Annotated in this window: 54 protein-coding genes (2 of these 54 cut by a window edge); 26 read left to right on the top strand and 28 right to left on the bottom strand. The window is 65.1% G+C overall.

The window, feature by feature from the left end; all coding sequences use genetic code 11:
* The 3 genes in view from ACQ3C8_RS14935 to ACQ3C8_RS14925 are tightly spaced (at most 16 nt apart) and all read right to left on the bottom strand, a layout consistent with a single transcriptional unit that may run on beyond the window.
* Positions 1-176 carry the 5' portion of a MaoC/PaaZ C-terminal domain-containing protein gene (locus ACQ3C8_RS14935; RefSeq protein WP_428851993.1) on the bottom strand. The gene continues 289 nt to the left of window position 1, outside the view, so 176 of the gene's 465 nt are visible here — the first part of the coding sequence; its start codon is at positions 174-176; its stop codon lies beyond the left edge, outside the window.
* A 16-nt stretch (positions 177-192) separates the two neighbouring features.
* The gene (locus ACQ3C8_RS14930) at positions 193-1,800 is read right to left on the bottom strand and encodes an AMP-binding protein (protein ID WP_428851992.1); all 1,608 of its coding nucleotides are present in this window, start codon (positions 1,798-1,800) and stop codon (positions 193-195) included.
* A gap of 11 nt (positions 1,801-1,811) precedes the next feature.
* Entirely contained in the window at positions 1,812-3,017 is a 1,206-nt protein-coding gene (locus ACQ3C8_RS14925) for an acetyl-CoA C-acetyltransferase (RefSeq protein WP_428851991.1), read from the bottom strand.
* A gap of 271 nt (positions 3,018-3,288) precedes the next feature.
* Between ACQ3C8_RS14925 and ACQ3C8_RS14920 the strand changes: the two genes are divergently transcribed.
* Positions 3,289-4,068, top strand: coding sequence for a TrmB family transcriptional regulator (locus ACQ3C8_RS14920; RefSeq protein ID WP_009522741.1), 780 nt, complete (start codon positions 3,289-3,291; stop codon positions 4,066-4,068).
* 22 nt (positions 4,069-4,090) lie between these two features.
* Here the strand turns inward: ACQ3C8_RS14920 and ACQ3C8_RS14915 are convergent, their stop codons facing one another.
* Together ACQ3C8_RS14915 and ACQ3C8_RS14910 are read right to left on the bottom strand one after the other, a co-directional pair.
* The gene (locus tag ACQ3C8_RS14915; RefSeq protein ID WP_428851990.1) at positions 4,091-5,635 is read right to left on the bottom strand and encodes an AMP-binding protein; all 1,545 of its coding nucleotides are present in this window, start codon (positions 5,633-5,635) and stop codon (positions 4,091-4,093) included.
* Between the two features lie 77 nt (positions 5,636-5,712).
* Entirely contained in the window at positions 5,713-6,666 is a 954-nt protein-coding gene (locus tag ACQ3C8_RS14910; protein WP_009522743.1) for a Bug family tripartite tricarboxylate transporter substrate binding protein, read from the bottom strand.
* 122 nt (positions 6,667-6,788) lie between these two features.
* On the opposite strand from ACQ3C8_RS14910, the gene ACQ3C8_RS14905 reads away from it, so the two are divergent.
* The 4 genes from ACQ3C8_RS14905 (at position 6,789) to ACQ3C8_RS14890 (ending at position 11,043) form a co-directional block, all read left to right on the top strand.
* Positions 6,789-7,709 carry a LysR family transcriptional regulator gene (locus tag ACQ3C8_RS14905; RefSeq protein ID WP_428851989.1) on the top strand — a complete coding sequence of 307 codons (921 nt, stop codon included), beginning with the start codon at positions 6,789-6,791 and terminating at the stop codon, positions 7,707-7,709.
* Between the two features lie 99 nt (positions 7,710-7,808).
* Positions 7,809-9,260, top strand: coding sequence for an amidase (locus ACQ3C8_RS14900; RefSeq protein ID WP_428851988.1), 1,452 nt, complete (start codon positions 7,809-7,811; stop codon positions 9,258-9,260).
* 95 nt (positions 9,261-9,355) lie between these two features.
* Positions 9,356-10,360 (top strand): Bug family tripartite tricarboxylate transporter substrate binding protein, encoded by a 1,005-nt coding sequence (locus tag ACQ3C8_RS14895; protein WP_009522746.1) that lies wholly within the window; start codon positions 9,356-9,358, stop codon positions 10,358-10,360.
* A 119-nt stretch (positions 10,361-10,479) separates the two neighbouring features.
* Positions 10,480-11,043, top strand: coding sequence for a superoxide dismutase family protein (locus ACQ3C8_RS14890; RefSeq protein ID WP_428851987.1), 564 nt, complete (start codon positions 10,480-10,482; stop codon positions 11,041-11,043).
* Positions 11,044-11,126: 83 nt separating this feature from the next.
* Here ACQ3C8_RS14890 and ACQ3C8_RS14885 read toward each other — a convergent pair whose 3' ends face one another.
* Together ACQ3C8_RS14885 and ACQ3C8_RS14880 are read right to left on the bottom strand one after the other, a co-directional pair.
* Positions 11,127-11,384: a hypothetical protein gene (locus tag ACQ3C8_RS14885; protein ID WP_009522748.1), complete on the bottom strand. Its 258-nt coding sequence runs from the start codon at positions 11,382-11,384 to the stop codon at positions 11,127-11,129.
* Between the two features lie 95 nt (positions 11,385-11,479).
* Complete coding sequence (locus ACQ3C8_RS14880; RefSeq protein ID WP_428851986.1) at positions 11,480-11,770, bottom strand: hypothetical protein; 291 nt, start codon at positions 11,768-11,770, stop codon at positions 11,480-11,482.
* 427 nt (positions 11,771-12,197) lie between these two features.
* Between ACQ3C8_RS14880 and ACQ3C8_RS14875 the strand changes: the two genes are divergently transcribed.
* Positions 12,198-12,752 (top strand): NADPH-dependent FMN reductase, encoded by a 555-nt coding sequence (locus tag ACQ3C8_RS14875; RefSeq protein ID WP_428851985.1) that lies wholly within the window; start codon positions 12,198-12,200, stop codon positions 12,750-12,752.
* A 135-nt stretch (positions 12,753-12,887) separates the two neighbouring features.
* Here ACQ3C8_RS14875 and ACQ3C8_RS14870 read toward each other — a convergent pair whose 3' ends face one another.
* The 4 genes from ACQ3C8_RS14870 to ACQ3C8_RS14855 all read right to left on the bottom strand — a co-directional run bounded on the left by ACQ3C8_RS14870 (position 12,888) and on the right by ACQ3C8_RS14855 (position 17,740).
* Entirely contained in the window at positions 12,888-13,571 is a 684-nt protein-coding gene (locus ACQ3C8_RS14870; RefSeq protein ID WP_428851984.1) for an alpha/beta hydrolase, read from the bottom strand.
* 125 nt (positions 13,572-13,696) lie between these two features.
* Positions 13,697-15,814, bottom strand: coding sequence for an ATP-dependent helicase (locus tag ACQ3C8_RS14865; RefSeq protein WP_428851983.1), 2,118 nt, complete (start codon positions 15,812-15,814; stop codon positions 13,697-13,699).
* Positions 15,811-16,404, bottom strand: coding sequence for a LexA family protein (locus ACQ3C8_RS14860; RefSeq protein ID WP_428851982.1), 594 nt, complete (start codon positions 16,402-16,404; stop codon positions 15,811-15,813). The genes ACQ3C8_RS14865 and ACQ3C8_RS14860 overlap by 4 nt, the downstream gene beginning before the upstream one ends.
* Before the next feature lie 130 nt (positions 16,405-16,534).
* The gene (locus tag ACQ3C8_RS14855) at positions 16,535-17,740 is read right to left on the bottom strand and encodes an MFS transporter (RefSeq protein ID WP_009522754.1); all 1,206 of its coding nucleotides are present in this window, start codon (positions 17,738-17,740) and stop codon (positions 16,535-16,537) included.
* A 244-nt stretch (positions 17,741-17,984) separates the two neighbouring features.
* On the opposite strand from ACQ3C8_RS14855, the gene ACQ3C8_RS14850 reads away from it, so the two are divergent.
* From ACQ3C8_RS14850 to ACQ3C8_RS14835, 4 genes are all read left to right on the top strand, one after another.
* Positions 17,985-19,490: an AMP nucleosidase gene (locus ACQ3C8_RS14850; protein WP_428851981.1), complete on the top strand. Its 1,506-nt coding sequence runs from the start codon at positions 17,985-17,987 to the stop codon at positions 19,488-19,490.
* 135 nt (positions 19,491-19,625) lie between these two features.
* The gene (locus tag ACQ3C8_RS14845; RefSeq protein ID WP_428851980.1) at positions 19,626-22,100 is read left to right on the top strand and encodes a transglycosylase domain-containing protein; all 2,475 of its coding nucleotides are present in this window, start codon (positions 19,626-19,628) and stop codon (positions 22,098-22,100) included.
* A gap of 14 nt (positions 22,101-22,114) precedes the next feature.
* On the top strand, positions 22,115-22,903 hold the full coding sequence (locus ACQ3C8_RS14840; protein ID WP_428851979.1) for an aldolase: 789 nt from the start codon (positions 22,115-22,117) through the stop codon (positions 22,901-22,903).
* 135 nt (positions 22,904-23,038) lie between these two features.
* Positions 23,039-24,553, top strand: a complete 1,515-nt coding sequence (locus ACQ3C8_RS14835; protein WP_428851978.1) for a diguanylate cyclase domain-containing protein — start codon at positions 23,039-23,041, stop codon at positions 24,551-24,553.
* Between the two features lie 58 nt (positions 24,554-24,611).
* On the opposite strand, the gene ACQ3C8_RS14830 is transcribed toward ACQ3C8_RS14835, so the two are convergent.
* Both ACQ3C8_RS14830 and ACQ3C8_RS14825 read right to left on the bottom strand, forming a co-directional pair.
* Positions 24,612-24,899 (bottom strand): acylphosphatase, encoded by a 288-nt coding sequence (locus ACQ3C8_RS14830; RefSeq protein WP_009522759.1) that lies wholly within the window; start codon positions 24,897-24,899, stop codon positions 24,612-24,614.
* Between the two features lie 135 nt (positions 24,900-25,034).
* Positions 25,035-25,676: a glutathione S-transferase family protein gene (locus ACQ3C8_RS14825; RefSeq protein ID WP_428851977.1), complete on the bottom strand. Its 642-nt coding sequence runs from the start codon at positions 25,674-25,676 to the stop codon at positions 25,035-25,037.
* 142 nt (positions 25,677-25,818) lie between these two features.
* Here ACQ3C8_RS14825 and ACQ3C8_RS14820 point away from each other — a divergent pair, with 142 nt between their 5' ends.
* Positions 25,819-27,441, top strand: a complete 1,623-nt coding sequence (locus ACQ3C8_RS14820) for an NAD(P)/FAD-dependent oxidoreductase (protein WP_428851976.1) — start codon at positions 25,819-25,821, stop codon at positions 27,439-27,441.
* A gap of 86 nt (positions 27,442-27,527) precedes the next feature.
* Here the strand turns inward: ACQ3C8_RS14820 and ACQ3C8_RS14815 are convergent, their stop codons facing one another.
* The 4 genes from ACQ3C8_RS14815 to kynB form a co-directional block, all read right to left on the bottom strand.
* Positions 27,528-28,790, bottom strand: a complete 1,263-nt coding sequence (locus tag ACQ3C8_RS14815; RefSeq protein WP_428851975.1) for a TIGR03862 family flavoprotein — start codon at positions 28,788-28,790, stop codon at positions 27,528-27,530.
* A 23-nt stretch (positions 28,791-28,813) separates the two neighbouring features.
* Positions 28,814-29,683, bottom strand: a complete 870-nt coding sequence (kynA, locus tag ACQ3C8_RS14810) for a tryptophan 2,3-dioxygenase (protein WP_428853097.1) — start codon at positions 29,681-29,683, stop codon at positions 28,814-28,816.
* A gap of 54 nt (positions 29,684-29,737) precedes the next feature.
* On the bottom strand, positions 29,738-30,988 hold the full coding sequence (gene kynU / locus ACQ3C8_RS14805; RefSeq protein ID WP_428851974.1) for a kynureninase: 1,251 nt from the start codon (positions 30,986-30,988) through the stop codon (positions 29,738-29,740).
* Between the two features lie 70 nt (positions 30,989-31,058).
* Complete coding sequence (gene kynB, locus ACQ3C8_RS14800) at positions 31,059-31,736, bottom strand: arylformamidase (RefSeq protein ID WP_428851973.1); 678 nt, start codon at positions 31,734-31,736, stop codon at positions 31,059-31,061.
* A 103-nt stretch (positions 31,737-31,839) separates the two neighbouring features.
* Between kynB and ACQ3C8_RS14795 the strand changes: the two genes are divergently transcribed.
* Together ACQ3C8_RS14795 and selD are read left to right on the top strand one after the other, a co-directional pair.
* A complete protein-coding gene (locus ACQ3C8_RS14795) occupies positions 31,840-32,322 on the top strand; it encodes an Lrp/AsnC family transcriptional regulator (protein WP_037030128.1) in 483 nt (160 codons plus the stop codon).
* Between the two features lie 86 nt (positions 32,323-32,408).
* Positions 32,409-33,482 (top strand): selenide, water dikinase SelD, encoded by a 1,074-nt coding sequence (selD, locus tag ACQ3C8_RS14790; RefSeq protein ID WP_428851972.1) that lies wholly within the window; start codon positions 32,409-32,411, stop codon positions 33,480-33,482.
* A gap of 159 nt (positions 33,483-33,641) precedes the next feature.
* Here selD and ACQ3C8_RS14785 read toward each other — a convergent pair whose 3' ends face one another.
* Together ACQ3C8_RS14785 and ACQ3C8_RS14780 are read right to left on the bottom strand one after the other, a co-directional pair.
* Complete coding sequence (locus ACQ3C8_RS14785; RefSeq protein ID WP_428851971.1) at positions 33,642-34,559, bottom strand: amino acid ABC transporter substrate-binding protein; 918 nt, start codon at positions 34,557-34,559, stop codon at positions 33,642-33,644.
* A gap of 111 nt (positions 34,560-34,670) precedes the next feature.
* Positions 34,671-35,702, bottom strand: coding sequence for an AI-2E family transporter (locus tag ACQ3C8_RS14780; RefSeq protein ID WP_009522769.1), 1,032 nt, complete (start codon positions 35,700-35,702; stop codon positions 34,671-34,673).
* Between the two features lie 115 nt (positions 35,703-35,817).
* Here ACQ3C8_RS14780 and ACQ3C8_RS14775 point away from each other — a divergent pair, with 115 nt between their 5' ends.
* The gene (locus ACQ3C8_RS14775; protein WP_009522770.1) at positions 35,818-36,417 is read left to right on the top strand and encodes a DedA family protein; all 600 of its coding nucleotides are present in this window, start codon (positions 35,818-35,820) and stop codon (positions 36,415-36,417) included.
* A gap of 53 nt (positions 36,418-36,470) precedes the next feature.
* Here the strand turns inward: ACQ3C8_RS14775 and ACQ3C8_RS14770 are convergent, their stop codons facing one another.
* Positions 36,471-37,379, bottom strand: coding sequence for a LysR family transcriptional regulator (locus ACQ3C8_RS14770; protein ID WP_009522771.1), 909 nt, complete (start codon positions 37,377-37,379; stop codon positions 36,471-36,473).
* Positions 37,380-37,513: 134 nt separating this feature from the next.
* Between ACQ3C8_RS14770 and ACQ3C8_RS14765 the strand changes: the two genes are divergently transcribed.
* Together ACQ3C8_RS14765 and ACQ3C8_RS14760 are read left to right on the top strand one after the other, a co-directional pair.
* Positions 37,514-38,668, top strand: a complete 1,155-nt coding sequence (locus ACQ3C8_RS14765) for an acyl-CoA dehydrogenase family protein (RefSeq protein WP_428851970.1) — start codon at positions 37,514-37,516, stop codon at positions 38,666-38,668.
* A gap of 75 nt (positions 38,669-38,743) precedes the next feature.
* Positions 38,744-39,409 carry a glutathione binding-like protein gene (locus ACQ3C8_RS14760; RefSeq protein WP_428851969.1) on the top strand — a complete coding sequence of 222 codons (666 nt, stop codon included), beginning with the start codon at positions 38,744-38,746 and terminating at the stop codon, positions 39,407-39,409.
* Between the two features lie 100 nt (positions 39,410-39,509).
* Here ACQ3C8_RS14760 and ACQ3C8_RS14755 read toward each other — a convergent pair whose 3' ends face one another.
* From ACQ3C8_RS14755 to ACQ3C8_RS14745, 3 genes are read right to left on the bottom strand one after another with little or no spacing between them, the layout of a single operon-like run.
* The gene (locus ACQ3C8_RS14755; RefSeq protein ID WP_428851968.1) at positions 39,510-40,496 is read right to left on the bottom strand and encodes a DUF2272 domain-containing protein; all 987 of its coding nucleotides are present in this window, start codon (positions 40,494-40,496) and stop codon (positions 39,510-39,512) included.
* A gap of 8 nt (positions 40,497-40,504) precedes the next feature.
* Positions 40,505-41,227, bottom strand: coding sequence for a hypothetical protein (locus ACQ3C8_RS14750; RefSeq protein ID WP_037030200.1), 723 nt, complete (start codon positions 41,225-41,227; stop codon positions 40,505-40,507).
* A gap of 27 nt (positions 41,228-41,254) precedes the next feature.
* Entirely contained in the window at positions 41,255-41,533 is a 279-nt protein-coding gene (locus tag ACQ3C8_RS14745) for an HU family DNA-binding protein (protein ID WP_428851967.1), read from the bottom strand.
* Positions 41,534-42,433: 900 nt separating this feature from the next.
* Between ACQ3C8_RS14745 and ACQ3C8_RS14740 the strand changes: the two genes are divergently transcribed.
* The gene (locus ACQ3C8_RS14740) at positions 42,434-42,979 is read left to right on the top strand and encodes an SET domain-containing protein (RefSeq protein WP_138750572.1); all 546 of its coding nucleotides are present in this window, start codon (positions 42,434-42,436) and stop codon (positions 42,977-42,979) included.
* 56 nt (positions 42,980-43,035) lie between these two features.
* On the opposite strand, the gene ACQ3C8_RS14735 is transcribed toward ACQ3C8_RS14740, so the two are convergent.
* Both ACQ3C8_RS14735 and ACQ3C8_RS14730 read right to left on the bottom strand, forming a co-directional pair.
* Complete coding sequence (locus tag ACQ3C8_RS14735; RefSeq protein WP_009522779.1) at positions 43,036-44,637, bottom strand: sensor histidine kinase; 1,602 nt, start codon at positions 44,635-44,637, stop codon at positions 43,036-43,038.
* 8 nt (positions 44,638-44,645) lie between these two features.
* A complete protein-coding gene (locus tag ACQ3C8_RS14730; protein WP_009522780.1) occupies positions 44,646-45,350 on the bottom strand; it encodes a response regulator transcription factor in 705 nt (234 codons plus the stop codon).
* A gap of 67 nt (positions 45,351-45,417) precedes the next feature.
* Here ACQ3C8_RS14730 and ACQ3C8_RS14725 point away from each other — a divergent pair, with 67 nt between their 5' ends.
* On the top strand, positions 45,418-45,648 hold the full coding sequence (locus tag ACQ3C8_RS14725; RefSeq protein WP_009522781.1) for a DUF3717 domain-containing protein: 231 nt from the start codon (positions 45,418-45,420) through the stop codon (positions 45,646-45,648).
* A gap of 125 nt (positions 45,649-45,773) precedes the next feature.
* On the opposite strand, the gene ACQ3C8_RS14720 is transcribed toward ACQ3C8_RS14725, so the two are convergent.
* Positions 45,774-46,142, bottom strand: coding sequence for a 4a-hydroxytetrahydrobiopterin dehydratase (locus tag ACQ3C8_RS14720; RefSeq protein ID WP_428853096.1), 369 nt, complete (start codon positions 46,140-46,142; stop codon positions 45,774-45,776).
* 82 nt (positions 46,143-46,224) lie between these two features.
* Complete coding sequence (gene phhA, locus ACQ3C8_RS14715; RefSeq protein WP_428851966.1) at positions 46,225-47,133, bottom strand: phenylalanine 4-monooxygenase; 909 nt, start codon at positions 47,131-47,133, stop codon at positions 46,225-46,227.
* A 135-nt stretch (positions 47,134-47,268) separates the two neighbouring features.
* On the opposite strand from phhA, the gene ACQ3C8_RS14710 reads away from it, so the two are divergent.
* Positions 47,269-47,799 carry an Lrp/AsnC family transcriptional regulator gene (locus ACQ3C8_RS14710; RefSeq protein WP_009522784.1) on the top strand — a complete coding sequence of 177 codons (531 nt, stop codon included), beginning with the start codon at positions 47,269-47,271 and terminating at the stop codon, positions 47,797-47,799.
* 289 nt (positions 47,800-48,088) lie between these two features.
* The gene (locus ACQ3C8_RS14705) at positions 48,089-48,820 is read left to right on the top strand and encodes an OmpW/AlkL family protein (RefSeq protein WP_428851965.1); all 732 of its coding nucleotides are present in this window, start codon (positions 48,089-48,091) and stop codon (positions 48,818-48,820) included.
* A gap of 131 nt (positions 48,821-48,951) precedes the next feature.
* On the opposite strand, the gene ACQ3C8_RS14700 is transcribed toward ACQ3C8_RS14705, so the two are convergent.
* Entirely contained in the window at positions 48,952-49,158 is a 207-nt protein-coding gene (locus ACQ3C8_RS14700) for a heavy-metal-associated domain-containing protein (protein WP_009522786.1), read from the bottom strand.
* A 183-nt stretch (positions 49,159-49,341) separates the two neighbouring features.
* Here ACQ3C8_RS14700 and cueR point away from each other — a divergent pair, with 183 nt between their 5' ends.
* From cueR to mnmG, 6 genes are all read left to right on the top strand, one after another.
* Positions 49,342-49,773, top strand: a complete 432-nt coding sequence (cueR, locus tag ACQ3C8_RS14695; protein WP_009522787.1) for a Cu(I)-responsive transcriptional regulator — start codon at positions 49,342-49,344, stop codon at positions 49,771-49,773.
* 95 nt (positions 49,774-49,868) lie between these two features.
* Positions 49,869-50,072: a hypothetical protein gene (locus ACQ3C8_RS14690; protein WP_428851964.1), complete on the top strand. Its 204-nt coding sequence runs from the start codon at positions 49,869-49,871 to the stop codon at positions 50,070-50,072.
* On the top strand, positions 50,072-51,697 hold the full coding sequence (locus tag ACQ3C8_RS14685) for a GMC family oxidoreductase (RefSeq protein ID WP_428851963.1): 1,626 nt from the start codon (positions 50,072-50,074) through the stop codon (positions 51,695-51,697). The genes ACQ3C8_RS14690 and ACQ3C8_RS14685 overlap by 1 nt, the downstream gene beginning before the upstream one ends.
* Positions 51,698-51,982: 285 nt before the next feature.
* Positions 51,983-52,450: a hypothetical protein gene (locus ACQ3C8_RS14680; RefSeq protein WP_428851962.1), complete on the top strand. Its 468-nt coding sequence runs from the start codon at positions 51,983-51,985 to the stop codon at positions 52,448-52,450.
* 52 nt (positions 52,451-52,502) lie between these two features.
* Positions 52,503-53,264 carry a sulfite exporter TauE/SafE family protein gene (locus ACQ3C8_RS14675; RefSeq protein ID WP_009522791.1) on the top strand — a complete coding sequence of 254 codons (762 nt, stop codon included), beginning with the start codon at positions 52,503-52,505 and terminating at the stop codon, positions 53,262-53,264.
* Between the two features lie 145 nt (positions 53,265-53,409).
* On the top strand, positions 53,410-55,001 hold the 5' portion of the coding sequence (gene mnmG, locus ACQ3C8_RS14670; protein WP_428851961.1) for a tRNA uridine-5-carboxymethylaminomethyl(34) synthesis enzyme MnmG. The gene runs 343 nt beyond the window's last position; the window shows 1,592 of its 1,935 coding nt (coding positions 1-1,592); its start codon is at positions 53,410-53,412; the stop codon falls past the right edge of the window.

Below are 55,001 nucleotides of genomic sequence, written 5' to 3'. Positions count from 1 at the left end.
TGCACGACACGCTGGCCGTAACGCGTCCTGCTCGCGAACTCGGCGTCGGCGTGAATCGGATTCCAGTCGCCCGACAACATCGAGAACATGGTGAGGTCGGCTTCGGTCACGGTGCGACCCGTGCTTTCGAAAACCTGGCCCAGGTTGAAATCTTCGAAGTACAGCGTGTGCGACATGAGGTGACGCTCCGGATCAGGTACCGACACTGGCGGTTTCATCCGCGAGCCGGGCCAGCGCAAGGTCGCGCAGCTTGTTGCGCTGCGTCTTCACGCCATTGGAGCTGAGCGTGACCGGATAGGCATCGACTTGCCATACGCGCGCGGGCACCTTGAACGGTGCAACCTGTGCGCGCATGCGGGCAACGATGGCGTCGGCATCGACGACCGCTCCCGGCGCACCGATGACGAAGGCCACCACGCGGGTCTGTCCGCCGATGTCCACGGCGACCACCTGCGCATCCGCCAGTTCGGGAAAGCGCTTGAGGACCGCTTCGATCTCCACCGGGTTGACGAGAAAACCGCCGAGACGGATCGCGTCGCCCATGCGTGTTTCATAGACGAAGCTGCCATCGCCGCGCAGGTGGCCAAGATCGCCGGTGCGGAAGAAGCCGTCGGGCAGGAGGGCTTCGGCCGTTGCCTCGGGATTGTTGTGATAGCCCGGAAAGACGCTGGGCCCACCGATCTCGATTTCGCCCGATTGCCCCGGCGGCAACAGCGCGCCGGTTTCGACATCGCGGATGCGCACGGTCGCGGCCAGGCCGGCAACCGGTACGCCGCCGCCTTCGATACGCTGCTCCACCGGCAAGTCCATGGGCTGCGCGGAAAACAGCGCCAGCACTTCACTCGACCCATACAGGCCAGTGAGCGGCACGCCGCGCGCGCAGGCTTCGCGGGCATAGGCGCCGAAACTCGAGGTGAACGCCCCGAAACCGAACATGCGCGCCGCCGGAAACGGACGTTCGCCAGGCACGGTGTCAAGCACGCGGCGATACATTTCGTCGCTGCCGAAAGTGTGCGTGACGCTATGCGTGAGCAGCAACTGCGCAGCCTGCGGGCCATCGAACGTTTCGATCAGCACTGTCGGCGCGCCGACGGCGAATGCAGCCAGCACGCCATTCAGCCCGAACACGCCGCAGAACGGCAGCATGGCGAGGAATGCCGCCCCGTCCTGATCCAGGCCATAGGCACGTGCGCAGTTCCAGGCATGCTGCACCAGGGTGCGCTGCGGATGCACGACCAGCTTGGGACCCTTGGTGGTGCCGGACGTGGTGAAGAACACCACGGGCGCCTCGGCATCGGAAGTATCCGCAGCCGGCGCAGGCTCGCACATCGAGACCGCGAACGGCACCACAGGACGGCCGAGGAGCGTGGCAGGCGTGGTGGCGTCCGCGTCGAGCACGGCGATGGTGCGCAGCGCCGGCAGCAGTGCGGCATCCATGCCGGCGAGGATGCCGGCGAAATCGATGGAGCGGAACCCCGGCTGTAGCACGAGCATGGACGCGCCGCTGCGGTCGAGAATATAGGCGACTTCTTCGCTGCGATAACGCGTATTCACCGACACCAGGGTGGCTCCGATGCGCGCCAGCGCAAAGAAGAGCGCCAGCCATTCCACCCGGTTGACCAGCCAGACGCCGACCTTGTCGCCGCGACCGATGCCCTGCGCACGCAGCCATGTCTCGGTGCGCCGGCAGAGGTCGGCGAATTCGGCATAAGGGATGCGTCGCTCGCCGGCGATAAAGGCAACGCCGTCGGCACGCTCCTTCAGCCCTGTTTCGACGAGGCTCCACAAATTGGTTTGCATGACTGCCCGCCTTATGCGCGTTCGAAGATCGCCGCCACGCCCTGGCCGCCGCCCACGCACATGGTTTCCAGACCATAGCGCGCACCGCGACGCTGCATTTCATGGAGCAGACTGGTCATGATGCGCACGCCGGTGGCGCCGATGGGGTGGCCGAGCGAGACGCCGGAGCCGTTCACGTTCAGGCGCTCGGGGTCGTTCCAGTCCCAGCCCTTGAGCACGGCAAGCACCTGGCAGGCAAACGCCTCGTTCAGTTCGACCAGGTCCATCTGGTCGAAGCCGAGGCCAGTCTTGTGAAACAGCTTGCGCACGGCTTCGACCGGGCCGATACCCATGTTCGCCGGTTCGCAGCCGACCGCGCTCCAGCCGACGAGATAGGCCATGGGTGTGAGGTTCAGGGAGGCAAGGCAATCTTCCGCGACCACCAGGCAGGCAGCAGCGGCATCGCTCTGCTGGCTGGCATTGCCGGCGGTGACGGTACCGCCCTTGATCATCGGCCGCAGGCGTCCCAGCGTGTCCATGTCGGAGCCGGGGCGGATGCCTTCGTCGCGCGCGAACATCAGCGGATCGCCTTTCTTTTGCGGCACGCTGACCGGCACGACTTCGGCATCGAACCTGCCGGCTTCCCACGCGGCGGCGGCGCGCTGGTGGCTACGTACCGCATAGGCGTCGGCTTCCTCGCGCGAGATGCTGTAGTCGCGCGCCAGGTTCTCGGCCGTTTCGATCATGCCGGAGATGTAGCCGAACCTGTGTTCCGGCTGCGAGCGCTCGCGGCCGCGATCGAGTCGATCATGGAAGGTGACGCTGCCGGCGCGCTTGCCCCAGCGCATGTCGGTCGAGTAGTACTCGATATTGCTCATGCTCTCGACGCCGCCGGCAATCACCACGTCTGCCGCGCCGCTCTGCACCATCATCGCGGCCGTGGCGACGGCCTGCAGGCCGCCGCCGCAGCGGCGGTCCAGCTGCATGCCCGGCACGGCTACCGGCAAACCGGCCTGCAGTGCCGCCCAGCGGCCAACGCACGGCACTTCGCTGTTGGCGTAGGACTGCGCGAAGACCACGTCCTCGATACGCGCCGGATCGATGCCGGAACGTGCGAGCACAGCGTTGACCACCGTGGCGGACAGGTCTTCCACGCTGACCGGGCGGAGGGTTCCGCCGAAGGCGCCCACCCCTGTGCGTACGGGGGCAACGATGGCGGCACGCCGGACTTTCGTCATAATGCTTGTCTCCTTGCCGGTCACCGAAGACCGGACGGGGCGGCTGGCGCACGCGGGAACTCACGCCTGTGCCATGCCGTTGGTTGTCAGTTGCAGGGGTGCCGCAGCCTCGCCTTGGACAGCTGCGGCGGCACTCCACCATGGGGCAGATTATGCTGCTCAGGCGGGACCGTGTCAATGAAATTGACGAATTTCTTCGACACTCTAAAATATTGATTTACAAGGTTTTTTGTAGTTACAAACAAATTTTGTCGAAAAAATAGGACACACAATGGATCTTGAGCAGGCAATGGACCAACTCGGTATCCGCGGCAAGTTATACAGCGCCTACATGGCCGCGCTCGAGCTGGGTGAAGCCACGGTCAACCAGATCGCGACACGGGCCGGACTGGGACGCACGACGGCCTACAGCATCCTCGAGCGGCTGGAGGAAGAAGGCCTCGTCACCATGGTCGAGCGTGGCGAAAAACGCCTGGTGGTCCCGGAGGACCCGCATGTCCTGTTGCAGCGCCTGGAGAACAAGCAGCGCACGCTGATCGAGCTGATGCCGCAGCTGCGTTCGCTCTACAACAGCTCGCGCACCAAGCCGGAGATCCGCTTCTACGAGGGTGAGGATGCGGTGCGCACGGTGCTGTGGGATACGCTCACCGCGCAATCGAAAATGCTGCGCGGCGTGCTGTCCACCAGCCAGTTGCTCGAATCCGTCGGCGAGCAGCAGATGGAGGAATACATCCAGCAGCGCATTGCGCGCGGCATCCACTTGCAGGTACTGCGCTCAGCCTCACAAGACATTGACACGCTGTGGCCAGATTCGGACGGTCAGCTGCGCGAGCTCCGCTATGCGCCCGAGCACATTACGCTGGGCATGACCACCTATGTCTACGATGACAAGGTGGTCATGCTGTCCTCGAAGCGCGAGGATTACGGGCTGATCATCCGCAGTAAGGACTTCGCCAATCTTTACGCGGCGATGTTCGATGGCCTGTGGGCCATCTCCCATGCTCCCGCCCCCCAGGACAAACCCGCGCGTCTGCGCAAGCGCTCCGCCTAGCTAGGCACGGTGCACGGCGCGCTCAGATGCGCCGCCCCGCGTCCTGCCAGTAGGCGTCGCGCAGCCTGCGCTTGTGGATCTTGCCGCTCTCCTGGCGCGGCAGCGCATTCATCAGCTCGATGCGCTTGGGCACCTTGTAGCTGGCGAGGCGCGCCTTCAGCCAGGCGCGGACAGCCTCCACATCGACCGGCACACCAGGCGTCGGCTCGATCACCGCCACCAGCGCCTCGCCGAACTCCGCATGCGGCACCCCAAAGACGACACAGTCGGCGACCCCAGGCATGCCGGCAAGCGCATTCTCGACCTCAGCCGGATAGATGTTGACGCCGCCGGAGATCACCATGTCGCTCTTGCGGTCGCAGATAAACAGGAAACCTTCGTCGTCGAGATAACCTATGTCGCCCACGCAGGCCAGTCCTTCACGATCGATCTCGGCGCGCGCTTCCGGGCGGTTGTGATACGTGAAGTCGGCATAGGCTGGCTGGCGTACGTGAATATTGCCGGTCTGCCCCGGCCCGAGGCGACGGCCCGCGTCATCGTAAATGCGGACCTCGGCGGCACTGACCGGCCGGCCGACCGAGCCAGGCTTGCGCAAGGCATCGGCGGAGGAGATGACCGTCACCATGCCGGTTTCGCTGGAAGCGTAGGATTCATTGATGACCGGTCCCCACCACGCGATCATGGCCTCCTTGACGGGAGGCGCGAAGGGCGCACCAGTGCACGCCACGAAACGCACCGAGGACAGGTCGTATCGCGCTTTCACATCGTCCGGCAAGGCCAGCAGGCGCACGCACATGGTCGGCACGAGATAAAGGTGCGTGATGCGATGCCGTGCGATCGCGCGCAGCGTGCCTTCAGCATCGAAACGCGGATCGAGCACGACCAGCGCGGCAGTCAGCATTGCCTGCACGCCATAGAGATTCGGCGCGCCGTGGTAGAGCGGCGCGGACAGATACACACGCGCATCGCTCTCATAGTCAAACGTGGCCTTGACGGTTTCTCGCAGCAGGCGCGGTTGCTCCGGATGCAATCCCTCGGCGATGCGGCGCACGCCCTTCGGCTTGCCGGTGGTGCCGGAGGTATAGGCAAAGCGACCGCGGGGGCGGCATTCCGGGCCAGCATCGGGGATCTGCGCATCGCGCCACGCTGCGTAGTGCGTGACGGGTGGCGCGGCGGGATCCTGGACGGCGGCTGACGCGACATTACGATAGGCCTGCAGCGCCAGCGGCGCCGGCTCCACCGCGATGACCGTGACACCCAGCGGTATCGCGGGAGCCAGCGCGGCCAGCAGGTCGGCATCGATGAACACTGCGCGCGCGCCGCTGTCATGCAGGATGTACGACAGTTCGTCGACCTTGAAGCGCCAGTCGATCGGACAATGAAACGCGCCAATGCGGTTGCAGGCCAGCGTGATTTCGAACAGGGCCGGCGCATTGCGCATTACCAGCGCAACCACCGCATCCTCGCCAATCCCGATGGACCGCAGTCCACTTGCAACGCAGGCGGCGTGGCGCGCGATCTCTGCTCCTTCGATGCGCTCATCGCCATACTGCAATGCGGCAACCATGCTTGCTTCTCCTGTGTGTTTGCGTAGGGATTCGGGGCGGGGGCGGACCAGCGCATAGCGCCGGTCCGCAATGTCGGTCAGTCGGGCTGCAGGCCCGCCGATTTGACGAGGCGCGCATGGATGGCAAGCTGTTCTTTCATCATCCGGCCGAAGGCTTCCGGCGTGGACGGTGTGAGCGGAAAGCCCAGCCGATCCATCTGCGCGCGCACCTCGGGCTTGTTGAGCGCGGCGACGAACGCCTTGTTGAGGCGCGTCACAACATCGCGCGGCAGGCCGGCCGGACCGACCAGCCCGGCCCAGGGCACGATCTCGAGATCGCGCATGCCGCTTTCGCGCAGCGTCGGCACGTCGGCGAGCAAACTATTGCGCTGCGCGTTGATGGTGACCAGCGCGCGCAGCTTGCCGTCACGCATGTATGGCGCACCGATGGTGGTGCCGATCATGGCCTGCGTGCGGCCGGCGATCAGGTCAAGCATCGCGGGCGGCTCGCCCTTGTACGGGACATGCGTGAGATCGAGGCCGTTGAGCGTGTTGAAATGCGAGAAGGCGACGACACCGGTGTTGTTGCCGGTGCCGTAGCTCATCTTGCCCGGATTGGCCTTGGCGTAGTCGAGGAATTCCTTGAGCGTCTTCGCCGGCACGCTGGGGTGCACGTAGAGGAAGAAGCTGAAGCGGCCGACATCGGCCACCGGCGTGAAGTCGGTCAGCACGTCGTAGGGCGGCTTCTTGCGTAGCGCCGGCACCAGCGAGAGATTGCCCGAGGTACCGAGCAGGAGGCGATAGCCATCGGGCGCGGCGCGCACCACATCCTGCGCCGCCACCTGGCCTTCCGCGCCCGGCTTGTTGTCGACCACGATGGGCTGGCCCAGCTCGATCGAAGCCGCCTGGCTAACCACGCGCGCCACGGTATCGGTGGTCGCGCCCGCCGGAAACGGCACGACCAGCGTAATCGGCCTGTCAGGATAGGCCGCCTGCACATTCGTTGCGATTGCCGCAGCACACGCTGCCAGCACGGAAATGATCCGCTTCATGTCTCCTCCGGGTTATGCGTTGTCGATATGAGGTTTGCTGCAGTATTGCATTGGCGTGCGCGCTCTGTAAGACTACTGGCGCGCACAAGTTTGTTGCGCACAACGCATCAATCGACAGGATCATGGAACTCGACGCCTATCTCTTCTTCGCCACCGTGGTGGAGGCCGGCAGCTTCATGGGCGCGGCGCGCAAGCTCGGCATCGACCGCTCCAATGTCAGCCGCCGCATCCGCAAGCTCGAGCGCGACGCCCAGGCGCAGCTGCTCCGGCGCACCACGCGGCGCATGAGCCTGACCGACATCGGCGAGGCATTCTATGCGCAATGCACCGTGATCCGCGCCGAGGTGGAGCGCGCCGCCGAGTTGCTCGACACGCTGGGCAGCGTGGTGCGCGGACCTTTGCATGTCAGCTGTCCGCCGGCCGTGGGACGGCTGTACCTGACGGCGCTGTTCGCGGAGTTTTGTACGCGCTTTCCGGAGGTAACGCTGTCCGTCACCTTCAAGGGCGGCATGGTCGATCTGATGGAAAGCAATATCGACGTCGCGCTGCGGGTCACCAACGAACCGGGCGAGCATTGTGTGGCGCGCGCGCTCGGGCCGATCGAGTGGCGGCTATGCGCAAGCCCCGGCTATCTCGCGGCGCGTGGGCGACCGCAAACACCGGAAGACCTGACCAGCCATACCTGCCTGGGCGTGCGGCACCGCGTGGCGCTCGAGCTGGCGCACGCGCAGACCGGCCAGTTGCACCGCACGGCGCTGCAGTCGCATATCGAGTCGGCCGACTACGGCTTTCTCGGCGAAATGGCGGCGGCGGGCCACGGCATCGCGCTGCTGCCATCCTACGTGGCTGCGGAGGGCCGCCAGCGCGGCACGCTGGTGACGGTGCTCGACGACTACCGGCTGACCGGCTCACCCGGCGCGACGCTCTACGCCATCACGCTGCCAACGCGCTATACGCCACCGCCGCTGCGCGCCTTCGTGGAGTTCCTGAAAAAACGCTTCGATACCGGCCTGCCATGGGAGACGCGGACGAGCGCCGGTTGATGTTCACACGCTGGAGCAGCACCAATACGGGTTATCCTTACGGCTGTGCCGGCTGCGCGCATGCGCGGGCCGCAGAATACCGACTGGAGATTGCCGTTCATGAGCGAAGCGCTCTGTTTCCTGTCCGCCGCTGAGCTTCGCACCCGCATCGCCCGCAAGGACATTTCCCCCGTAGACGTGACGGCCGCCGTGCTGGCACGCGCCGCACGCCTGCAACCCGAACTCAACTGCTTCATTACGCTCTGCGCCGATTCGGCGATGGAAGAGGCCCGGCAGGCCGAACAGGCCATCAGCGCAGGCCGTCCGCTGGGCCTGTTGCATGGCATCCCGTTCACCGTCAAGGACATCGTCAACACCGCCGGTGTGCGCACCACCTTCGGCGCGGTACCGTTTGCCGACAATGTACCGGCGCAGGATGCAGTGTCGGTCGCACGCCTGCGCGCGCAAGGCGCAATCCTGATCGGCAAGACCACATCGCCGGAATTCGGCTCGAAATGCCTGACCGATTCCCCGCTCTACGGCCGCACCCGCAATGCCTGGGATGCCACACGCACCAGCGGCGGCTCGAGCGGCGGCGCGGCGGTGGCCGTCGCCAGCGGCATCGCCCCACTGGCGGTGGCCACTGACGGCGGCGGCTCGACGCGCATTCCGGCCGCCTGCAATGGCGTGGTGGGCATCAAGCAAAGCCAGGGCGTGGTGCCGCACAGCCAGGCACAGGACCTGTTCGGCAACCAGACCTATGTCACGCCGACCACGCGTACCGTGGCCGATACCGGCCTGATGCTGCAGGCCATGGCCGGACCGCACGCCTGCGATCCGTGGTCGCTCGGCATGCCGTCTCCGGATTACATTGGCGCGGCCCAGCCGCAGGGCGACCTGCGCGGCCGCCGCATCCTCTACTGCCTGGCGCCGCCGGGACGGCCCGTGGCCGCCGATGTCGCCGAGGCCTTCGAGGCCAGCCTTACCACCCTGGCAGGACTCGGCGCGGAACTGGAAGAATTTTCCGGCGAGGGCTTCAATGTCGAAAGCATCTGGCGCGCCATCAACCACACCGTGTGGCGCACGCGCTTCGTGGAACTGGCGGAGAAACACGGCGACACACTGAGCCCGACCTTCCTCAAGCAGATCGCCTCGGCCTCCGAAGTCAGCGGCGTGGAATACCAGCGCGCCATGTTCGACCGCAGCGCGCTGTTCCTGCGCGTGCAGGACCTGCTGGGGCGAGCCGATTTCCTTGCCATGCCGACGCTGACGCGCACGGCGCTGCCGATCGACCAGGACCTGTTCGGGACCATCGACATCGATGGCCAGGCCCTGGAGAACGTGCGCGCGCACTGGTTCCCGTGGACCATGCCGTTCAATATGACTGGCCATCCGGCTATCAGCCTGCCGTGCGGGTTCGGTACGGATGGCCTGCCCATCGGCCTGCAGCTGGTAGGGCAGTTCCGTGGCGATGCCGACCTGCTGCGCGCCGCCGCCGTGTTCGAAGCGGCGTGCGACCAGCGCGGCCGCTGGCCGCAGTTTCCGGCCGCGGCAACCGGCGGCGCGTGCTGAGCGCGGCGGCACACCGTTGCTTGCATTTTTGTTTGTTCTTTTGCTTCTTTGTTCTTTTGCTTCTTCGTTCGTTTGTACTTGAGAGACCCATCGACATGACTTCCTCTACCCGCCGCCGCTTCGTTCAACATTCCCTGGCTGCCTCGGCGGCGATGCTGGCGGGCCTGGCCCTGCACGCTCCGGCCTGGGCCGCAAACGACAACGACACGCCGATCCGCATCATCGTCGGCTACGCGCCGGGCGGCGCCGCCGATAACCTGGCGCGCCTGTACGCCGAGCAACTGCGCCAGGACGGCCACGGTACGGTGCTGGTGGAAAACAAGCCGGGCGCCTCGGCGCGCCTCGCGCTCGACTATGTGAAGCGCTCGAAGCCCGATGGCAAGACGATCTTCGTCGGTCCGTCGCCGCTCTTCACCATCTTTCCGCTGACCTACAAAAAGCTCGGCTACGACGCCGACAAGGACCTGGTGCCGGCAGCCCTGCTGACCGATGTGCCGACAGTCATCGCAGCCGGTCCGCAGCAACCGTACAAGACCCTCGGGGAGTATGTCGCCTGGGCCAAGAAGAATCCGCAGCAGGCCAGCATTGGCCTCGCCACCATTGGCAGTGCAGGTCATCTCGGCGCGGTGGCGCTCGGCAACGACATCAACGTGAAGATCACGCCGGCGGCGTATCGCGGCGCATCGCCGATGCTGGTCGATGTAATCAGCGGCAATGTGTCGATGGGCTGGGATGCGGTCGCCAGCATGATGCAGCTCTACAAGGGCGGCAAGCTGCGCTTCCTCGGCGTGAGCGGCACCAAGCGCGCCAAGGCGCTGCCGGAAGTGCCGACAGCCAAGGAGCAGGGCTTCGGCCAGTTCGAATACGCCACCAGCTGGTACGGTGCGTTCGTGCCGGGCGGCACGCCGCCGGAAGTGATGGCGCGCGTGGAGAAGATGTTCATTGCAGCCTCGAACAATGCCGCGACGGCGGCCAAGCTCGAAGGGCTGGGCCTCGAAGTGGTCGGCAAGACCGGCAAGGAAGCGCAGCAGCGCATGCTGACCGAGCGTGCCGCCTGGAAGCCGATCGTCGAGGCCTCGGGCTTCGTGGCGGAGGACTGAGTTTCCCGGTGTCTTCCCGTCACGCTTCAGGTTGACAACGCGGTGCCGCTGCATCAACACTCGTAGGGCGCTTCGACCCTGCGGGCACGTGTCGCGTGCCGCTCAACCTGGAGACAATAATGAAGATACCGCATCCATTCCGAACGGCCGGCCGGTCGGCCCGTATCCTGGCCACCGCGGGTGTTGCCACTGCAGTCGCGTTGGGCCTGGCCGCATGTGCCACACCCAAGCCTTCGGCCGTCGCCACGGCCCAGCTCGAGCCAACGCGCGGCAATACTGCCAACGGCTCGGTGCGCTTCGAGCAGATTGGCGACAAGGTGCGCGTGACCGGCACGGTACGCGGACTGACACCGGGCGCGCAACTGGGTTTCCATGTGCATGAGAAGGGCGACTGCTCGAGCGGTGACGGCATGAGCGCGGGCGGTCACTTCAATCCGGGCGGTACGCCGCACGGCCGCCACGGCGCCGGACCGCATCACGCGGGCGACCTGCCGTCGCTGGTGGTGGATGCCGCCGGACAGGCGCGCGTGGAATTCGTGACGACGTCGATCAGCGTGGGGCGCGGCGCGAACAGCGTGCTCGACCGCGGCCTGATCGTGCACCGCGATCCGGACGACTACACCACCCAGCCGACCGGCAATGCCGGGCCGCGTCTGGCGTGCGGCGTCATTCGCCAGGGCTGAGCGAGCAGTACGGAGCCGGCGCGTGGCGCGGGCTCCGCTTTGATCCTGTGGTATTCCTGCGGCCAGCGTGCGCTGGCCGTCTTTCATTCCTCTAGCCGGGCGCGCAGTTCACGCGCCTTTTCGAGCAGCCCCTCGTAACCCGAACGGACATGCGCCGGCAGGTCCGGGTCGCCGATAACCGTGCCGAGGGTCTCCATCACGCTGTACAGCAAACCCTTCGCGGCACTGGCCGCAATGCTGTCATCGTCGACGGCGTTGCTGAGATGCTCGAGCGCATCGCCAATATGTTCTGCGCCGGCGTGCTTGCCCGGCTCCGGATCGGAAGGCAGATGGGAAACCATGTCGTACTCCCCTGATGGCGTCAGCCGTGGTCATGGGGCGGTGCACCGCGCAATGGCACGGGCATGCCCTGGATGCCTCTGGTTACGTTTCTACTTTACCGGACTTTGGCCTGGTAGCGTGTGTAGACGACGGACTGCTCGAGATACGTCTGGACCTTGCGCTCGGTGTCGCGCGCCAGCTGGTCGGCGGCGCGGCGTGCGCCAGCCTTGCCATGCGAGGACACCATCTGCGTTTCGAGGTAGGTGCGGAAGGAGGTGCGCATGGCCGAGAGCCGGTCATCGCACGCGCGCAGCGCCTGGCGGGCCACGTCGGGCGAGGAGGCGCTGCCACGCATGAGTTCGTTGGCCTTGTCGGTGGCACATTCGAAATGACGCGCACGCAGCATTTGCCATTCCGGCATCTGGGCGGGTGCCGCGGCCTGCGCCGCCGGAGTATCGGCGGGGGCCTCGGCCGCCTGCTGCTGTTTCGGAGAGCTGCCGCAAGCAACGAGCAATGTCGCCGTGCAGAGCGCGAGGGGGAGGGAGTATGCGCGCGTATTCATGCCCGGTGGACCGTGCCTGTCGGGATTGGTTCCGCGCATTGGCATACGCCAGCCGCATCCATGTCCTGGCGTGTCAATCGCATCACGTCGCGATACCGGTGCGGCGTCTGCCGCGTGTCGGAGAAAGCACGGCAGACAACCCGGGCAAACCTGTCTAGACTCTGTGTTACCCGCACGGCAGATCATGGTTCGCACTGTTTGCTCGAGACTCCATGGTCGCGCCCGCTGCCCACCTTCGCGGTCTCCCGCGTATCCGCTTCAAGGAGAAGCCATGTCCCCGTACACCATCGCCGTTGTCATCGGCAGCCTGCGCAAGGAATCGTTCAATGTGCGCCTGGCGCGCGCGCTCGAGAAATTGGCGCCGCCGGAACTGAAGTTTCATTACGTGCGCATGGACGACCTGCCGCTCTACAACCAGGACGACGACGACCATCCCGCTGCGCCGGTGCAGCGCATGAAGGATGAGGTCAAGGCGGCGCACGGCGTGCTGTTCGTGACCCCGGAATACAACCGCTCGATGCCCGGCATCCTGAAAAACGCGCTGGACCACGGTTCGCGGCCGTATGGCAAGAGCGTGTGGGCCGGCAAGCCGGCAGGCGTGGCCGGCATCTCGCCGGGTGCGACCGGTACCTCGATGGCGCAGCAGCACCTGCGCAATGTGCTGTGCTACCTCGACATGCCGCTGCTCACGCAGCCGGAGCTCTACCTGCAGATGAAGGACGATCTGTTCGATGCCGACGGCGGCATCGGCAATCCCGGCACCCGCAAGTTCCTGCAGGGCTGGATGGATCGCTACGTGGCCTGGATCAAGCAGCACGCGCACTGAGCGCCGCACCAGGCGCTTACTGGGCGCTTACTGAGCGCTTATTGGACCGGGGGCGGGGAGGGATACTTCGCCGTCGCGGTGGAGTGGACCGCGCCATGGTGCCGCGGCACGCTGGCGCAGCCGCTCAGGCAACCCTCAGGCCGCGCGTGTACCGATGCGCGCGGTCAGCCATGCGCCGATCTCGGTGATTTCCTCGAGGCACACGGAGTGCGCCATCGGATAGGTGCGCCACTCGAGCGGATTGCCGAGGTCCGTCAGCACCTGCCGTGCCTGCTCGCCGAGCTGCAGCGGCACCACGCCATCCTGCGTGCCATGGGCGGCGAACACCGGCGTCGCACGGTTGGCGGGATCGAACTCGGCAGCGAGCAGGGCCGGGGCGGGAATGTACGTCGACAGCGCGATGATCCCGGCCAGCGCCTCGGGATGCGTGAGACCGGCGATATAGGCAATCGCGCCGCCTTGCGAGAAACCGGCCAGCACGATGCGCGAGGTCGGCACGCCGCGTCCGTTCTCGCGTTCGATCAGCTTGCGCACGATGTCGCGCGAGGCGCGGATCCCGGCCTCGTCGGCGTGGCGCGCACCGCCGTCAATGGCGACGATGTCGTACCACGCGCGCATCACGTAGCCGTTGTTGATGGTCACCGGAATCGTCGGCGCATGAGGAAACACGAAGCGCACTGCGACATCCTCGGACAGGCCGAGCTCAGGCACCACCGGCACGAAATCGCTGCCGTCCGCGCCGAGGCCATGCATCCAGATGACGGAGAAGTCGGGATTCGGTGCGGTTTCGATTTCGATGGCGGGCAACGTCGTGGTCATGTCGGCAGTTCCAGCTAAAAAAAGTCCATGCTGCGGTAAGGGCGGGCTCAAGCGTCGAAGGGCGAAAGCGCGCGAAGGATCGGTACAGCCTTGGGTAGCAGTTCCGGCAATATCGAACCGCGATCTTAGCGCACCTTCCACTGCCCGCGCATCCGCGCCAGCATATCGATGGCGGCGGGCGGCGGGCGACGCGAGGGCGGCAGCGGCTCGAGCGGCGGCGGGGGTGGCCACGAGCACGTCTCGAAGGTGCGCGCCACGACGTTGGAAATGAAGCGGCTGCGCCCTGCGAGCACGTGGCGGTCACCGTACTTTTGCTGCGGCACATAGAAGCGCTGCGGCACGATCAGCTGCAGATGATCGCGCGCCCGCGTCATACCCACGTACAGCAGGCGGCGCTCCTCTTCGATCTCATCCTGCGAGCCGGTCGCCAGATCCGAGGGCATGCAGCCATCGACCACGTTGAGGATCGACACCGCGCGCCACTCCTGCCCCTTGGCCGAGTGGATGGTTGACAGCACCATGTAGTCATCATCGCGCAGCGGCACGCCGGATTCGCCACTCGACGCTTCCGGCGGATCGAGCGTCAGCTCGGTCAGGAAACGCTCACGCGAGGCATACGTGGCGGCGATGCGTTCAAGCTGATCGATGTCGCCGCTGCGCACCGCCGCGTCGTCATGCAGGCGCTCGAGATGCGGCGCATACCAGCGCGCCACCGCACCGACCTCCGCAGGCCACGCGGAACGCTCCCGGTGCAGCATGGCAAACAGCGGGGCAAATGCGGCCCAGGCCTCTGCTGCCGCAGCGGGCATGCGGAAGGCGAGCAGGGCCGCCAGCGGATCGGCCGACGCGTCCATGGCATCGAGCAAACGCGTAGCGCTCACTGGACCGATGCCAGGCAGTAGCCGCACGACGCGAAAACCGGCGATGCGGTTGCGCGGATTCTGCGCCCAGCGCAGCATCGAGAGCACGTCCTTGACGTGCGTGGCCTCGAGAAACTTCAGCCCGCCGAATTTCACGAACGGAATATTGCGCCGCACCAGTTCGATCTCGAGCTGCGCGCTGTGGCTGGCCGTGCGGAACAGCGCCGCCTGCGCCTTGAGCGCCATGCCCTGCTCGCGATGGGCGAGCACCGAGGCGGCGACACAGCGCGCCTGCTCGGCCTCGTCAGCCACCGACACGAGACGCGGCTTCTGCCCGCCGTCGCGCGTGCTCCACAGGTCCTTGGCATAACGCTCGGGCGCGAGGCCGATGATGGCATTCGATGCGGCGAGGATCGGCGGCGTCGAGCGGTAGTTGCGGGAGAGCGTGACGATGCGCGCCGGCGGATCGAAGTGGCGAGGAAAATCGAGGATGTTGCGGACCGTGGCCGCACGAAAGGAATAGATGGACTGCGCATCGTCGCCGACCACCGTCAGGCCGCGCCCGTCGGGCCGCAGCGCCAGCAGGATGGAGGCCTGCAGGCGGTTGGTGTCCTGGTACTCGTCCACCAGGATGTGATCGAAGCGCGCCCGCAGTTGCGCAGCCAGTGCAGGCTCCTGCATCAGGTGCGCCCAGTACAGCAGCAGGTCGTCGTAGTCGAGCACGTGCTGCGCCTGCTTGGCAGCCACGTAGCTTTCGAACAGTTCGGCCAGTTCCGCCTCCCATTGCGCGCACCACGGAAAGGCGGTGCGCAGCACGGCGGACAGGTCCGCCTCGCTGTTCACGGCGCGCGAGTAGATCGCCAGGCAGGTGGCCTTGGTGGGAAAGCGGTCCCGCGTGGCGTCGAGGCCAAGATCGTGCCGCACCAGCGCCAGCATGTCCTCGGCATCGGCGCGGTCGTGGATGGTGAAGTCGGGCGACAGGCCGATCTGCTCGGCCACCTCGCGCAGCAGCCGTGCGCCCACGCCGTGGAAGGTGCCGGCCCATGGGAATACCGGCGGCCGCTGCCCGGCCGGGGCGCCGAGCACACGGTTGATGATCTGCCCGACACGCCGCTCCATTTCGGCGGCGGCGCGGCGCGAGAAAGTCAGCAGCAGGATGCGCTGCGGATCGGCACCGCTGAAGACGAGATGCGCGACGCGGTGCGCCAGCGTGTTGGTCTTGCCCGAACCAGCGCCGGCGATCACCAGCAGCGGACCGTCAGCGGCGGCATGCAGCGCGGCGGTGCATTGCTCGGGGTTGAGGCTGGCCAGATACGCGGGCGTGTCTGCCGCACCTGGGGCGGGCTGCCCCCCGGTCGCTGCCGCGTCGAACACGGCGCTCATGCGCGCGGCCGCCCGGCCTTGCGGAACAGGCCGATATAGACGCCATAGATTTCCAGCGCCCGCGCCGGGCGGATCGGCCCGTAGGCCGCATTGGCCGCTTCAAGGTAGTAGCCGGCCGCATCCTGCGCCAGGTATTTCAGCGTGAATTCGTCATCGACCATGGCCAGCACGATCTCGCCGACGCGCGCCGTGGTGCGCCGTTCGATCACGACGAAATCGCCATCCTGGATAGCGGCATCGATCATCGAATCGCCCTTGACCTTGAAGACCACGGTGTCCGACGGCTTGTCGATCAGGTAACTGTCGATGGTCACCACATCGGCCGGCGCATCCGCCGCGGCTTCCGGCAAGCCAGCACGCACGCGGCCCGCCAGCGGACGCTCGAAAAAGCGCGGCCCCGGGCGCAGTCGGTTGCCGGGCGCGTCTTCAAGGAAACGTTCCTCCTTGAGGCGTACGGCGATGCGGTGGGCCCAGGAACGCGCTTCCACGCCCCACAGGGCGCCCAACTGCGTGGTGGAGGGAATGATGGACTCGGCGCGGTAGTAATCGCGCAACTGGCCCAGGTAACGCGAGAGATCGGCGGGTTGCATGGGGCGGCTCGGCTAAAACGGGAATAGATGTCGACCGGGATGCCAGCTGCGAGGCGGCAGCAGGACAATTGCTCTCAGTATAGAGGACAATCGTTCTGCCGCGAAAGTCTTCGGGTCGCCGCCCACGCCATCAGCGTACCGGCCCGGGGATGGACGCAGGACGCACCAACAGTGGCAAGGCCGCCAGCGCTGCGGCGGCAAGACCGGCGCCGACGGTAAAGGTGAGCGCCGGACCGCTGCGGTCCCACAGCACGCCGGCCAGCACGCTCGCCAACAACAGCGCGCCGCCGCTGACAAGATTGAAGAAACCATAGGCCGTGCCGCGCAGGTCGGCCGGCGCGGTATCGGCCACCATGGCTGCCAGCAACCCCTGTGTCATGGCCATGTGCAGGCCCCACAGCAGGATCCCGCCCCACAGCCAGCCACCGTGCGCGCCCATTGCCAGTGCCACGTCGGCGGCGATCAGCAACACCAGTCCGAGCGCCAGCAGACGCCCGTGCGACACCCGGTCCGCGAGCCGGCCGCATGGATAGGCGGCGGCGGCATAGACCACGTTCATGGCAATCAGCACCAAGGGCGTCCACGCGACCGGCAGGCCACCATCGAGCGCACGCAACACGAGAAAGGCTTCTGAAAAACGGGCCAGCGTAAACAGCGCCCCCACGATCACGACACCCCAATAGGCGCGATCGAGCCGGGCGAGATTGGCACGACTGATCGGATTGCTCCGCACCGGTCCGCGTGGATGATCGGGTTCGCGCACGCCCAGCGCGAGCACTGCCACCGACAGCGCGGCCGGGATAATGGCGACCCAGAACACCGCGCGAAAATCGCCGGCCCACAGCAGCATCAGGCCAATGGCCAGCAAGGGGCCGAGGAACGCTCCGACGGTGTCGAGCGCCTGACGCAGGCCGAACGCCGCGCCGCGCATGCCGGGCGGCGCGAGATCAGCCACCAGGGCATCGCGCGGGGCGCCGCGCACGCCCTTGCCGACACGGTCGATCAGGCGCGCACCGAGCACCATGCCGGGGCTCAAGGCCAGCGCGAACAGGGGTTTGGACAGCGCCCCGAGCCCGTAGCCGAACAGTGCCAGCGGCTTGCGCTTGCCCCAGTAGTCGCTGATGACGCCCGAGAACACCTTGAGCACCAGCGCGGTGGCTTCCGCCGCGCCCTCGATCAGGCCCACCATGGTGGCGCTGGCCGCCAGCGTGGTGACCATGAAGACCGGCAGCAGGCTGTGGATCAGTTCGGACGAAATATCCATCAGCAGACTGACGCAACCCAGCGCCCAGATGGCCGGCGGCAGGCGGGACGACGAGGCGGAGCGAGAGTGCATGGCAAGGCTCGGATGGAAACACGCAAGGACAAATGCGGCGTGCAGCGACCAGTATGGCGATCCATGTGGCAGCTGGGGAAACCGGCAACCGATTGTACGGCGCTCGGCAACGGCCATCATGACACGCCTGTGACGGCGCCGCGCATCGCATTCGTCATGCGCAACCCGTACAATATCCGCAACGGCCTGCCGTGCCGGCGGCCACCCGCTCCGACCTGCTCACGACCTTTCCGGGAGTCGCACGTTGCTCACACCGCAATACATCGCCCCCGCCCGTTTCGACGACCCTGCCGCCGCCATGGCGTGCGTGCGTACCATCTACGACAACAGCATTGCCCATCTGCGCGAGCACCTGCACCGTTTCGTCACCGGCGATACGCCGAACGCGCGCGTGCGCGCCTGCTATCCGTTCGTACGCTTCCATACCGACAGCGTGGCGCGCGCCGATTCGCGGCTGTCGTATGGTTTCGTTTCCGGTCCGGGCACGTTCGAGACCACGCTCACGCGGCCCGACCTGTTCGCCAACTACTACGAGGAACAGTTCCGCCTGCTGCTGGCCAACCATGAGGGCAACGCAGGGCTGCAGCTGGAGATCGGCACCAGCTCGCAACCGATTCCCGTGCATTTCTCGTTCGCCGAGCACTACCACATCGAAGGCGACCTGAGCCTCGAGCGCCGCCGCCTGTTGCGCGACCTGTTCGACCTGCCGGACCTGTCGGCCATGGACGACGGCATCGCCAACGGCATCTATGACATCGTGCCGGGCCAGGCGCAGCCACTGGCGCTGTTCACCGCGCCGCGCGTCGATTATTCGCTGCAGCGCCTGCGCCACTACACCGGCACCGCGCCGGAGCATTTCCAGAACTTCGTGATGTTCACGAACTACCAGTTCTACATCGACGAGTTCGTACGCCTCGGCCACGAGATGATGAACCGTGCGCCCGATGCCGCCACGCCCACCGATGACGACGGCTACATCGCCTTCGTCGAACCAGGTAACGTAATCCACCGGCGCGTGGGCAACGGCGCGGACGATCCAGGCACGCCGCCGCCGCGCCTGCCGCAGATGCCGGCCTACCACCTGATCCGCGCCGACGGCAGCGGCATCACCATGGTGAACATCGGCGTAGGGCCGGCAAACGCCAAGACCATCACCGACCACATTGCCGTGCTGCGCCCACATGTGTGGCTGATGCTCGGCCACTGCGCCGGCCTGCGCACCACGCAGCAGCTCGGCGACTACGTGCTGGCGCATGCCTACGTACGCGAGGACCATGTGCTCGATGAAGACGTGCCGCTGTGGGTGCCAATTCCGCCGCTGGCCGAGGTGCAGGTGGCGCTCGAGGATGCCGTTGCCGAAGTGACGCAGCTGACCGGTTACGAATTGAAGCGCATCATGCGCACCGGCACGGTGGCCAGCACCGACAACCGCAACTGGGAGCTGTTGCCGCACCGCACGCCCGAGCGGCGCTTCAGCCAGAGCCGCGCCATCGCGCTCGACATGGAAAGCGCCACCATCGCCGCCAACGGCTTCCGCTTCCGCGTGCCCTACGGCACGCTACTGTGCGTGAGCGACAAGCCGCTACATGGCGAGATCAAGCTGCCAGGCATGGCCAACCATTTCTACCGCGCCCGCGTCGACCAGCATCTGCGCATCGGCATCGCCGCGCTCGAAACGCTGCGGCGGCAGGGCGTGGACCGCCTCCACAGCCGCAAGCTGCGCAGCTTTGCTGAAGTGGCCTTCCAGTAAACGGACCGGCCGGCGACATCGTCTTGATGCGCCGCCCGTCCGGTTTGCCCCGGCCGCCACGCCTGCCGCTACAATGCCAATCTTCCGCCCCCGCCCGCGCGCCCAGGCGCGCCATGCCCCCATGATGCTGGTGTCATGACCCCGCAACATCTGAAAAGCCTGGCCGTCGAGGTATTCGGCCGCTTCGGTGCGCGCCTGCGCCATCCGACGCGGCGCGATATCGTGCTGGCAGTGGCGGCGGTTCCCGCGCTGTTTCTGCTCTATGCACTGCTGCTGGTGCCTTTCACGCCCGGCATCGGCGACATTCGCAAGGCCAAGATCGATCAGCCTGCGCAGGTGCTGTCGGCGGATGGCAAGGAGCTGGCGGTGTTCAAGCGCGCGAACCGCGAGTGGGTGACGCTCGACCAGGTCTCGCCGTTTGTCATCGACGCGCTGATCGCCACCGAGGACCACCGCTTCCGCGACCATTTCGGGCTCGACTGGCGGCGCATCGGCGGCGCGGCCCTGCGCACGTTCTCCGGCGACCGGCAGGGCGGCTCGACCATCACCCAGCAATTGGCGCGCAATCTCTATCCCGACGACATCGGCCGCGCGCCCACGCTGACGCGCAAGCTCAAGGAAGCCATCACCGCGCTGAAGATCGAGGCCCTCTACACCAAGGACGAGATCCTCGAGACCTATCTCAACACCGTGCCGTTCCTGTACAACGCCTACGGCATCGAGATGGCGGCGCGCACCTATTTCGACAAACCCGCACGCCGCCTCGACGTGCTCGAGAGCGCGACGCTGATCGGTATGCTCAAGGGCACCAGCTACTACAACCCGGTGCTCAATCCCGAGCGCTCGGTGCAGCGGCGCAATATCGTGCTGGCCCAGATGGCCAAGCGCGGCAAGCTCGATGCGGCGAAACTCGCGGGCCTGCAGGCGCGCACCCTGCGTATCGACTTTGCGCGACAGGTGGCCTCGCCGGGCCCGGCCCAGCATTTCGCGGAATACCTGCGCAAATGGCTGATCGACTGGGCCGACCGCAATGGCTACAGCCTCGACGCCGACGGCCTGGTGGTACACACCACGCTCGACGCCCGGCTGCAGACCATGGCCAACCAGGCGGTGATGCGCCAGGGCGACCGCCTGCAGGCGCTGGCCGACCAGACCTGGCGCGGCGCGTGGCAGAACAGCCCGGCGCTGGTCGACAGCTTTATCCGCGAATCGACGCAGTACCGCACGCTGGTCGAGCAGGGCCGCAAGCCCGAGGAGGCGTTGCGCCAGCTGCGCGACGATCGCGAGTTCATCCGCGCGCTGCGCCGCCAGAAGACACGCATCGAAGCCGGCTTCATGGCACTCGACCCGGCCACCGGTGCAATCCGTGCCTGGGTCGGCAGCCGCGATTACAGCGTGGATGCCTTCGACCATGTACAGCAGGCACAACGTCAGCCCGGCTCGACCTTCAAGCCTTTCGTGTATGGCGCGGCCTTCCAGCAAGGCGCGAAACCCGAGGACACGCTGCCCGATACGGCAGTGGAGTTCCGCCTGCCTGGCGGTGAGATCTGGAAACCCACAGACGGCGGTCCGCCGAGCGGCCAGTCGCTGAGCCTGCGTTACGGACTGGCCTACTCCAAGAACACCATCACCGCGCAACTCATGCAGAACACCGGCCCGGCGCGCGTGGCCAAACTGGCGCAGGCGATGGGTGTGCGCCAGAGCAGGCTCGACGCGGTGCCGTCGCTGGCGCTCGGCACCAGTCCGGTCACGCTCAAGGAAATGGTTGCGGCCTACGGCACCATTGCCGACGGTGGCGCCTATCGCGAACCGGTCTTCGTCACGCGTATCGAGAATGCCAACGGCAAGGTACTCGCGGAATTCCGGCCAGCACGTGCCGAGCGCGTGCTGGCACCGGCTACGGCCTACACGCTGCTCGACGTGATGCGCGACGTGATCGACCGCGGCACTGGCACGCTGATCCGCTCGCGCTTCGGCATTCCCGGCGATGTGGCCGGCAAGACCGGCACCACGCAGGACAATGCCGACGGCTGGTTCATCATGATGCATCCGCAACTGGTGGCCGGCGCGTGGGTGGGCTTCAACGACGCACGCGTCACGCTGCGCAGCGACTACTGGGGGCAGGGCGCACACAGCGCGCTGCCGATCGTCGGCGAGGTGTTCCAGCGCGCGATGCGCACGCGCGTGGTGGATGCCAAGCAGCGCTTTGCCGAACCGGACAACACCAGCTTCCTCGATCCGCTGAAGGCGCGCCTGCAAGGGTGGTTCGCGCAGTGGTTCGGCAAGGAAGAACCGGCGGCGCCCGCCGTGCCGGCCAAACGGCCGGCGGCACCGCCCACACCGGTGTCCGCCGTGGACGTACCGCCCGCCTCGGAATCCTTGCCGGAGCTGCCGCCCGCGCCCTCGGCCACACCCGATGCTGCCGGCGCCTTGCCCGATGTGCTGCCCTCGGGACCGGTGATTCCGGCGCCGCCCCCATCCTCGCTTCCATCCTCGCTTCCATCCTCGCCGCCAGCTTCACCCGCAGCCTCCGGCGTGCTGCCGCCGGCACAGCCGCAGCCGGCCGTGCCGCCCGCCGCGCCGGCGCTGCCGGCGACTGCTCCGCAATGAACCCAGGAGACCGTATGAGCCTGATCAACACTTCCCCGCTGGCCGCCTCCGAGAACGCCACCGCCGATGCCCTGCAGGCCGCGCGCCGCGATCTGGCGGCGGTATTCCGCATCGCCGCGCAGCTTGGCCTGCACGAAGGCACCTGCAACCACTTCAGCGCCGTGGCGCCGGGCCGGCCGGATTGCTACCTGATCAACCCGTTCGGCCTCCATTTCGCGGAGATGCGCGCCAGCGACCTGCTGCTGGTGGACGATGCAGGAACTGTCCTGGAAGGTTCGGGCGAAGTGGAAATCACCGCCTTCCACATCCACTCGCAGATCCACCGCGCCAACCCGCGCGCGGTGTGCGTGCTGCACACGCATATGCCGCACGCGACGGCCATCACGGCGCTGCATGACGGGCGGCTGGCGATGTGCCACCAGAACGCCGTGCGTTTTCACGGCCGTATCGCCTACGACCACGACACCACCGTCGGCTACCAGGGCCTGGCGCTGGCGGGAGAAGAAGGTGCGCGTATGGTGCGCGCACTGGGCGAGCACAGCGTGCTGTTCCTGCGCAGCCACGGTCCGATCGTCGTTGGGCCCACCATCGCGCAGGCCTTCGATGATCTCTATTACCTCGAACGCGCCGCCCAGGTGCAGGTGCTGGCGTCATCCATGGGACAACCGCTGGCCGAGATCGAGCCCGCGCTGGCGGCGCGCACGGCGGCCGATTTCCTGCGCGATGCGCCACGTTATGCGCGCGCGCACCTCGACGCATGGCAACGCATGCTGGAGCGCGCCGATCCGTCCTGGCGCATGTGATCTCGACAATGCACGGGCCACCGCACGGCGTCGCGGCGACCCGTGGAGTGGCGCTTGCACCACGTCCTCTCGCGGCGGTTGGAAGCGCCCGGGGAATCCAATACACTGGCGCCATTCTCTCCCGCGTGGCGCATCATGACCGTCTCCTCAGCTCGTTCCACCTCCCCCGCGATTGCCAGCGAATACGACCACGCCCAGATTTTCGATCTCGCCCCGGTTTCCCTGTGGCTGGAAGACTATAGCGAGATGCGCGCGCTGTTCGAGACCTGGCGCGCCGCGGGTGTGGTGGACCTGCGCGCCTGGCTGCAGGACGATCCAGCGCGCGTGCAGGCCTGCTCGGCCTGCATCCGCGTGCTGCAGGTGAACCGCCGCACGCTGGAAATGTACGAAGCGCGCGATCTCGACCACCTGGTCACGCACCTCGGCAAGGTCTTCCGCGACGACATGCTGACGGCGCACATCGATGAGCTCGTGCAGCTGTGGGACGGCAAGCAGTCCTTCGTCGGCAAGAGCGTCAATTACTCGCTGGGCGGCAAGCGCCTCGATATCGAGCTGAAGGGCACCATCCTGCACGGCCATGAGGCCAACTGGGACCGCGTGCTGCTGGCCATCGAGGATGTCACGGAAAAAGAGCAGGCCAAGCGCGGACTGGAACTGAGCGAGTTCTACGCGCGTGGGCTGTTCGAGAATTCGCCGGTCTCGCTGTGGGTCGAGGATTTCAGCGCGGTCAAGCGCCTGCTCGAAGACATCCGCGCCAACGGCATCGAGGATTTCCGCGTGTTCACCGATGTGCACCCGGAATTCGTCGAGCGCTTCATGCGCGAGATCCGCGTCATCGATGTCAACCAGCACACACTGACCCTGTTCAACGCGCCGAACAAGCAGACGTTGCTCGACAACCTGAGCCTGGTGTTCCGCGACGACATGCGTGTCCACTTCCGAGAACAATTGATCGACCTGTGGAACAACAAGCTGTTCCACCAGTACGAGGTCATCAACTACGCCCTGAACGGCGACCTGCTGCATCTGCACCTGCAGTTCTCGGTGATGCCCGGGCATGAAGAAAACTGGGATCTGGTGCTGGTCGCGCTGACCGACATCACGGCGCGCAAGAAGGCCGAGGCCTACCTCGAGTACCTCGGCAAGCACGATGTGCTGACCAAGCTGTACAACCGCTCGTTCTATGTGGATGAGCTGAACCGCCTGCAGCGCAAGGGGCCGTCGCCAGTCTCGGTGCTGATCATCGACCTGAACGGCCTGAAACCGATCAACGACCAGCTCGGCCACGCGGTCGGCGATGCGCTGCTGCGCCGGGCCGGCGAGGTGCTGATCAAGGCGGTGGAAAAGCCCGCCTATGCGGCGCGCATCGGCGGCGACGAGTTCGCGGTGCTGATGCCGGCCACGGATGAGCGCGGCTGCATGGCGCTGGTCGAAAATATCCAGAAGCTGGTGGACATGAACAACCAGTTCTATTCGGGCGTAGCGCTGAGCATGTCGATCGGCGTGGCTACCAGCCTGCCGAACGAGCGCGTGGAAGATACCGTGCGGCGTGCCGACCTGCTGATGTACGAGCAGAAGAAGGCGTACTACGCATCACTGTCCGCCGCACGCCGCCACGACGATCCGCAGCTCACGCCGCCAGCGCCCTGAGTGGGCTCCAAGTCATACGCATGATGCGCCGCTCAGGCTGCCGCGCCATGCAGGCGGCTCAGCGCTGCTCGAAGCGGTCGAAGCGCCGGTCGGTATATTCGCGCCGGCTCTCCAGTCCGTCCACCTGGGCATGCGGAGGCCCGCGCCGCATCCATTCGAGCATGTGATCGACCTGGTCGGGCGTGCCCTGCACCATCGCATGAACCGCACCGTCCGGCATGTTGCGCACCCAGCCGCGCACCCCGAGCAGGTGCGCCTGCCGCACGGTCGAGGCACGATAGCCGACGCCCTGCACGTGACCCGTCACGTGAACGAAGTAGGTTTCCAGCGCGGCAGACACAGACATGGCAACAGAGGGACAAGAATGGCAGGACCGGTCATTCTACCGCCCCGCTGCAGGCCACGGTCTCTCGCCGCTATACGCCTTCAAGTGTCTTCAGGTGTCTTTACGCGCCTCGACGCGGCGCTGCTCGCCCGGGCATCACGATGCAGACTGCACCGCCGCCAGCTTGGCATCCTCCGCACGCGCACGCTGGAATGCCGGGCGCGTGGTCACGCGCGCGAGATACGCCGTGATCTCGGGCGTGGCCGGCACCAGCTTGAAACCCGTGGTCCAACGCAGGGCACCCGCCCACAGTACATCGGCGGCGCAGTAGCGCGTGCCGAGCAGATACGGCCCGCGCGCCAGCTGCTGGTTGAGCGTCGCGAACATCGTGTCGAAATCGCCATAGGGCGAGGTGGCCGGCGGCGGGGCGGCCCGCTGCAGCGCACGGTCGGCGAGTGCGGGCTCGAAGCAGGAGCCATAGAACACCATCCAGCGCAGGTACGGTCCGCGCAGGGGATCGCCGATCGGCGGCGCGAGCCCGGCCTCGGGATAGAGATCGGCGAGGTAGATGAACACTGCGGCCTGCTCGGTGATGACCGCATCGCCATGCCGGATGGCCGGCACCTTGCCCATCGGGTTGATGGCGAGATAGGCCGGCTGGCGCTGCTCACCGGCCTGCAGATTGAGTACGTGCAGGCGATAGGGCACGCCCAGCTCCTCGAGCAGGGTCAGCGCGCCGAGCGAGCGCGTGTTGGGGGCGTGGTACAGCGTGATCTCGGCACTGCGCGGCTGGGCCATGGTCATGCTCCTGTGGGTTGCGCAGGGCCTGCCCGCTTGCCGGTCTGCCACGCCGGCATGCCGCAGGAATCCTGCAGGCCCTGCCTCCGAGTCTATACAATGCAGGTCTGGTCGGTTGGCCGACCCATACCCAGAATCGTCCATGCTACGTCTTAGCGAACTCAAACTTCCCCTCGACCACGACGAGGCGGCGCTCGAAGCCGCGATCCGCGCCCGCCTGGCCGAATTCGGCGTACCGCCGGCCGGCCTGCTGCGCTACACCGTCTTTCGCCGCGCCCACGATGCGCGCAAGCGCAGCGACATCAAGCTGACCTATGTAATCGACGTGGAAGTGGCGGACGAGGCTGCCGTCCTCCAGCGCATGACCGGTACGCCGCACGCCGGACCGACGCCGGACATGGGCTACCGCTTCGTGGCACAGGCGCCAGCGCACGGTGCGGCGCTGCGCCCGGTGGTGATCGGCATGGGGCCGTGCGGACTGTTCGCCGGCCTGATCCTGGCGCAGATGGGCTTCCGCCCGATCATCCTGGAACGCGGCAAGGCGGTGCGCGAGCGCACCAAGGATACCTGGGGCCTGTGGCGCACGCGCGTGCTTAACCCGGAATCGAACGTACAGTTCGGCGAGGGCGGCGCAGGCACGTTCTCGGACGGCAAGCTGTACAGCCAGATCAAGGACCCGCGCCACCTTGGCCGCAAGGTGCTGGAGGAATTCGTCAAGGCCGGCGCGCCGGACGACATCCTGTGGCGCGCCCGGCCGCACATCGGCACCTTCCGGCTGGTGAGCATGGTGGAGAAGATGCGCGCCACCATCCACGCACTGGGCGGTGAAGTGCGCTTCCAGACGCGCGTGGACGATATCGAGATCGAAGATGGCCGGGTGCGCGGGCTGGTGCTGAGCAACGGCGAGACGCTGCGCTGCGATCACGTGGTGCTGGCGGTCGGCCACAGCGCGCGCGACACCTTCGAGATGCTGCATGCCCGCGGCGTCTACCTGGAAGCCAAGCCGTTCTCGATGGGCTTTCGCATCGAACATCCGCAGGGCGTGATCGACCGCAGCCGCTTCGGCAAGTTTGCCGGCCACAAGGAGCTCGGCGCGGCCGACTACAAGGTGGTGCACCACGCCAGCAACGGGCGCTCCGTATACAGCTTCTGCATGTGCCCGGGCGGCACGGTGGTGGCGGCAACCTCGGAGCCGGGCCGCGTGGTGACCAACGGCATGAGCCAGTATTCACGCAACGAGCGCAACGCCAATGCGGGCATCGTGGTCGGCGTCACACCGGAGGATTTTCCGGGCGGTCCCCTGGCCGGCATCGCCTTCCAGCGGCAGTGGGAGACACGCGCCTTCGAACTGGGCGGTGGCGACTACAGCGCACCGGGCCAGCTGGTCGGTGACTTTATCGCTGGCCGTCCTTCGACCACGCTGGGCGCCGTCCAACCCTCGTACACGCCGGCCGTGCATCCGACCGACCTGAGCACGGCGCTGCCGGACTACATCATCGCCGCGATCCGCGAGGCGCTGCCGCAGATCGACCGCAAGATCTCAGGCTTTGCCATGCACGATGCGGTGCTGACCGGTGTGGAGACGCGCACCTCGTCGCCGGTGCGGGTGCGGCGTGGCGACGACTACCAGAGCGTGAATGTGCGCGGCCTGTATCCGGCGGGTGAGGGTGCAGGCTATGCGGGCGGCATCTACTCGGCTGCCATCGACGGCATCGAGGTCGCGGAAGCGGTGGCCCTGAGCGTCACGCGCGGCGCGGCGCAGTAAGCAAGCCACGCGGCGCTGTGGGCTGATGCGCGGATGCGGATGATGCGAGTCATGCGGGAACGCCGTATCGCACCGCTGCGCCAGCGTCAGTGCACCGTCGCCTCGAGCCAGGTCTGCACTCCTTCGCCTGCGACCACGCCACTCGCCAGACAGGCCGTGAGCAGATAGCCCCCGGTCGGCGCATCCCAGTCGAGCATCTCGCCCGCGCAAAACACGCCGGGCAGGGCACGCAGCATCAGCTGCGCATCGCAGGCCTCCAGCGCCACCCCACCGGCGCTGCTGATTGCTTCCTCGAGCGGGCGCGGGCGCAGCAGGCGGACCGGGCAGGCCTTGATCGCCCGCGCCAGTTGCGCCGGGTCGTCATGGACCGCCTTCGACACGCACTCGCGCAGCAACCCCGCCTTGGCACCGGCCAGCCCGAGGCGGCTCTGCAGATGGCTCGACAGCGAACGCGAACCGCGTGGCGCCACCACGGCGGCCTCGACGCGTGCGGCGGGCACGTCCGGCAACAGATCGATCAGGACCGTGGCTTCGCCGTCATTCATCCACTGCGCACGCAGCGCTGCGGACAAGGCATAGATCAGGCTGCCTTCGAGGCCCGTGGTGCTGACCAGGCATTCGCCGGCACGGAACGGCTGGCCGCTGCCCTGCACCGTCATGGCGATCGACTTGAGCGGCTGGCCGGCAAAACGCGTAGCGAAATGCGCGCTCCAGTCCGCCTCGTAACCGCAGTTGGACGGCATGAGCGGCACGACCTCCACACCACGTTCCGCCAGCCACGGCACCCACGCCGCATCGGAGCCGAGCCGCGGCCAGCTGCCGCCGCCCAGCGCCAGGACCAGCGCATCGGGCTGGATGGCATGCGGACCATCAGGCGTGGCGAACTGCAGGCTGCTGTCCGCGCCCCAACCCTGCCAGCGATGGCGCATGTGGAAATGCACGCCACCTTCGCGCAGCCTGTGCAGCCAGGCGCGCAGCAGCGGTGCAGCTTTCATGTCGGTGGGAAACACGCGGCCCGAAGTGCCGACGAAGGTGTCGATACCCAGCCCATGCACCCAGGCGCGCAGATCTTCAGGCCCGAAGCGGTCGAGCCAGCGCGCGACCTCGGTAGCGTGCACAGCGTAGCGGGCGACGAAGCGCTCGCGCGCCTCACTGTGCGTCAGGTTGAGGCCGCCACGCCCAGCCAGCAGGAACTTGCGCGCCACCGACGGCATGGCATCGTAGACATGCACCTGCACGGGCGGCGCGGACGGCTGGCGCAGCAGCGTCTCGGCGGCCATCAAGCCGGCGGGGCCGGCCCCGATGATGGCGACAGTGCGAAAGGAAGGGGAAGCGAGTGAGGCGGGCACGGCGCGATTATAGATCGCGCGCCTCAGAGATCCGTGCGCAATTTCCACAACTCGGGGAACAGCACCACATCGAGCATGCGGCGCAGGTAATTCACGCCTTCCGTGCCGCCCGTGCCGCGCTTGAAGCCGATGATGCGCTCGACCGTGGTGACATGGCGGAAGCGCCACTGCCGGAAGGCATCTTCGAGATCGACCAGCTTCTCGCCGAGCTCGTACAGCTCCCAGTGTTGCGCCGGGTCGCGATAGACCGCCAGCCACGCGGCTTCGACGCTGGCGTCGTACTCCGTCGGTAGGGCCGGATCGCGCGCCAGCCGCCCGGCGTCGATGGCCAGGCCGCGCCGCGCCATGAGGCGCACCGCCTCGTCGTAGAGCGAGGGCAGGTGCAGAGCCGCCTCCACTTCGGCGAGCCGCTCGGGATGATGCGCATGCGGCTTGAGCATGGCGGCGTTCTTGTTGCCGAGGATGAATTCGATCTCGCGGTACTGGAACGACTGAAAACCCGACGACTGGCCGAGGTAGGGGCGCATCGCCGAGTATTCGGGCGGCGTCATGGTGGCGAGCACGGCCCACGCCTGCACCAGCTGCTCCATGATGCGCGAGACGCGCGTGAGCATCTTGAAGGCGGGCCGCAGCTGGTCGTCGATGACATTCTGCCGCGCGGCGCGCAGCTCGTGCAGCATCAGCTTCATCCACAGCTCGGATGTCTGGTGCTGGATGATGAACAGCATCTCGTTGTGATCGGGCGAGCGCGGATGCTGCGCATGCAGCAACTGGTCGAGGGCAAGGTAGTCGCCGTAGCTCATGCTCGACGAGAAATCGAGCCGGGCATCATGCCAGCCCGCCGGGGAAGATGCACTGCCGGCAGCCGGCGACGCGCCGCCTGCGCCAGCCATGGGTTCGGAATCGGGGGAGGTGTGATAGGGGCACATGGAAACACTCGCTTGCGTTCAGGTCACCAGGCCGCGCGCCTGGAATTGCGGGGCACGCCAGGCCTCGCTGTCGAGCACGTCGCGCAGGATCTCCACGGCATCCCACACGTCCGCGTAACCTGTATAGAGCGGGGTGAAGCCAAAGCGCATGATCTGCGGTTCGCGGTAGTCGCCGATAACGCCGCGCGCGATCAGCGCCTGCACCACGGCATAGCCTTCCGCATGCGCGTAGCTGACATGGCTGCCGCGCTGCGCATGGTCGCGCGGTGTGATCAGCGTCAGCGCGTGCTGACTACAACGCTGCTCCACCAGCGCGATAAACAGGTCAGTCAGCGCGAGCGATTTGCGCCGGATGGCGGTCATGTCGGTTTCTGCAAAAATATCGAGGCCGCACTCGACCATGGCCAGTGCGGTAATCGACTGGGTCCCGCACATGAAGCGCGTGATGCCGTCATGCGGCTGGTAGTCAGGCTGCATGGCAAACGGCCGGGCGTGACCCCACCAGCCCGACAGGGGCTGCCAGAAGCAGTCGCGCAGTGCAGGCGCGGCCCACACGAAAGCCGGGGCGCCGGGGCCGCCGTTCAGATACTTGTAGGTACAGCCGATCGCATAGTCTGCCTGCGCCGCATGCAGGTCGACAGGAACCGCACCGGCGGAGTGCGCCAGGTCCCAGACCGTCAGCGCGCCCCTGGCATGGGCCAGCGCGGTGGCGGCAGCCATGTCGTACATGTGGCCGGTCTGGTAGTTCACATGCGTGAGCATGACCACCGCGGTGTCGTCGCCGATGGCGGTTCCGAGTTCGTCGGGGGCGTCGATCAGGCGCAGCGTATAACCGCGCTGCAACAGGTCGGCGAGGCCCTGGGCGATATACAGGTCGGTGGGAAAGTTGCTGCGCTCCGAGACGATGACGCGCCGTGCCTGGGCACGTTCGTCCTGCACGCGCAGCGCGGCGGCGAGCACTTTGAAGAGATTGATCGAGGTGGTGTCGGTGATGACCACTTCATCTGCATGCGCGCCGATCAGCGGTGCCAGCTTGTTGCCGAGACGCTGCGGCAGCGTGAACCAGTGCGCGGTGTTCCAGCTGCGGATCAGTCCCTCGCCCCATTCTTCGGCGATCACCTGCTGTGCGCGTTGCAGCGCCGCGCGGGGGCGCGCGCCAAGCGAATTGCCATCGAGATAGATCACGCCCTCGGGCAGGGCAAAGCGCGCACGCAGCGGCGCGAGCGGGTCGTCGGCGTCGCGGGCGAGGCAGTCTTGGCGGGTCAACATGGTGAAGATCCTGGAACAGAATGGTGTGAACAACAACGGCAGCAGCGACGGCGCATGAAGCTCCCTGCGTTCATGGCGGCAGGGTGCGCAGCACCGCACGCACGGGGCTGGCATCGAGATGCGCGAGCCGCAACGGCAGGGCGATCAGTTCGTAATCGCCAGCGGGCACGGCATCGAGCACGAGCCCTTCGAGAATCGCCATGCGGTGCGTGGCGATCATGCGGTGCGCGTCCATGCTCTTGGAATCCTGCGGATCGAGCGAGGGCGTGTCGATGCCGATCAGGCGCACACCATGGGCGGCCAGCAGGGCGATCGTCTGCGGCGCGACGGCGCAGAACCCGGCATCCCACGTGGCCTGCGGCGCGGTCGCGTAGGTCCGCAGCAGCACGCGCGGCGGTATCCCGTGCAGGGACGGCTCGACATGCGCCGGCAGGACCAGCGGATGGGCGCCAAGGCAGTGGATGACCCGGCATGGCCCGAGGTACGGTTCGAGCGGCACGGCGCCGATCGGCAAGCCGTCGGCCGCATAGTGCAGCGGCGCATCGGCATGTGCGCCGGTATGCGGCGACAGGGTGAAGCGCCCCACGTTCACCGGGCAGTCCGGCCCCATATGCCAGGTGCGCGCCTCGGTAAAGGGTGTGTCACCCGGCCACACGGGCGTGGCGGGAGAGAGCACCGGGCTGATGTCGAACAGGCGCGGAGTAGCGGGGCGGGAGACGGGCGCGGCGGGCGTGGTCATGCCCTGCATGATAGGCGGTGCAGCGCGAAATGAGTTTGCGTATTGGGCGTGGATAGCGTTGTTTTTCGCATAAAATTTCATAATCTTTGGATTAATGGAATTTCATGCAGCCATGACGCTCGATACCCTCGATCTGCGCATCCTTGCCGTGCTGCTGGAAGACGGCCGCATCAGCAACCAGGACCTGGCCGAACGCGTCGCGCTGTCGCCCTCGGCGTGCCTGCGCCGCGTGCGCCTGCTGGAAGAGGCCGGGGTGATCGCCGGCTACCGCGCGGAACTCGACCTGGAGCAGCTGGGCATCGAGGTCGATGCGATGGTGCAGGTGTCGATGCGGCAGGACGTGCAGGGCTGGCACGACACCTTCATCGAGGCGATCCGCGACTGGCCCGAGGTGACGGCGGCCTACATCATCACGGGCGAGTGCAACTACGTGCTGCGTGTGCAGGCGCGCAACCTGCGGCACTACTCGGATTTCATCGTCAACCGGCTGTACCGCACGGCGGGCGTGCTCGACATCCGCTCGAACATCATCCTGCAGACCATCAAGTCCTCGAAGAGCGGGCTGGCGCGCCTCGCGGAGGGTGGTACTGCCTGAGCCGATCCCTCATGCCCATGGCGACCGCGTACGCCGCAACGTGCGCTCGGGTATGATCGGCGCCAGTGTTTTTTCGCGGAGCAGTCATGGCACATACGTCTGAACCCGGCGCGGTTCAACCTTCCACCCGTCTTACCTCGTTCTCGCATGGCGGCGGCTGCGGTTGCAAGATCGCACCCGGCGTGCTGTCGCAGATCCTCGCTGGCAGCGCACAGCGCCTGCCCGTACCGCCGCAGTTGCTGGTGGGCATCGAGTCGTCGGACGATGCGGCGGTGTATCGCCTGAACGACACGCAGGCGCTGATCGCCACCACCGATTTCTTCATGCCGATCGTCGACGATCCGTACGATTTCGGCCGCATTGCCGCCACCAATGCGATTTCCGATGTGTATGCCATGGGCGGTACGCCGATCATGGCGCTGGCGCTGGTCGGCATGCCCATCGACAAGCTGCCGATGGACACCGTGCGCGGCATCCTCGCCGGCGGAGAATCGGTGTGCGCGGCGGCTGGTATTCCGGTCGCGGGCGGCCACACCATCGACTGCGTGGAGCCGATCTACGGCCTGGTGGCGCTGGGTCTCGCGCATCCCGACCAGATCAAGCGCAACCGTTCGGCCCGGGCCGGCGATGTGCTGATCCTCGGCAAGGGGCTGGGCGTCGGCATCTATTCGGCAGCGCTGAAGAAGGACCGGCTCGATGCGGACGGCTATGCGCAGATGATCGCCTCGACCACGCAACTCAATACGCCGGGCCAGCGCCTCGCCGCGCTCGACGGCGTGCATGCGCTGACCGACGTGACAGGTTTCGGCCTGCTCGGCCATCTGCTGGAAATGACGCGCGGCTCGCATCTGTCGGCCACGGTGCGGCTGGCGGATGTACCGTGCCTGCCGCAAGCCGTGCACCTGCTCGAAGGCGGTTGCGTGACCGGCGCCTCGGCACGCAACTGGAATGGCTATGGTGCGGAGGTTTCACTCGATGCCGCGCTACCAACCTGGGCGCAGGCCCTGCTGACCGATCCGCAGACCAGTGGCGGCCTGCTGGTGGCGTGCGCGCCGGAAACGGCGGACACGGTACTGCAGCTGTTCCGCGATGAAGGGTTCGAGCGGGCTACGGCTATCGGCACGCTGGGAACGGGAACCGGCGTCACGGTGACGCCGTAAGCCCGTCGTTGAGATCACCCCGGACCAGCATCACCAGTCTCGGGGGAATCGCTCTGCAGACGCGCCGGCCGGGTGACCGGCTGCAGTGATATTGCCGCGCGGCGACCGTGGGGCCCGTCACCGCGCGACAGCCGGCACCTTCATGCCGGCCACGCTGCTTCACTCCTCAGCCTTGTCCGAAGGCTTCTTCCACGCCTGCAGTACTTCCTTGCTCGGCTTCAGTTGCAGGTTGATGCCACGCGGACCGATCGGCTTTTCGAACCAGCGCGCATGCAGCGTGCGGATCTGCGGACTGTGGAAGATATCGATCAGTGTGTTGTCGACAAACGCTTTCCACTGCGGATCGTCACGCTGCAGCATCAGGGCATTCTGCTCGACCGACAGCACCGGGCCGGTGATTTCATACTTTGACGGTTCCTTCGCTCGGGCACGGAGTCCGGCCAGCAACACGTCGTCCATCACGAAGGCCTTGGCGCGGCCGGTTTCCAGCAGCAGGAACGACTCGCCGTGGTCCTTGGCATAGATGTCACGATAGCCATACTCGTCCTTCAGGCGGCGCACATGGCGATCGCCAGTGGAGCCGGCGCTGGTCACCACGGACTTGCCACGCAGGTCTTCGAATCCCTTGATGTGGTCCGCGCGCGGCACGAGCATACGCACCGTCGACACGTAGTGGGACACGCTGAACGCTACCTGCTTCTGGCGCTCGAGGGTGTTGGTGTTCGGCGCGCAATCGAGGTCCACCAGGCCATTGCTGACCGCAGGAATACGGTTCTGTGGCGTGAGCGGAATCCAGCGCACTTTCAGGTTCGGCAGGTTTTCCTGCTTGCGCACCGCCTCGGCCACGCGCAGGCACAGGTCGACGGCATAGCCAGCCGGCTGGTCGCGGGCATCGGCAAAGGAAAACGGCAGGGCCGACTCGCGATACCCGAGCTTGATCATGCCGCTATCGTGGATGCGTTTCAGGGTGCGGCTTTCGCTCTGGACGGGCGCTTGCGTCGATGCTTGGGGCTGGGCCAGGGCAGGCAGGGCCGCGGCCAGGAAAAGCGCGGCGGAGAAGAGGCGAGGGGCAGACATATTGATAGCTTTTATTACTAAAGCTACACCATAGCCAAAAGCGTTCCCCGAGGGAACGATTTGTTGGTTATACAGGTATACCCTAGGTTCGCTGTCCCGGCTGCTGGAAGCTCAGAGCCAGCGCACCAGCTTGAGCTGCATCTTGATGAAGGCGTAGAACACCGGAGCCAGCACCAGCCCGGCGATGCCGAAGATCGCTTCCATCAGTAGCATGGCGCATACCAGCTCCCACACCGAGGCGTGGATCTTCTGACCGACGATGCGCGCGTTGATGAAGTACTCGAGCTTGTGGATGATGACCAGGTAGGTCAGCGACACGATCGCCACCAGCACGGAATGCGTGAGGGCGATGACGGTCAGCAGCGTGTTGGCGATGAGGTTGCCGACCACCGGCAGCAGGCCGAGCCCAAAAGTCAGCAGGCAGACGAGTTCGCGGTACGGCAGCACGACATCGAAGCGCGGCAGGATGCCGTACAGGTAGATGATGGTGAAAGTGGTGTTGGCGCAGGCGATATACACCTGGGCACCGAGCAGCGCCTTGAAACAGGTCAGAAAATCTTCGCCACGCCCGGCCAGCGCACGCGTCAGCGGACCCGCCTGCTCATGCGAGGCGACACGTGTGGCCAGTGCCGCGGCCAGCGCGATGATGGTCGCCAGCATGAGCTGGAAGGCGGCATGCACACCTTCCCGGCCGAGCGATGCCAGCGAACCGGCATGGTCACGCAGCGTGGTCAGGCCGATGGCCTTGAGCTTTTCTATATCGGTCGGCAGGGCATTGCCGATGGCCGCCGGCAGTTGGCCGCGCAACTGGTCGACCAACGCCTGTACCTGCGTGAGAAAGCCTGGCCCCTGGTGGATCAGGTAGTCAAGTCCGCGCTGGATGCCGAACTGCGCGAGAAAACCGAGCGCAATGACGATCAGCACCGTCATCATCATGACGAGCGGACGGGCCACCCAGCGGCCCTTGCCACGGTCGAGGAGGCGCAGCATCCATCTCGCCCAGAGAAAAATACCGAGCCCCACGATCAGTGCGGGCGCGATATGGAGCTTGAGGACTGCGATAATGGTCACCGCGATGATCGCGGCAGCGGCCAGATTCCAGCATCGGGCCTGTTCGGCGGGGGCACATGCGTTCGACTCCATCCCCGCATTGTATCCGTGACTCGCGGCATGTCGCGCTGGCGACATTTCCGGATGTCGCGCCGGCGCATCGCCGCGCGGACTGTGCATTGCTTCTTTCAACTTCTCTGGAGTACCGATGGGTTCATGGATTCTCGACACCATTCAAAGCATGGGCTATCTCGGCCTCATGTGGCTGATGTTCGTCGAAAACGTTTTTCCGCCGATTCCGTCCGAGCTGATCGTGCCGCTGGCGGGCTACCTCGCCGCAGACGGCAGCCTGACTTTTGCCGGCGTGGTGCTGGCCGGCACGGCCGGCGCACTGATCGGCACGATGCCGTTCTACTGGGCGGGGCGGGCGCTCGGTGAAGCGCGTGTGCGCAAGCTGGTGCGCCGCTATGGCCGCTGGCTGGCAATCACCGAAGACGATATCGACATGGCCGCGCGCTGGTTTGACCGCCATGGCGGCGCCACGGTGTGTTTCGGGCGCCTGATCCCGGCGGTACGGTCGGTCATTTCGCTGCCGGCAGGGCTGATGGGCATGCCTTTCCTGCCATTCCTGTTCTACAGCGCCATCGGCTCCTTCACCTGGACCTTGATCCTCGCCAGCGCAGGCTACATGCTTGGCAGCCAGTTCGAAGCGGTATCGCATTACCTCGATCCGGTGTCGACCGTGGTGGCCATCATCGTCGTGGTGCTCTATGTCCGCAAGGTCTGGGTATACCGCCACAGCGCCTGATACCGCCAGCTGGCCAAGCGGCGGCGCGGAATGAAGCAACGCTGCAACCACCGCTACAGATCATCGAGCTTGATGCGCTCGCGCAACCATGTCATCAGCTGGCGTGTCGCCTGCGTACGGTAGCGGCTCGGCAGGGTCAGCATAAAGACGTGCGAGCCGAATACCGTCAGTTCGTGATCGCCGAATAGCCGCAACAGGGTTCCGTTGCGCAGCTGTTCAGCGACGACATAGCGCGGCAGAATGCCAAGGCCCAGGCTGGCCAGCGTGGCGTCGCGCAGGAACGCGAAATTCTCCGACTGCACCTCGGGCACCAGACGGATCTCCAGCCGTGCCGGGTCGTTACCCAAATGGCTGCGCGCGATCAGCTTGAACGGCTGGCCAACCGCCGCCGCGCAGATGATGCGCGCGTGCTGCAACTGGCGGATGTCGTCCCCCGGCGGATTGGCCGCCAGATAGGCCGGCGTGGCGCACAGCACCCAGTCGACCTTGCCGAGGTCCGTGGCAACCAGCGATTCCGGCGGACGCGACAGCACGCGGATGGCAATGTCGATATCTTCCGAGACCAGGTCGGTGATCTGGTTGTCGAACACCACATTCAGCGTGACGCCTGGATGACGGCGCTTGAAGTCGATCAGCAGGGGATTGAGCCACACCTGGCCAAAACCCGTCGGCACGCTCACGCTCACCTTGCCATGCAGCGACTTGCCCAGTGACGAGACGGTCGCATGCGCGGCCGCAAGCTCGCGCGCCACGATCTGGCCATGGGCATGCAGCGCGCGCCCGACTTCGGTCAGCTCTAGCGAGCGCGTGGTGCGCTTGAACAGCTGCGCGCCGACGGCCCGCTCCAATGCCTTCAGGCGGTAACTGAGACTGGAGCGCGAGAGCTTGAGCCGGCGCGCGGCGGCGCTGAGATTGCCAGCATCGACGATATCGACCAGCAACGTGAGGTCGCTTCCCTGCATGACGATCCGATTTTGTTGAAAAGATTGCGACATTCTGTTCGCCGCTGTGGATATTGTCAAAACGGCCGCATCAAATCAGACTGGATGCTCGCCGGCCCATGCCGGCTGGCATTGTTTTCGAAAGGATGGACCCCATGGCGATCGATACCGAATCGTTTTCCCTGCTGCGCGACAGCGTGCAGCGTTTCATCGACACCCGTCTGGTGCCGGCCGAAAACCGCATCGAGGAAGAAGACGATGTGCCGCAGGAGATTGTCGACGACATGAAGGAAATGGGCCTGTTCGGCCTGTCCATTCCCGAGCAGTATGACGGCATCGGCCTGTCGATGGCCCAGGAGTGCGAGGTGGCATTCGATCTCGGCCACACCGCGCTGGCCTTCCGCTCGGTGTTCGGTACGAACGTCGGCATCGGTTCGCAAGGCATCCTGATGGATGGCACCGATGCGCAAAAAGCCGACTACCTGCCGCGCATCGCCAGCGGCGAGCTGATCATTTCCTTTGCGCTCACCGAACCGAATGCCGGCTCGGATGCGGCTGCGCTGCAGACGCGCGCCGAACGGGATGGCGACCATTACGTGATCACCGGCACCAAACGCTTCATCACCAACGCGCCACGCGCCGGCGCCTTCACGCTGATGGCCCGCACTGATGGCCCGGGTGCCTCGGGCATCTCGGCCTTCATCGTCCCGGCGGACCTGCCCGGCATCACGCTGGGTAAGCCAGACCGCAAGATGGGCCAGCGCGGCACCAAGACCTGCGACGTGGTGCTCGACGGCGTGCGCGTGCCGGCAGCCAATATCATCGGCGGTGTAGCGGGGCGGGGCTTCAAGACCGCCATGAAAGTGCTCGACCGCGGCCGCCTGCATGTCTCCGCGCTGGCCTGCGGGATGGCCGAGCGCCTGATCCGCGATGCCGTGGAATATGCCAAGGAACGCAAGCAGTTCGGCCAGCGCATTGCCGACTTCCAGCTGGTACAGGCCATGCTGGCCGACAGCCAAGCCGAACTGTATGCCGGGCTGAGCATGATGCGCGACTGCGCACGGCGCTACGACGCCAAGCCGGCCGGGCAGGCCGACCCGGAAGTCAGCATGCTGGCCTCGTGTACCAAGATGTTCTGCACCGAGATGGTGGGGCGCGTGGCCGACCGAGCCGTGCAGATCCACGGCGGCTCCGGCTACATCGCTGAGTACAAGGCCGAACGCTTCTATCGCGATGTGCGTCTGTTGCGCCTGTACGAAGGCACCACGCAGATTCAACAGTTAATTATTGCAAAGAACATGCTGCGCTGAGCCGGGCAGCTCGAGAAGCGGCTAAGCTGAAACAACGTCGTTTCAGTGCAGATTTTCTGTGCAGGTCTTCCCGGCATGAAACTGTTCCATACGCCCGCGATCTCGGCCCTGGCGGCCCGCATTCTTGTTGCCGAATCGGGGCTTCCGGTGCGGCCCGTACGCGTGCGCCTGAATTCCGGGCTCGATGAGGATGGCCAGGATTTCCGCGCAACCTATCCGGACTGCAGGCTGCCTGCGCTGTGGTTCGATGACGAGACACTGCTCGACACCGAAACCGACATGGCGTTGGCACTGCTGGCCCGCATGTCGCCGCATCCGGTCACCGCGCCGTTACCCGACATGCCGGCCTTCCAGCAGATCCGCATGTGCCTGAAATTTCTGGCGCATGACGTGCATGTCCACTTTTCTCCGCTACTGCGGCTCGATACCTTGGCTCCTGCGCGGTCCGCCGCCCACGAAGCATTGCAGCGTGCCTATGCGCAACTCGATGCAATGCTCGCACGCCAGTCATTCCTGCTGGGCGAGGCTTTCACCTTGCCGGACGCTTATGCCTTCACACTGTTGACCTGGAATCCCCTGGCGGGCCTCGATACCGCCACATGGCCTGCGCTGGCGGCCTATGCCGGGCGGATACGCCAGCGGCCCAGCGTGATGGCTGCGTTGGCGGAGGAAGGCTTGCTGGAGGGCTGGCGGGACGATCTGCAACCGTACTCCGGCTGCGATCCCTCGCGACGAGCATGAATCCGGGTCGCGCGCCGTGGCGTGAAAATGGGCTGACTACCGGCAGACGCTTCACCTACGGCGATCACGCAGCGATCCGCCGCCCGCGCAAGCGGATCTCTCACATCGGCAACTGATTGCGCATGAGCAGTAGCCACGGCACTGTCGAATTGGTGACGCCGTCGATCTGCCCCGAATCCCCGAGCTCGATCAGGCTCATGGACACAGACTGCTGTACGTTGCCGCCAATGGCCTTGACCACGTGCGCAGTCGTGTCCACCTCGACCACCAGGTCGCAATGCATCGGTGTCGCCCCAAAGCGGATTTCAGCGATATCGTTCATGTACTTGTCGCGGCCCCGGCCTCCGCATACCATATCGCCGACACGCGGCATGGCTGGCAAGGGCGCAACGCGGAATGCCGGCTCCGGAAGAATGCCATCGCGCGCATCCACGACATACATGGCATGTGAGGCACCCGTCAGGAACTGGCGTTCATTGAGACCCGCCGCGCGCATCAGCCACGAGAGGAAAGTTGCAGACCAGGCCCAGCGCCCGGTGGTGATCTGCATGCAATCCGGTACCCGTCCCACGATGGCCCAGTAGCGCTGCGCCAGATGGCAACCCATTGCCGAGGCTTCAGCTCCGGTACCGTCTGGAAAACGCAAACAGGGCGTGCCGTTGGTCGATACCTGCGCGCTGGCCTCGATGTCATCGAATACTTCGCTCTCTGCACTGTCGGGCGCAACCGATGTTGCATCAGCCGGCCCCACGGGTGACGGTATGATCGGGAGTGCCGGCGCAAGCGAAGACGGCGCGATCACACAATAGCTGTCGTCACGGCCAACGCGGACCTGCTGACCTCCCCAGCGTTGCCACTCTTGCAAGGCAATCGCCACCATTTTCTGGCGCACAGGCAAACGTTTGTCGATCTCCGGCGGCAAACGGTGCGCCACATTCAGAACCGGCGTGGCCTGCGGACGCACTGTCGATGCCGGACCGGCACATCCGGCCAGACCCACCAGAGCGGCAAGGGCAAGCAATACCACGACGACGCGGCGAACATCGTGCTGGAACGGAAACAGGGAGCGATACGGAACGTGCGTCATGGCATGCACTAGCGAACCGGCAGGAATTGCAGGAACTGGGCGCCGAACAGGCTTTGCACATACCCGATACCGGCACGGCGATATTTTTCGGTGACCAGGCTGGCCACCAGATCGACCCGTCCGATCATCTTGCCGAATTCACGTTCGAACGTGACGTTACGGGATGTCTCGCTGATTTCATTCGACAGCAGCAAAGGGCGCTGACTGGCATCGCGGCGCGAGGCGAGGATCCATGCCGCGACCTCGAGGTTGCGCGCGGCATTGTAGAGATGCTGGGCATCGAGCCCGTCCAGCAGATAGAACTCCATGCGGTTGCCGTGCGCCATGATGAGCATGTCGCCAAGCGCATAGATAAAGGCCGCAACGCGGTCACCGGAAAAATTCGGATCGAGAGCCAGCGACAGGGCCTCGATATCGCGCTTGCCGTTGAGGTCGGGCCACGCGGTACGGTTTTTGAGCGCGGCCAATACACGTTCGCTGGCTGCTGCCTGTGAAGTGGCGTGCTTGCGCCACTCACGCGGATTGCGCTTGTACAGCTTGTCCATCAATGCGGCCAGGCTGTCGAGATTGGCCCGCATGGTCACGGTGGCAACCCGGTTGAAATCGGATTGTGCGATTTCACCGACCGTGACCGAGGCACCCTTGACTTCGCCCCGTGTCACGGGAGCGGTGGTACAGCCAGCCAGCAGGGCAATCGCGAGGATCGCGCACTGGCAGCTGGCGAATTGCATGCGGGGATGGAAGACCATCCTGCCGCATCAGCCGTTGACGGCGTCCTTGAACTTCTGGCCAGCCTTGAACTTGACGGTCTTGGCGGCGGCAACCTTGATTTCTTCGCCGGTGCGCGGGTTGCGAGCCATGCGTTCGCCGCGCTCGCCCTGGCTGAACGTGCCGAAGCCGATCAGGCTGACGGAATCGCCATTGGCCACAGCGTCCATGATGGTGCTCATCAGCACGTTCAGGGCTTGTTCTGCCTTGGCCTTGGTCAGACCGTCCACGCCGCCAGCGATGGCATCGATCAGTTCGGTTTTTGTCATTCTTGACTCCATCTTTGAAAAATTGAAGAGAAGCAGTCCTCGCGAGGAGAACGCTCACGGGCCACATGATAACGTGTTGTCGCGGCCTTCCCATCAAAATTTTGTTTCAGGATCGTTCTGTGGCGCGGGTGTGCGTCCTTGTCGCAGGGTTTTTCGCGACCTCAGCGAACACGGCTGTGAGGATGGAAATGGTGTCTTGAAATCGGGGAAGGTGAGTTTGTTCACAACTCGATAGGACAATTCTTCAGGGTTTACTGTGTTGTTTACGTATACAAATAGTAGGTAATAGATAGAGGAGCTATTTTTCTGTGGATAAGCCAGAATTGTTCTTGATAATCATGTGTTTGCGAAACAGATAACTACGTGGACGAACTCGTGCCGGAGCGGGGATAAGCTAGTGCGATGTCATCGGCCCGCAAAAGTTGTTCGATATTGTCCCGGAACTGTCACCGCGGCACCCCCAGCCTGCTCACAAGGTTTTCAGTAAGTTATCCACAGCTTGCGCAGGAAGTGGGGGATTCGATTCTTGTTCTTGCTGCGACGGTTTGTATCTTCCATGGCGGCATGCGGCGGCTTACAGGAATGAAAGAGGCGTGGGCTGGGCAATGTCAGCCTTCCGGTGTACGCTCCTTGTCTCGCGCAAGGCGAGATCTTATTTTCGGGAAAAGTGTAATGGCAGCTTCGGGGACGAAGCGGGCGGCCCGGCCGTCCGGCAAACCGTTGGGAAAACATCAGGCAGGCATGACAGGTGACGCTGGGACACCGCGTCAATCCCGTGCGCGGCGTGGCGCCACGGTGCCGCAAGTTGAGCGCGATGCCGGCCTGGACACCGCGTTGCCCGCCGATACATCCTTGGAGGCCCGGGATGAAGGTGCGGCTCAGCTGAACGATCGCAGCAAGGTGAAAGGCAAGGATAAGGACAAGTCGAAGAAGAAAGACAAGAAGAAGGCCGGAAAAGTTGAAAAAGCCGGTAAGGCCGGCAAGCGTGACAAACCGACGGCAGAAGACCGTATCGTGGTGCGCGAATCCGGTGTACACGGGCGCGGGGTGTTTGCGCTCGCGCCGATTGCCCGTGGCGAACGCGTGATCGAATACAAGGGCGAGCATATTTCCTGGAAGGAAGCGCTGCGCCGTCATCCGCACGATCCGGACGATCCCAACCACACTTTCTATTTCAGCCTGGAAAACGGCGATGCAATCGACGCCAAGTATGATGGCAACGATGCGCGCTGGATCAACCATGCCTGCACGCCGAACTGTGAAGCGCGTGAAAAGAAAGGTCGCGTGTTCATCCATGCGTTGCGCGACATTGCCCCGCAGGAAGAACTGTTCTATGACTACGGGCTGGTGATCGAAGGCAAGCTGACGCGCAAGTTGAAGAAAGCCTTTGCCTGCCATTGCGGCTCGCCGGAGTGCCGCGGTACGATGCTTGCGCCGAAAGACTGACAGGTTCGGGCTCCAGTTGCGCACGCCCTGTGGTGGGCGCCAACACCATAGGCTTCTCAGGCAGACGAGTGGATCGCCCTGGTAGGTAAGGATTCATTATTCACCGGCAGGCAGATCACAAAGCGCATGCCAGTCCCGGGATGCGCCGGCACATCGTCGATCACGATGGTGCCGCGATGCAGCGTGATGATCTCGTGCACGATGGCCAGACCCAGGCCTGCCCCGGCCACGCCACCACCTGGGGCGCTGGCCTGATCGCCGCGAAAGAAGCGCGTGAATGCCTGGCTGCGCTGTGCGTGCGGAATCCCCGGTCCATTGTCTTCGATCACGATCATGGCCTGTACCGTATCGGTATAGCCGGCCCGCACTGTGACCTTGCCGCCGACCGGCACATACTTGATGGCGTTATCGAGCAGATTGGACAAGGCTTCGCGCAACAGGACCGCATTGGCCTGCACGCGATAGCGCAAGGCTTCGTCCAGCGTGGCGTTGCCAATCGTTTCGAAGCCCATATCGATCTGTTTTTCCAGGGCCTGCGGCACCCATTCAGCGCCGGATTCGAACGCGAGCGCCACGACATCGACCGGTGTGGTGCCGCCGAGTTGCTCGAGGGTGAGGCCGGGCTCGGCGCGGGCCAGCGACAGCAACTGGTTCGAAAGGCGGATCGCGCGCTCCGCTGAGCGCTGCAATTCCAGCACCGCGGGGCGGGCCTCGGACAGGCTGTCGGCCTTGGCGGCGCGGTCGGCATGGAGCTTGAGTGCGGTGAGCGGCGTGCGTAGCTGATGCGCGGCGTCGGCAATGAATTTGCGCTGGGCATCGAGCGCTTCGCGCAGGCGCGCCAGCAAGGCATTCATGGCGCGGATCAGCGGCGCGAGCTCGGACGGAAGTTGCGACTCTTCGAGCGACGCCAGTGACTTTGCCGTCTGGCGATTGAGCTTGTCCGCGAGCAGTTGCAGTGGGACCAGTTCTTCCTTGAGCACATGCGACAGGATCAGTCCGCCGATCACCAGCAGCATGATCAGCGGAACCGATACAGCCAGCAGGATTTCATTGGCGGCGGTTTCGCGCCGGTCGAGCTGTTCCGCCACTTCGATGACGATGGGGCCGGGCAGGCCGCGCATTTTTCCGGAAGCTAGCGCCGTCGTGCGTTCCTCGCTGTCCAGCGCATCGCCAACGATGTGTTGCGGACGGCTGTCTTCCGGCGAATCCAGCCATACCGGCAGGCGTACCGCGCGCACCTGCCGTCCGTTGTACCAGGCATAGAACAGGCGCGCGTCATACAGTGTAGCCTGGCCCGTGCCGTAGCCGAGCCAGGTATCGTTTCCGCCGATCGGCCCGTCTGGACCATGGATGCGCCAGTAGACGCGGTCGCTGCCAGCGCCTTCTACAAGCGTCTTCGCGATCAGTGGAATGTCATGGTTCAGGCGTGGTCCGGAAATGCGGATCTGCTGCGCGATGTTGTTGGCCACGCCATACAGTGCGCGATCGAAGACCTGCGTGGTGTAGTGCCCGGCCAGCCAGTAGGCGAGTGAGCCGCTTGTCAGGACCAGCGCGAAGAGGGGCGTGGCCAGGGCCCGCAGCAGATGGACGCGCAGGCTCAGCGTCGTGGTGTTGCGGGCCGGTGCAGGACCGGAAGGCGGGCGCGGACGGAGCCACATGGCGGGAGTCAGCCGGCGCGTGCCTGAAGGAGATAGCCGAAGCCGCGCACGGTGACGATCTCCGCATCGCAGGCTTCGATCTTGCGGCGGACGCGATGTACGTACACTTCGATGGCTGTATCGCCAACCGTATCGCCGCCATCTCCGGCTGGATAGGTGAAGGTGGCCAGATGGTCCTGCAGTTGCGCCTTGCTAACGACGCGGCCATGCCGTTGCATCAGCAGTTCCAGTACGGCAAATTCGCGAGGCGACAGTTCGAGTGCGCGGGCATCGCTGAAGATGCGCTTTTCACCGCCGGCGAGGCGCAACGTGCCGACGCGCAGGTCGGGACGGATCGGTTCGGTGTCGGCGCCCGGCAGCCGGCGCAGCAGCACGCGCACGCGTGCTTCGAGTTCCTGCAGCGCGAAGGGTTTGACGAGGTAGTCGTCTGCGCCGGCATCGAGGCCGCGGATGCGGTCGTGCACATCGTCGCGCGCGGTCAGGATCAAGACTGGCGTGATGCGGTTGTAGGTGCGGTAGCGGTTGAGCAGGGTCATGCCATCGATACCCGGCAGGCCAAGGTCCAGAATGACCAGGTCGTGCTCGTCGCGCTTGAGCTGGTCGGCTGCGAACACGCCGTCGTGCACGGTGTGAACCTTGTGCCCGGCCTGTACCAGTCCGGCTTCGATGCCGCTGGCGATCTGCTGGTCGTCTTCTATCAGAAGAATTCGCATACTGCTCGTCGTGATCCAGGCCGCACGGGCCCGGTAATGGGAAGTCAAACAGGATTACAATCGGCGCATGTCGACCGCCATGCTCACCATTAACGATCTCGAAACCGCCATCAATTTCTGGCGCAGCCGTTCGCCGGCCGTGGGAGATGAATTGCGCTTGTGTCCGGAGGCCGCGGCGCTGGCCAAGCCATACGCATTGATGATTGTACAGGGCGCGACGACGATAGCGCCGGAACAGCTCGGCGACAAGGCTCTGGCCGCCTGGCAGGCGTACCGGGCCACGCGGGCCGGCGGTTAGCAGCTGGATTGACGGTCAGTCGTGGGTTAGGCGCGTCCTGCGCCGTGATTCCGTCGCGGCCAAGCGGCGACCAGACCGTCATCACGTCACGCCCGGGACCGCGGATTAAAGGCTGCTTACCGGGATCAGTTCGCTGCCGGCATACACGAGGCAGCTTCTTCGATGAAGCGCGCGAGGGCCACGTCTTTTTCAGTGACGCCGTTGGCATCATGGGTGCTGAGCGTGACTTCCACGACGTTATACACATTGAACCACTCAGGATGGTGGTCCGCCTGTTCGGCGCGTAGCGCCACACGTGTCATGAAGGCGAAGGCCTGGTTGAAGTCCCTGAATTCGAAGCGCTTGTGCCAGGCATCGCGCCCCTCGAGCGCCTGCCATCCGGGCAGGGTGTCGAGTGCGGCTGTTCGTGCAGCGGCTGTCAGTGGAGTAGTCATAGGATGTCCTGTTGTCTTGTTGGCCCGACGCTGATGCCGTGATGGTAGCGTCTGCGGCAGCGCAGCGCATCCGGCCAGGCTGACCGGGTTCATCCGCACGGCGGCGGTGATAGGCTCCTGGCGGTGCACCAGATCCTGTGATCTATGACAGTGCCGGCTCCTGACCAGTGCCCTGGTGCAGCACCCGATCGCCATCTTCGATGGCTTCCGCCGCAAATTCCCGCTGGTCCCGCAGTTCGGCATAGAGCGGGGTGAAATCCGGCCGTGTGGCATCGAACAACTGATCGAAGCTATCGATCACAAAGTACGTTTTCTGAAACGTGTCGATGCGGTAGTGCGTCCGCATGATGCGCCGCAGGTCGAAGCCCAGGCGGTTTGGCCGCGTATCGTCGAGCGCATAGATGGATTCGCTCTTGCTCGAGACGATTCCGGCGCCATAGATGCGCAGTCCGGCGTGCGTGCGGATCAGTCCGAACTCCACGGTGTACCAGTAGAGCCGTGCCAGCATGTCCAGCGCACCGAGTTTCTGGGCCTTGAGCCCGCCACGGCCGTATGCCTGCATATAGTCCGCGAAGACTGGGTTGATGAGCATTGGCACATGCCCGAACACATCATGGAAACAGTCGGGTTCCTGCAGGTAATCCATCTGCGCGGGCGTGCGCATCCACCAGCTTGCCGGAAAGCGGCGGTTGGCCAGGTGGTCAAAGAACACTTCGTCGGGTACCAGACCTGGCACGGCGACGACCTGCCAACCGGTGGCGCGCATCAACCGTTCGTTGAGCTCGGCGAAATCGGGCACGTGGTCGCGCGCCATGCCAAGGGTCTCGAGGCCTTGCAGGAACGCATCGCAGGCGCGTCCCGGCAACATGGCGGCCTGCTGGTCATACAGCGCGCGCCAGATCTCGTGGTCGGCCTGGGTGTAGCGGGCGAGCGGCTGCGCCATGGTGAAATCGGCATGCAGCGCTTGCCCCGCGAGCAGGCCGGCATCGAACTGCTCCTTGAGCTTGCTGGTCAGCGTGCCCTGGAACTGGGCTGGCGAGGACAGACCCATGGCCCACTCCGCGATCAATTGAACATGTGAAAAGTGTATGCCGAAGCGCATGCGGTATTGCCGCAATCTCGCTTTAAAAGTCGGATAATGCGTAGAATAGACGCATCAATATCCATTTAAATGCAGGAAACATGCATGTTATCGCTTGACTCCTATGATCTGGCTTTGCTGGACGCCTTGCAGGGCGATGGCCGTGCGACGCATCAACAGCTGGCGGATCGGGTCCATCTGTCGCCGAGCCAGATCGGCCGTCGCCTGGCACGGCTCGAGACTGCTGGGGTCATCGAGGGCTATCGGGTGGTGTTGTCGCCGGCCGTACTCGGGCTCGGTGTCACGGTGTTCGTCGGCGTCAAGCTGGCCCATCACGGCGATACGATCATCGAAGCATTCCGCGAGCAGGTGATGCTGCTCGAAGAGGTGCAGGAATGCTATGCCGTCGCCGGCGAGGCGGACTATCTGCTGCGCGTGGTAGTCCCCGATCTGCCCGCCTTGTCGGCTTTCATGATGAAACGGCTGATGCGCGTGCCGGGTGTGGACAGCGTGCGTTCCAACATCGTACTGACGGCGTTCAAGCGTGACGGACCGCTGCCGCTGGGGCACCTGCGAGGCGCAGCGCCGCCGAGCGATCCGCATGACGGAGCGATACCCCCAAAAAGGCTGGGGTGACCAAATGTGGTGGCGTTGCTACGCTTCGATATGCATCCGTCGTGGGTGTCACGCATAGCGGAGCGTGCGTGTAGACCTTGTGAATCCTTGAAGGCCATGGTCTGGTCAACGGTGCCAGATGCTGTGGCCGGTTAGCTGGCCTGTGCCACCGCAGCGACACTGACGTGTTTACTCTAAAAAGTTTTTCGCCGGATTTGATCGCAATCGTGATAATGCATTGAACGCTGCACGAGACCGTTATTAGTCAGGCAGAGCAGGCGTTCTTACCCTATCAGGAGACACTCTATTCATGTCCATGTCACATCATCGACTTAGCGCGGCCGTTGTCGGCGCCTTGCTGATGGCTGGCACTGCCGCCTATGCCCAGACTGCCGGCACGACCGTTGTCAGCGCCGGCTGGTTCCGCGTCATGCCCCAGTCGGACAGCGTGCCGCTGCGTACCACCAATATCGGCGGCGCGCCGGTGAACATTGTCAGCTCCGGTACCGGTGCCAAGGTCGAGGACGCCGACACGCTGGGTCTGGCAGTCAGCTACTTCTTTACCGATAACATTTCTGGCGAACTCGTGGCCGGCGTGCCGCCGCGCCACAAGGTCTCGGGCGAAGGCAAGCTCGCGCCCTTCGGCGTGATCGGCTCGGTGCGCCAGTGGAGCCCGGCCATCCTCGCCAAGTATCACTTCGGCACGGCCCAGCAGCGCTTCCGTCCCTATGTCGGTCTGGGGATCAACTACACCTGGTTCACCGACGGCAAGATCACCAGCACGCCGTTCAGTAACGCCACGTTCGGCCCGGGCGCCACCACCACGGTGAAGGCGGACTCAAGCTGGAATCCGGTCTTCAACATCGGCGCAACATACGCCATGACCGACCGCTGGATCCTCGGCCTGTCGGTGTCTTACCTGCCGCTCAAGACCAAGGCCACGCTGAACACGCGCACGGCGACGGGCGTTCCCGTCACCAGCGAAACCAGCATCAAGATCCGCCCGGTGGTGACGTTCCTGACCGTCGGCTACGCGTTCTGATACCGACGATGGCGATTTGCGGGTCGAACATCATCGGCACGTCATCCGCGTCTTGAACGTTTCAACGGCGTCCCTGCGGCGTGTTCGCGCAGTCCCTGCGCGGACGCGCCGCTTTTTTTCGGGTGCGGCAATCAGGACTGGCTGACGCTCGTCACCGTATACCCTTCGGCTTCGATGGCCTGACGCAACTCGGCAACTTCCGCAGTACTGCCGACATTCACGGTCTTGGTGGGTAGGTCGACCGTAACCGACGCCACCGGGTCGCGTTCGCGCACCGCGCGCGTGATGGCCTGCACGCAGTGGTTGCACGACATGCCTTCTACCTTGAATTCGATCATGAGATTCCCTGTTCCTGAATGGCTTGACCTTCCCCGCATGGGAAGGTGCATGATGTGATCGTGGACCGCGCTGTGGACGATTTGTACACCGCAGTGGTAAAGGAATGATGACACAAGCGCCGGAGCGCGTCCGGCGCCGCCAGCGCCGGCGCAGTTCTGCTGCAGCCGGGCAGGAGGATAGCGATGAATATCGGAGAGGCTGCTCGCCAGAGCGGTGTATCGGCTAAGCGTATCCGGCACTACGAAGCGATCGGCTTGCTGCCCGAGAGCGCCCGCAGCGATAGCGGTTATCGCCGCTACGACGGGAACGCGGTGGATACCTTGCGTTTTGTCGAACGGGCACGCCGGTTGGGCTTCGCCCTGGACGAGATCCGGCAACTGCTGGCGTTGTGGACGGATCGCTCGCGCGCCAGCGCCGATGTCAAGGCCTTGACGCTGCGCCATATCGCAGCGCTCGACGAGCGCATTGCCGAACTGACGGCCATGCGCGCCCAATTGGCTCATCTGGCGAACCATTGCCATGGCGACGACCGTCCCGAGTGCCCGATCCTGGATGACATGGCGCCGGCATCCGCCACCGCGCCGGGCGCGCGCAAGCATCACGCCAGCGGGTAGGGGCGTGCGCTCGCACGCGGTTGGTTTCCGGTCGTAACGGATGTCGGCGCGCTGCCCTACATGCTTTATATTGTGGCTGACGACGGACCGCGCGCATGACCGCCCAGTTTTCCATCCTGGGTGCACCTGCGGTTCACGGCCCGGTTGCTTCACCGGCCCGGGACATGGCGACGCGCGCGACCCACCAGGAGACCCTTGTGATGCTGCTGCCCGACCTGCTGCCCGCCTTGCCCCTATCCCCCTGTTCACACGCCGCGCACGCTGCGCACCACGCTTTCGCCGGTGCGGACGGCGTGTAATGGATCGATACGACTACATCATCGTCGGGGCGGGCTCCGCCGGCTGCGTGCTGGCCAATCGCCTGACGCGCGATCCGGATGTTAACGTCCTGCTGCTGGAAGCGGGCGGCAAGGATGACTATCACTGGATCCATATCCCCGTTGGCTATCTCTATTGCATCGGCAATCCACGTACCGACTGGATGTACCGCACGCGCGAAGAACCCGGCCTGAACGGCCGGTCGTTGCGCTATCCGCGCGGGCGCGTGCTGGGTGGCTCCTCCTCGATCAACGGCATGATCTATATGCGCGGCCAGCGCGAGGATTACGACGGCTGGGCGGCCTTGACCAGGGACGACAGCTGGCGCTGGGATGCGGTCCTGCCGCTGTTCTGCCGCAGCGAGGACCATCACCTCGGCGCGAGCGACTTCCACGGTGCCGGCGGCGAGTGGCGCGTGGAGGCCCAGCGGCTGCGCTGGGACATTCTCGAAGCTTTCATGGCGGCTGCCGAGGCAGCGGGCATTCCCCGTACCGACGACTTCAATCGTGGCGACAACTTCGGCGTCGGGTATTTCGAGGTCAACCAGCGCAAGGGCCTGCGCTGGAACACGTCCAAGGCATTCCTGCGCAAGGCATCGGAACGGCCCAACCTGACGCTCATCACCGGTGCGCACGTCGAGCGCCTGCGTTTCGAGGAGGGGCGCTGCACGGGCGTGGACTACTCTGGTGGCGGCGGGGCCTACAGTGCGTTGGCGGATGAAGAGGTGATCGTGGCCGCTGGTGCGATCAATACGCCGCAACTGCTCGAGCTCTCGGGTATCGGCGATGCCCGCCGGCTGAGCGCCTTGGGGATTGCGATCCAGCACGACCTGCCCGGGGTGGGCGAGAACCTGCAGGATCACCTGCAGCTGCGCAGCGTGATCAAGGTGCGTGACGCGCGCACGCTCAATACGGCTTCGGCGAGCTGGCTGGGCAAGCTGCGGATTGGTCTCCAGTATGCCTTCAACCAGAGCGGGCCGATGAGCATGGCACCCTCCCAGCTGGGGCTGTTTGCGTGCTCCGACGGCGCGCAGGTGCGGCCCAACCTGGAATACCACGTGCAGCCGCTGTCCCTCGATGCCTTTGGCGATCCGCTGCATACCTTCGATGCCATTACCGCGAGCGTCTGCAACCTCCGCCCCACATCGCGCGGCACGGTCCACATCACCAGCCCGGATTCGCACAGCGCGCCGTGCATTGCCCCGAATTACCTGGATACCGAGGAAGACCGCCGCATCGCAGTCGATGCCCTGCGGCTGACACGGCGCATTGTCGAAGCGGAGCCACTGGCGAAGTACCGGCCGGAGGAGTGGCTGCCTGGTGCGAATATGCAGACCGATGAAGCGCTGGCGCAGGCCGCCGCGGAAATCGGTACGACGATTTTCCATGCGGTGGGAACCTGCCGCATGGGACCTGCCGAGGACCCTGGCGCGGTGGTGGACAGCCGTCTGCGCGTGCGTGGCGTTCCCGGTTTGCGGATCGCGGACGCATCCGTGATGCCGACGATACCTTCGGGCAATACCAATTCGCCGACCATCATGATTGCCGAGAAGGCCAGCGAGATGATCATCGAGGACCGCCAGCGCCGGCGTGCGGACGGCGCATGATGGCGGGAGATCGCTGCAATACCACAGTTTTTTCCGCCGGAATACAGGCGAAACGCAAACGATTGTGGCTACTAGGGTTTGTTCTAGGTTGTCCTACGTCGCCGGCCCCTGTAAATTTCGGCCATCGGTTGCCGCAGGATATCAGGCGGAGGCGAGGAGACAGATCAAAAAAGCACGGACCGCACGGCGGTATCGGCATGGAGACAGAGAGCGTTGTCAGGGTTTCCTGACAACGCTTTTTTTATTGATTTGTGCCGGCGTGCTGGCCGCCTTACGGATGCAGAGATGCTTGCGACCGACCCTTCACCCCCTTCTTCCTGGCCCGCCGTTTCGCTTGCGGGCATTGACGACCTCCCCGGACTGGCAGCGCTGTGGCTGCAACAACCGAACGTTGCCATCCAGCCGGCGTTCCGTACGAGCGGGGCGCTTGAACAGCTGGTGCGCCACCCCGAGCGTGGTTGCTGCCTGCTGATCCGTGAGGGTGGGCAACCCGTGGCGGCGCTGGCGTTGTCCTTTTTTCTGAGTCTGCGGGAAGGCGGCAGGTGCGCTCTGGTGACTGACAGTGTGGGGCACGACCCACACGTCGCAATGTTGCTCGGCGCCGCCATCGGTTATGCGGCGGCGCATGGCATACTGCACCTGTTGCTGGAGGATGGCGTCGTGGCCCCCGCGCTTGCTGCCGGCGCCGGATTTGTCTCCGGCCCCGGAATGTGGCGCCACCATGCCGCTGCAACTGGCAAACAATTGGCGTGACCGCTGTTTTCCTGCTTTTCGTCCTTTCCCTGTTTCTCCCGTATCGTCCCTTATGGAACTCGCATTTCTTGCGGCGGCCGCATTCCTTGCCGGCCTGATCGACGCTGTCGCCGGCGGCGGTGGTCTGGTGCAGATCCCCGCACTGTTTTCGGCCTATCCCAATCTCTCCCCCGCGACCCTGATCGGCACCAACAAGGTGGCTGCCATGTCGGGCACCGCAGCCGCTGCCTGGCGCTATGGCCGACGCGTACGCGTGTACTGGGGCGCCACCGGCCCCGCGATTGTCGCTGCCTTCCTGTTTTCCATGCTGGGCGCCTATGCGCTGACCCTGATCCCGGCCGACCCTCTGCGCAAGGCGCTGCCGTTTGTCCTGCTGCTGTTGTTGGGCTACACCGTGGCCAAGAAAAACCTGGGGACCGAGCATGCACCCTCGCTGAGCGGACGGGCAGAGCGCTGGGCGGCGATTGGCGTGGGCATCGTGATTGGTTTCTACGACGGTATCTTTGGGCCGGGCACGGGCAGTTTCCTGATGATCGCCTTTGTGCGGATCTTCGGTTATGACTTTTTGCATGCTTCGGTGTCGACCAAGTTCGTCAACCTGGCCACCAACCTGGCGGCGCTGCTGCTGCTGGCCGCGAAAGGGCATATCTGGTGGCAGCTCGGTCTGATCATGGCGGTGGGCAATGTCGCGGGCAGTCAGGTGGGCAGCCGGCTGGCACTCAAGCACGGCAGCGGGTTCGTGCGAAAGGTGTTCATTTTCGTGGTGCTGGCGCTGATCCTCAAGACGGCCTACGACGCTTTCCTGCGAGGATAAGAACCGCAAGCGGCGAGGGTGCTGTTTCACGTGGAACAATTCCTCGCGTAGAAACGCCGTGTTTCACGTGAAACAGCCGGCGCGAATTCGATTGTCGGTATAATTCCCCCTCTTGTTGCCAATGTGCCTCCAAGGGGGAGGTCCTATGCTTTATCCGAAAGAATTCGACGTGATTGTGGTCGGCGGTGGCCATGCGGGGACAGAGGCCGCGCTTGCGGCCGCCCGCATGGGGTGCCAGACTCTCCTGCTGACCCACAATATCGAGACCTTGGGGCAGATGAGCTGCAATCCGTCCATCGGCGGGATCGGGAAGGGTCATCTGGTCAAGGAAGTCGACGCCATGGGCGGTGCCATGGCCGCGGCGACGGATGAGGCGGGCATCCAGTTCCGGATCCTCAATTCCAGCAAGGGTCCGGCCGTCCGGGCCACCCGGGCGCAGGCCGACCGCGTCCTGTATCGCGCGGCGATCCGCCATCGGCTGGAAAACCAGCCCAATCTGTACCTCTTCCAGCAGGCGGTCGATGACCTGATGGTCGAGGGTGATCGCGTGGTCGGGGCCATCACCCAGGTGGGTATCCGCTTCCGGGCTGCCGCAGTGGTGCTCACGGCGGGCACCTTCCTGGACGGCAAGATCCACGTCGGCCTGAACAACTATGTGGGTGGGCGTGCCGGGGATCCGGCTGCATTGACCCTGTCGGCGCGGCTCAAGGAGCTCAAGCTGCCGCAAGGGCGGCTCAAGACCGGGACGCCGCCGCGCATCGATGGGCGTACCATTGATTTCTCAGTCCTGGAAGAGCAGCCCGGCGATCTCGATCCGGTGCCGGTGTTCTCGTTCCTGGGGCGTGCCGACCAGCACCCGCGCCAAGTGCCGTGCTGGGTGACGCATACCAATTCCCGGACGCACGACATCATTCGCGCCGGGCTGGACCGTTCGCCGATGTACACCGGCGTGATCGACGGGGTGGGGCCGCGTTATTGCCCCAGCATCGAAGACAAGATCCACCGCTTCGCCGCCAAGGATAGCCACCAGATCTTCCTGGAGCCGGAAGGCCTGGATACCCATGAGTTCTATCCAAATGGCGTGTCCACGAGTCTGCCGTTCGATGTGCAGCTGGAACTGATCCACTCCATGCGCGGGCTGGAGCAGGCCCATATCCTGCGGCCCGGCTATGCCATCGAATACGATTACTTCGATCCGCGTGCACTTAAGAGCACGCTCGAGACCCGTGCGCTGAGCGGGCTGTACTTTGCCGGCCAGATCAACGGTACCACTGGCTATGAAGAAGCCGCTGCCCAAGGGTTGCTCGCCGGCATCAACGCTGGACGGCGAGCCAGGAGCCTGGAGCCCTGGTCGCCGCGCCGCGATCAGGCCTACCTTGGTGTGCTGGTCGATGATTTGATGACGCGCGGCGTGACCGAGCCGTATCGCATGTTCACCAGCCGCGCGGAGTTCCGCCTGAGCCTGCGGGAAGACAATGCCGACATGCGCCTGACCGAGATCGGCCGCGCACTGGGTGTGGTCGACGATGTCCGTTGGGACGCGTTCAATCGCAAACGCGACGCTGTTTCACGTGAAACAGAACGCCTGAAGTCGACCTGGATTAATCCTGCCAGCTTCCCTGCCGAGATCGCCATTCCGCTGCTGGGGAAGGCTATCGAGCATGAATATACCCTCGCCGACCTGCTGCGTCGGCCCAATGTGCACTATGCAGATCTCATGGCGGTACAGGCCGGGCG

Origin of the sequence: Imbroritus primus (genome assembly GCF_964332355.1) — a bacterium.
In the GTDB taxonomy this organism is placed as follows: Bacteria; Pseudomonadota; Gammaproteobacteria; order Burkholderiales; family Burkholderiaceae; genus Imbroritus; species Imbroritus primus.
This window is presented reverse-complemented; position numbering and strand designations above follow the sequence as displayed.

Excerpts from the sequence above, each read along its gene's own strand:
- ACQ3C8_RS14860 (WP_428851982.1), bottom strand. The coding sequence starts at position 16,404 with ATGCAACCCGCCGATCTCTCGCGTTACCTGGGCCAGTTGCGCGATTAC.
- ACQ3C8_RS14730 (WP_009522780.1), bottom strand. The coding sequence starts at position 45,350 with ATGCGAATTCTTCTGATAGAAGACGACCAGCAGATCGCCAGCGGCATC.
- ACQ3C8_RS14920 (WP_009522741.1), top strand. The coding sequence starts at position 3,289 with ATGGATCTTGAGCAGGCAATGGACCAACTCGGTATCCGCGGCAAGTTA.
- ACQ3C8_RS14820 (WP_428851976.1), top strand. The coding sequence starts at position 25,819 with ATGCTACGTCTTAGCGAACTCAAACTTCCCCTCGACCACGACGAGGCG.
- selD (WP_428851972.1), top strand. The coding sequence starts at position 32,409 with ATGGCACATACGTCTGAACCCGGCGCGGTTCAACCTTCCACCCGTCTT.
- ACQ3C8_RS14780 (WP_009522769.1), bottom strand. The coding sequence starts at position 35,702 with ATGGAGTCGAACGCATGTGCCCCCGCCGAACAGGCCCGATGCTGGAAT.
- ACQ3C8_RS14925 (WP_428851991.1), bottom strand. The coding sequence starts at position 3,017 with ATGACGAAAGTCCGGCGTGCCGCCATCGTTGCCCCCGTACGCACAGGG.
- ACQ3C8_RS14885 (WP_009522748.1), bottom strand. The coding sequence starts at position 11,384 with ATGGTTTCCCATCTGCCTTCCGATCCGGAGCCGGGCAAGCACGCCGGC.
- ACQ3C8_RS14840 (WP_428851979.1), top strand. The coding sequence starts at position 22,115 with ATGAGCCTGATCAACACTTCCCCGCTGGCCGCCTCCGAGAACGCCACC.
- ACQ3C8_RS14880 (WP_428851986.1), bottom strand. The coding sequence starts at position 11,770 with ATGCTGCGTGCGCGTCATTTCGAATGTGCCACCGACAAGGCCAACGAA.
- ACQ3C8_RS14865 (WP_428851983.1), bottom strand. The coding sequence starts at position 15,814 with ATGAGCGCCGTGTTCGACGCGGCAGCGACCGGGGGGCAGCCCGCCCCA.
- ACQ3C8_RS14910 (WP_009522743.1), bottom strand. The coding sequence starts at position 6,666 with ATGAAGCGGATCATTTCCGTGCTGGCAGCGTGTGCTGCGGCAATCGCA.
- ACQ3C8_RS14755 (WP_428851968.1), bottom strand. The coding sequence starts at position 40,496 with ATGACGCACGTTCCGTATCGCTCCCTGTTTCCGTTCCAGCACGATGTT.
- ACQ3C8_RS14735 (WP_009522779.1), bottom strand. The coding sequence starts at position 44,637 with ATGTGGCTCCGTCCGCGCCCGCCTTCCGGTCCTGCACCGGCCCGCAAC.
- kynU (WP_428851974.1), bottom strand. The coding sequence starts at position 30,988 with ATGTTGACCCGCCAAGACTGCCTCGCCCGCGACGCCGACGACCCGCTC.
- ACQ3C8_RS14900 (WP_428851988.1), top strand. The coding sequence starts at position 7,809 with ATGAGCGAAGCGCTCTGTTTCCTGTCCGCCGCTGAGCTTCGCACCCGC.
- ACQ3C8_RS14680 (WP_428851962.1), top strand. The coding sequence starts at position 51,983 with ATGCTTGCGACCGACCCTTCACCCCCTTCTTCCTGGCCCGCCGTTTCG.
- ACQ3C8_RS14770 (WP_009522771.1), bottom strand. The coding sequence starts at position 37,379 with ATGCAGGGAAGCGACCTCACGTTGCTGGTCGATATCGTCGATGCTGGC.
- ACQ3C8_RS14705 (WP_428851965.1), top strand. The coding sequence starts at position 48,089 with ATGTCCATGTCACATCATCGACTTAGCGCGGCCGTTGTCGGCGCCTTG.
- kynB (WP_428851973.1), bottom strand. The coding sequence starts at position 31,736 with ATGCAGGGCATGACCACGCCCGCCGCGCCCGTCTCCCGCCCCGCTACT.
- ACQ3C8_RS14895 (WP_009522746.1), top strand. The coding sequence starts at position 9,356 with ATGACTTCCTCTACCCGCCGCCGCTTCGTTCAACATTCCCTGGCTGCC.
- ACQ3C8_RS14835 (WP_428851978.1), top strand. The coding sequence starts at position 23,039 with ATGACCGTCTCCTCAGCTCGTTCCACCTCCCCCGCGATTGCCAGCGAA.
- phhA (WP_428851966.1), bottom strand. The coding sequence starts at position 47,133 with ATGGGTCTGTCCTCGCCAGCCCAGTTCCAGGGCACGCTGACCAGCAAG.
- ACQ3C8_RS14825 (WP_428851977.1), bottom strand. The coding sequence starts at position 25,676 with ATGGCCCAGCCGCGCAGTGCCGAGATCACGCTGTACCACGCCCCCAAC.
- ACQ3C8_RS14870 (WP_428851984.1), bottom strand. The coding sequence starts at position 13,571 with ATGACCACGACGTTGCCCGCCATCGAAATCGAAACCGCACCGAATCCC.
- kynA (WP_428853097.1), bottom strand. The coding sequence starts at position 29,683 with ATGGCTGGCGCAGGCGGCGCGTCGCCGGCTGCCGGCAGTGCATCTTCC.
- ACQ3C8_RS14745 (WP_428851967.1), bottom strand. The coding sequence starts at position 41,533 with ATGACAAAAACCGAACTGATCGATGCCATCGCTGGCGGCGTGGACGGT.
- ACQ3C8_RS14725 (WP_009522781.1), top strand. The coding sequence starts at position 45,418 with ATGTCGACCGCCATGCTCACCATTAACGATCTCGAAACCGCCATCAAT.
- ACQ3C8_RS14775 (WP_009522770.1), top strand. The coding sequence starts at position 35,818 with ATGGGTTCATGGATTCTCGACACCATTCAAAGCATGGGCTATCTCGGC.
- ACQ3C8_RS14845 (WP_428851980.1), top strand. The coding sequence starts at position 19,626 with ATGACCCCGCAACATCTGAAAAGCCTGGCCGTCGAGGTATTCGGCCGC.
- cueR (WP_009522787.1), top strand. The coding sequence starts at position 49,342 with ATGAATATCGGAGAGGCTGCTCGCCAGAGCGGTGTATCGGCTAAGCGT.
- ACQ3C8_RS14760 (WP_428851969.1), top strand. The coding sequence starts at position 38,744 with ATGAAACTGTTCCATACGCCCGCGATCTCGGCCCTGGCGGCCCGCATT.
- ACQ3C8_RS14765 (WP_428851970.1), top strand. The coding sequence starts at position 37,514 with ATGGCGATCGATACCGAATCGTTTTCCCTGCTGCGCGACAGCGTGCAG.
- ACQ3C8_RS14785 (WP_428851971.1), bottom strand. The coding sequence starts at position 34,559 with ATGTCTGCCCCTCGCCTCTTCTCCGCCGCGCTTTTCCTGGCCGCGGCC.
- ACQ3C8_RS14830 (WP_009522759.1), bottom strand. The coding sequence starts at position 24,899 with ATGTCTGTGTCTGCCGCGCTGGAAACCTACTTCGTTCACGTGACGGGT.
- ACQ3C8_RS14905 (WP_428851989.1), top strand. The coding sequence starts at position 6,789 with ATGGAACTCGACGCCTATCTCTTCTTCGCCACCGTGGTGGAGGCCGGC.
- ACQ3C8_RS14750 (WP_037030200.1), bottom strand. The coding sequence starts at position 41,227 with ATGCAATTCGCCAGCTGCCAGTGCGCGATCCTCGCGATTGCCCTGCTG.
- ACQ3C8_RS14675 (WP_009522791.1), top strand. The coding sequence starts at position 52,503 with ATGGAACTCGCATTTCTTGCGGCGGCCGCATTCCTTGCCGGCCTGATC.
- ACQ3C8_RS14915 (WP_428851990.1), bottom strand. The coding sequence starts at position 5,635 with ATGGTTGCCGCATTGCAGTATGGCGATGAGCGCATCGAAGGAGCAGAG.
- ACQ3C8_RS14890 (WP_428851987.1), top strand. The coding sequence starts at position 10,480 with ATGAAGATACCGCATCCATTCCGAACGGCCGGCCGGTCGGCCCGTATC.
- ACQ3C8_RS14710 (WP_009522784.1), top strand. The coding sequence starts at position 47,269 with ATGTTATCGCTTGACTCCTATGATCTGGCTTTGCTGGACGCCTTGCAG.
- ACQ3C8_RS14875 (WP_428851985.1), top strand. The coding sequence starts at position 12,198 with ATGTCCCCGTACACCATCGCCGTTGTCATCGGCAGCCTGCGCAAGGAA.
- ACQ3C8_RS14930 (WP_428851992.1), bottom strand. The coding sequence starts at position 1,800 with ATGCAAACCAATTTGTGGAGCCTCGTCGAAACAGGGCTGAAGGAGCGT.
- ACQ3C8_RS14795 (WP_037030128.1), top strand. The coding sequence starts at position 31,840 with ATGACGCTCGATACCCTCGATCTGCGCATCCTTGCCGTGCTGCTGGAA.
- ACQ3C8_RS14685 (WP_428851963.1), top strand. The coding sequence starts at position 50,072 with ATGGATCGATACGACTACATCATCGTCGGGGCGGGCTCCGCCGGCTGC.
- ACQ3C8_RS14690 (WP_428851964.1), top strand. The coding sequence starts at position 49,869 with ATGACCGCCCAGTTTTCCATCCTGGGTGCACCTGCGGTTCACGGCCCG.
- ACQ3C8_RS14855 (WP_009522754.1), bottom strand. The coding sequence starts at position 17,740 with ATGCACTCTCGCTCCGCCTCGTCGTCCCGCCTGCCGCCGGCCATCTGG.
- ACQ3C8_RS14700 (WP_009522786.1), bottom strand. The coding sequence starts at position 49,158 with ATGATCGAATTCAAGGTAGAAGGCATGTCGTGCAACCACTGCGTGCAG.